Source organism: Streptomyces sp. 5-10 (assembly GCF_014712245.1).
Taxonomy (GTDB): domain Bacteria; phylum Actinomycetota; class Actinomycetes; order Streptomycetales; family Streptomycetaceae; genus Streptomyces; species Streptomyces violaceusniger.
Map to the genome: position 1 here is coordinate 341,893 of NZ_JACVYG010000003.1, position 54,807 is coordinate 396,699.

General features: G+C 71.7%; 53 protein-coding genes and 2 pseudogenes (1 of these 55 only partly in view). 31 read left to right on the forward strand and 24 right to left on the reverse strand.

Annotated features, from left to right (window positions below; all coding sequences use genetic code 11):
• Positions 1–651 carry the 5' portion of a cation diffusion facilitator family transporter gene (locus tag IEJ02_RS05900; protein WP_191063797.1) on the reverse strand. Its footprint begins 435 nt before the window's first position, so only the first 651 of its 1,086 coding nucleotides appear in the window; it begins with the start codon at positions 649–651; its stop codon lies beyond the left edge, outside the window.
• Positions 652–1,620: 969 nt separating this feature from the next.
• Between IEJ02_RS05900 and IEJ02_RS05905 the strand changes: the two genes are divergently transcribed.
• From IEJ02_RS05905 to IEJ02_RS05915, 3 genes are all read left to right on the forward strand, one after another.
• Complete coding sequence (locus tag IEJ02_RS05905) at positions 1,621–1,839, forward strand: hypothetical protein (RefSeq protein WP_137981665.1); 219 nt, start codon at positions 1,621–1,623, stop codon at positions 1,837–1,839.
• Positions 1,836–2,654 carry a DUF427 domain-containing protein gene (locus tag IEJ02_RS05910; protein ID WP_191063716.1) on the forward strand — a complete coding sequence of 273 codons (819 nt, stop codon included), beginning with the start codon at positions 1,836–1,838 and terminating at the stop codon, positions 2,652–2,654. The genes IEJ02_RS05905 and IEJ02_RS05910 overlap by 4 nt, the downstream gene beginning before the upstream one ends.
• A 138-nt stretch (positions 2,655–2,792) precedes the next feature.
• A complete protein-coding gene (locus IEJ02_RS05915) occupies positions 2,793–3,764 on the forward strand; it encodes an arabinan endo-1,5-alpha-L-arabinosidase (RefSeq protein WP_191063717.1) in 972 nt (323 codons plus the stop codon).
• Positions 3,765–3,832: 68 nt separating this feature from the next.
• Here IEJ02_RS05915 and IEJ02_RS05920 read toward each other — a convergent pair whose 3' ends face one another.
• Both IEJ02_RS05920 and IEJ02_RS05925 read right to left on the reverse strand, forming a co-directional pair.
• Complete coding sequence (locus IEJ02_RS05920) at positions 3,833–5,407, reverse strand: AbgT family transporter (RefSeq protein ID WP_191063718.1); 1,575 nt, start codon at positions 5,405–5,407, stop codon at positions 3,833–3,835.
• Positions 5,407–6,708 (reverse strand): metal-dependent hydrolase family protein, encoded by a 1,302-nt coding sequence (locus IEJ02_RS05925; protein WP_191063719.1) that lies wholly within the window; start codon positions 6,706–6,708, stop codon positions 5,407–5,409. The genes IEJ02_RS05920 and IEJ02_RS05925 overlap by 1 nt, the downstream gene beginning before the upstream one ends.
• 124 nt (positions 6,709–6,832) lie before the next feature.
• Between IEJ02_RS05925 and IEJ02_RS05930 the strand changes: the two genes are divergently transcribed.
• From IEJ02_RS05930 to IEJ02_RS05940, 3 genes are all read left to right on the forward strand, one after another.
• Complete coding sequence (locus tag IEJ02_RS05930) at positions 6,833–7,894, forward strand: Lrp/AsnC family transcriptional regulator (protein ID WP_191063720.1); 1,062 nt, start codon at positions 6,833–6,835, stop codon at positions 7,892–7,894.
• 140 nt (positions 7,895–8,034) lie between these two features.
• A complete protein-coding gene (locus IEJ02_RS05935) occupies positions 8,035–9,309 on the forward strand; it encodes an O-antigen ligase family protein (RefSeq protein WP_191063721.1) in 1,275 nt (424 codons plus the stop codon).
• 353 nt (positions 9,310–9,662) lie between these two features.
• A complete protein-coding gene (locus IEJ02_RS05940; RefSeq protein WP_191063722.1) occupies positions 9,663–10,487 on the forward strand; it encodes an alpha/beta fold hydrolase in 825 nt (274 codons plus the stop codon).
• Here the strand turns inward: IEJ02_RS05940 and IEJ02_RS05945 are convergent.
• From IEJ02_RS05945 to IEJ02_RS05955, 3 genes are read right to left on the reverse strand one after another with little or no spacing between them, the layout of a single operon-like run.
• Entirely contained in the window at positions 10,432–11,949 is a 1,518-nt protein-coding gene (locus IEJ02_RS05945; RefSeq protein WP_191063723.1) for an AMP-binding protein, read from the reverse strand. The two genes, IEJ02_RS05940 and IEJ02_RS05945, sit on opposite strands and share 56 nt — an antisense overlap.
• Positions 11,946–14,246 carry a CaiB/BaiF CoA-transferase family protein gene (locus IEJ02_RS50295; protein ID WP_191063724.1) on the reverse strand — a complete coding sequence of 767 codons (2,301 nt, stop codon included), beginning with the start codon at positions 14,244–14,246 and terminating at the stop codon, positions 11,946–11,948. The genes IEJ02_RS05945 and IEJ02_RS50295 overlap by 4 nt, the downstream gene beginning before the upstream one ends.
• An 18-nt stretch (positions 14,247–14,264) precedes the next feature.
• The gene (locus tag IEJ02_RS05955) at positions 14,265–15,134 is read right to left on the reverse strand and encodes an alpha/beta fold hydrolase (RefSeq protein WP_137981656.1); all 870 of its coding nucleotides are present in this window, start codon (positions 15,132–15,134) and stop codon (positions 14,265–14,267) included.
• A 176-nt stretch (positions 15,135–15,310) separates the two neighbouring features.
• Here IEJ02_RS05955 and IEJ02_RS05960 point away from each other — a divergent pair, with 176 nt between their 5' ends.
• A complete protein-coding gene (locus tag IEJ02_RS05960) occupies positions 15,311–15,787 on the forward strand; it encodes an FAS1-like dehydratase domain-containing protein (protein ID WP_191063725.1) in 477 nt (158 codons plus the stop codon).
• On the forward strand, positions 15,784–16,182 hold the full coding sequence (locus IEJ02_RS05965) for a hotdog family protein (protein ID WP_191063726.1): 399 nt from the start codon (positions 15,784–15,786) through the stop codon (positions 16,180–16,182). The genes IEJ02_RS05960 and IEJ02_RS05965 overlap by 4 nt, the downstream gene beginning before the upstream one ends.
• A 212-nt stretch (positions 16,183–16,394) precedes the next feature.
• Here the strand turns inward: IEJ02_RS05965 and IEJ02_RS05970 are convergent, their stop codons facing one another.
• Positions 16,395–17,348 (reverse strand): quinone oxidoreductase family protein, encoded by a 954-nt coding sequence (locus IEJ02_RS05970; protein WP_191063727.1) that lies wholly within the window; start codon positions 17,346–17,348, stop codon positions 16,395–16,397.
• 307 nt (positions 17,349–17,655) lie between these two features.
• Here IEJ02_RS05970 and IEJ02_RS05975 point away from each other — a divergent pair, with 307 nt between their 5' ends.
• The 10 genes from IEJ02_RS05975 (at position 17,656) to IEJ02_RS06020 (ending at position 26,602) form a co-directional block, all read left to right on the forward strand.
• A complete protein-coding gene (locus IEJ02_RS05975) occupies positions 17,656–18,873 on the forward strand; it encodes a Rieske 2Fe-2S domain-containing protein (RefSeq protein WP_191063728.1) in 1,218 nt (405 codons plus the stop codon).
• Positions 18,874–19,126: 253 nt separating this feature from the next.
• The gene (locus IEJ02_RS05980) at positions 19,127–20,506 is read left to right on the forward strand and encodes a M20 family metallopeptidase (protein WP_317985730.1); all 1,380 of its coding nucleotides are present in this window, start codon (positions 19,127–19,129) and stop codon (positions 20,504–20,506) included.
• Positions 20,503–21,465: a DODA-type extradiol aromatic ring-opening family dioxygenase gene (locus IEJ02_RS05985; protein ID WP_191063729.1), complete on the forward strand. Its 963-nt coding sequence runs from the start codon at positions 20,503–20,505 to the stop codon at positions 21,463–21,465. The genes IEJ02_RS05980 and IEJ02_RS05985 overlap by 4 nt, the downstream gene beginning before the upstream one ends.
• Positions 21,462–22,325: an alpha/beta fold hydrolase gene (locus IEJ02_RS05990; RefSeq protein ID WP_137981651.1), complete on the forward strand. Its 864-nt coding sequence runs from the start codon at positions 21,462–21,464 to the stop codon at positions 22,323–22,325. The genes IEJ02_RS05985 and IEJ02_RS05990 overlap by 4 nt, the downstream gene beginning before the upstream one ends.
• A 16-nt stretch (positions 22,326–22,341) precedes the next feature.
• Positions 22,342–23,124, forward strand: a complete 783-nt coding sequence (locus IEJ02_RS05995) for an IclR family transcriptional regulator (protein ID WP_191063730.1) — start codon at positions 22,342–22,344, stop codon at positions 23,122–23,124.
• Complete coding sequence (locus tag IEJ02_RS06000) at positions 23,121–23,657, forward strand: MaoC family dehydratase N-terminal domain-containing protein (RefSeq protein WP_191063731.1); 537 nt, start codon at positions 23,121–23,123, stop codon at positions 23,655–23,657. The genes IEJ02_RS05995 and IEJ02_RS06000 overlap by 4 nt, the downstream gene beginning before the upstream one ends.
• The gene (locus tag IEJ02_RS06005; RefSeq protein ID WP_137981649.1) at positions 23,654–24,049 is read left to right on the forward strand and encodes a hotdog family protein; all 396 of its coding nucleotides are present in this window, start codon (positions 23,654–23,656) and stop codon (positions 24,047–24,049) included. The genes IEJ02_RS06000 and IEJ02_RS06005 overlap by 4 nt, the downstream gene beginning before the upstream one ends.
• A gap of 251 nt (positions 24,050–24,300) precedes the next feature.
• Positions 24,301–25,323 carry an NAD(P)/FAD-dependent oxidoreductase gene (locus IEJ02_RS06010; protein WP_191063732.1) on the forward strand — a complete coding sequence of 341 codons (1,023 nt, stop codon included), beginning with the start codon at positions 24,301–24,303 and terminating at the stop codon, positions 25,321–25,323.
• Between the two features lies 1 nt (position 25,324).
• Positions 25,325–25,645 (forward strand): ferredoxin family protein, encoded by a 321-nt coding sequence (locus IEJ02_RS06015; protein ID WP_191063733.1) that lies wholly within the window; start codon positions 25,325–25,327, stop codon positions 25,643–25,645.
• A 150-nt stretch (positions 25,646–25,795) separates the two neighbouring features.
• Positions 25,796–26,602, forward strand: a complete 807-nt coding sequence (locus tag IEJ02_RS06020; RefSeq protein WP_191063734.1) for an IclR family transcriptional regulator — start codon at positions 25,796–25,798, stop codon at positions 26,600–26,602.
• 192 nt (positions 26,603–26,794) lie between these two features.
• On the opposite strand, the gene IEJ02_RS06025 is transcribed toward IEJ02_RS06020, so the two are convergent.
• The gene (locus tag IEJ02_RS06025; RefSeq protein ID WP_191063735.1) at positions 26,795–28,249 is read right to left on the reverse strand and encodes a glyceraldehyde-3-phosphate dehydrogenase; all 1,455 of its coding nucleotides are present in this window, start codon (positions 28,247–28,249) and stop codon (positions 26,795–26,797) included.
• A gap of 336 nt (positions 28,250–28,585) precedes the next feature.
• On the opposite strand from IEJ02_RS06025, the gene asnB reads away from it, so the two are divergent.
• Positions 28,586–30,418: an asparagine synthase (glutamine-hydrolyzing) gene (gene asnB / locus IEJ02_RS06030; RefSeq protein WP_191063799.1), complete on the forward strand. Its 1,833-nt coding sequence runs from the start codon at positions 28,586–28,588 to the stop codon at positions 30,416–30,418.
• A 46-nt stretch (positions 30,419–30,464) separates the two neighbouring features.
• Here asnB and IEJ02_RS06035 read toward each other — a convergent pair whose 3' ends face one another.
• A complete protein-coding gene (locus IEJ02_RS06035; protein ID WP_191063736.1) occupies positions 30,465–31,160 on the reverse strand; it encodes a TetR/AcrR family transcriptional regulator in 696 nt (231 codons plus the stop codon).
• 169 nt (positions 31,161–31,329) lie between these two features.
• Between IEJ02_RS06035 and IEJ02_RS06040 the strand changes: the two genes are divergently transcribed.
• From IEJ02_RS06040 to IEJ02_RS06050, 3 genes are all read left to right on the forward strand, one after another.
• Complete coding sequence (locus IEJ02_RS06040) at positions 31,330–31,959, forward strand: MSMEG_1061 family FMN-dependent PPOX-type flavoprotein (RefSeq protein WP_191063737.1); 630 nt, start codon at positions 31,330–31,332, stop codon at positions 31,957–31,959.
• 23 nt (positions 31,960–31,982) lie between these two features.
• A complete protein-coding gene (locus tag IEJ02_RS06045) occupies positions 31,983–32,891 on the forward strand; it encodes a PDR/VanB family oxidoreductase (protein WP_191063738.1) in 909 nt (302 codons plus the stop codon).
• Between the two features lie 76 nt (positions 32,892–32,967).
• Entirely contained in the window at positions 32,968–33,735 is a 768-nt protein-coding gene (locus tag IEJ02_RS06050) for a siderophore-interacting protein (RefSeq protein WP_223863414.1), read from the forward strand.
• A 6-nt stretch (positions 33,736–33,741) separates the two neighbouring features.
• On the opposite strand, the gene IEJ02_RS06055 is transcribed toward IEJ02_RS06050, so the two are convergent.
• From IEJ02_RS06055 to IEJ02_RS06065, 3 genes are all read right to left on the reverse strand, one after another.
• The gene (locus tag IEJ02_RS06055; RefSeq protein WP_191063740.1) at positions 33,742–34,344 is read right to left on the reverse strand and encodes a DJ-1/PfpI family protein; all 603 of its coding nucleotides are present in this window, start codon (positions 34,342–34,344) and stop codon (positions 33,742–33,744) included.
• A gap of 113 nt (positions 34,345–34,457) precedes the next feature.
• Positions 34,458–34,880, reverse strand: coding sequence for a tautomerase family protein (locus IEJ02_RS06060; protein ID WP_191063741.1), 423 nt, complete (start codon positions 34,878–34,880; stop codon positions 34,458–34,460).
• 64 nt (positions 34,881–34,944) lie between these two features.
• Positions 34,945–35,646, reverse strand: a complete 702-nt coding sequence (locus tag IEJ02_RS06065; RefSeq protein ID WP_191063742.1) for an SDR family oxidoreductase — start codon at positions 35,644–35,646, stop codon at positions 34,945–34,947.
• Between the two features lie 201 nt (positions 35,647–35,847).
• Here IEJ02_RS06065 and IEJ02_RS06070 point away from each other — a divergent pair, with 201 nt between their 5' ends.
• Positions 35,848–36,477 (forward strand): TetR/AcrR family transcriptional regulator, encoded by a 630-nt coding sequence (locus IEJ02_RS06070; RefSeq protein WP_191063743.1) that lies wholly within the window; start codon positions 35,848–35,850, stop codon positions 36,475–36,477.
• Between the two features lie 67 nt (positions 36,478–36,544).
• On the opposite strand, the gene IEJ02_RS06075 is transcribed toward IEJ02_RS06070, so the two are convergent.
• From IEJ02_RS06075 to IEJ02_RS06095, 5 genes are all read right to left on the reverse strand, one after another.
• Entirely contained in the window at positions 36,545–37,567 is a 1,023-nt protein-coding gene (locus IEJ02_RS06075; RefSeq protein WP_191063744.1) for a PfkB family carbohydrate kinase, read from the reverse strand.
• On the reverse strand, positions 37,564–39,057 hold the full coding sequence (locus IEJ02_RS06080; RefSeq protein ID WP_137981641.1) for a purine-cytosine permease family protein: 1,494 nt from the start codon (positions 39,055–39,057) through the stop codon (positions 37,564–37,566). The genes IEJ02_RS06075 and IEJ02_RS06080 overlap by 4 nt, the downstream gene beginning before the upstream one ends.
• Before the next feature lie 62 nt (positions 39,058–39,119).
• Positions 39,120–40,127, reverse strand: a complete 1,008-nt coding sequence (locus IEJ02_RS06085) for an ADP-ribosylglycohydrolase family protein (protein WP_191063745.1) — start codon at positions 40,125–40,127, stop codon at positions 39,120–39,122.
• 77 nt (positions 40,128–40,204) lie between these two features.
• On the reverse strand, positions 40,205–40,972 hold the full coding sequence (locus IEJ02_RS06090; protein WP_191063746.1) for a GntR family transcriptional regulator: 768 nt from the start codon (positions 40,970–40,972) through the stop codon (positions 40,205–40,207).
• A gap of 164 nt (positions 40,973–41,136) precedes the next feature.
• Positions 41,137–41,871, reverse strand: a complete 735-nt coding sequence (locus IEJ02_RS06095) for an alpha/beta fold hydrolase (RefSeq protein WP_191063747.1) — start codon at positions 41,869–41,871, stop codon at positions 41,137–41,139.
• A 63-nt stretch (positions 41,872–41,934) separates the two neighbouring features.
• Between IEJ02_RS06095 and IEJ02_RS06100 the strand changes: the two genes are divergently transcribed.
• Positions 41,935–42,975 carry a helix-turn-helix transcriptional regulator gene (locus tag IEJ02_RS06100; RefSeq protein WP_191063748.1) on the forward strand — a complete coding sequence of 347 codons (1,041 nt, stop codon included), beginning with the start codon at positions 41,935–41,937 and terminating at the stop codon, positions 42,973–42,975.
• Between the two features lie 43 nt (positions 42,976–43,018).
• Here IEJ02_RS06100 and IEJ02_RS06105 read toward each other — a convergent pair whose 3' ends face one another.
• Positions 43,019–44,038: a D-cysteine desulfhydrase family protein gene (locus tag IEJ02_RS06105; protein WP_317985731.1), complete on the reverse strand. Its 1,020-nt coding sequence runs from the start codon at positions 44,036–44,038 to the stop codon at positions 43,019–43,021.
• 92 nt (positions 44,039–44,130) lie between these two features.
• Positions 44,131–44,277 (reverse strand): annotated as a pseudogene (locus IEJ02_RS06110) (winged helix-turn-helix transcriptional regulator); the annotation flags it as partial.
• A gap of 39 nt (positions 44,278–44,316) precedes the next feature.
• Between IEJ02_RS06110 and IEJ02_RS06115 the strand changes: the two are divergent.
• A complete protein-coding gene (locus IEJ02_RS06115; protein ID WP_370466985.1) occupies positions 44,317–44,481 on the forward strand; it encodes an SDR family oxidoreductase in 165 nt (54 codons plus the stop codon).
• Between the two features lie 53 nt (positions 44,482–44,534).
• On the opposite strand, the gene IEJ02_RS06120 is transcribed toward IEJ02_RS06115, so the two are convergent.
• The gene (locus IEJ02_RS06120) at positions 44,535–45,584 is read right to left on the reverse strand and encodes a 2-hydroxyacid dehydrogenase (protein WP_223863415.1); all 1,050 of its coding nucleotides are present in this window, start codon (positions 45,582–45,584) and stop codon (positions 44,535–44,537) included.
• A gap of 245 nt (positions 45,585–45,829) precedes the next feature.
• Here IEJ02_RS06120 and IEJ02_RS06125 point away from each other — a divergent pair, with 245 nt between their 5' ends.
• Genes IEJ02_RS06125 through IEJ02_RS06150 form a run of 6 tightly spaced genes read left to right on the forward strand, consistent with a single transcriptional unit; the run spans position 45,830 to position 52,161 of the window.
• Positions 45,830–47,425 (forward strand): ABC transporter substrate-binding protein, encoded by a 1,596-nt coding sequence (locus IEJ02_RS06125; RefSeq protein WP_191063749.1) that lies wholly within the window; start codon positions 45,830–45,832, stop codon positions 47,423–47,425.
• A 1-nt stretch (position 47,426) separates the two neighbouring features.
• Positions 47,427–48,356 (forward strand): ABC transporter permease, encoded by a 930-nt coding sequence (locus tag IEJ02_RS06130; RefSeq protein ID WP_191063750.1) that lies wholly within the window; start codon positions 47,427–47,429, stop codon positions 48,354–48,356.
• Between the two features lie 14 nt (positions 48,357–48,370).
• Entirely contained in the window at positions 48,371–49,330 is a 960-nt protein-coding gene (locus IEJ02_RS06135; protein WP_191063751.1) for an ABC transporter permease, read from the forward strand.
• Positions 49,327–50,340, forward strand: coding sequence for an ABC transporter ATP-binding protein (locus IEJ02_RS06140; RefSeq protein WP_191063752.1), 1,014 nt, complete (start codon positions 49,327–49,329; stop codon positions 50,338–50,340). The genes IEJ02_RS06135 and IEJ02_RS06140 overlap by 4 nt, the downstream gene beginning before the upstream one ends.
• Positions 50,333–51,448 carry an ABC transporter ATP-binding protein gene (locus IEJ02_RS06145; RefSeq protein ID WP_191063753.1) on the forward strand — a complete coding sequence of 372 codons (1,116 nt, stop codon included), beginning with the start codon at positions 50,333–50,335 and terminating at the stop codon, positions 51,446–51,448. Before IEJ02_RS06140 ends, IEJ02_RS06145 begins: the two co-directional genes overlap by 8 nt.
• Positions 51,445–52,161: a sulfite exporter TauE/SafE family protein gene (locus tag IEJ02_RS06150; protein ID WP_191063754.1), complete on the forward strand. Its 717-nt coding sequence runs from the start codon at positions 51,445–51,447 to the stop codon at positions 52,159–52,161. The genes IEJ02_RS06145 and IEJ02_RS06150 overlap by 4 nt, the downstream gene beginning before the upstream one ends.
• Positions 52,162–52,179: 18 nt before the next feature.
• Here IEJ02_RS06150 and IEJ02_RS06155 read toward each other — a convergent pair whose 3' ends face one another.
• The 4 genes and pseudogenes from IEJ02_RS06155 to IEJ02_RS06165 all read right to left on the reverse strand — a co-directional run bounded on the left by IEJ02_RS06155 (position 52,180) and on the right by IEJ02_RS06165 (position 54,649).
• Positions 52,180–52,500 (reverse strand): hypothetical protein, encoded by a 321-nt coding sequence (locus tag IEJ02_RS06155; protein ID WP_191063755.1) that lies wholly within the window; start codon positions 52,498–52,500, stop codon positions 52,180–52,182.
• A gap of 67 nt (positions 52,501–52,567) precedes the next feature.
• The gene (locus IEJ02_RS06160; RefSeq protein ID WP_191063756.1) at positions 52,568–53,263 is read right to left on the reverse strand and encodes a DJ-1/PfpI family protein; all 696 of its coding nucleotides are present in this window, start codon (positions 53,261–53,263) and stop codon (positions 52,568–52,570) included.
• A 273-nt stretch (positions 53,264–53,536) separates the two neighbouring features.
• Positions 53,537–53,680: pseudogene (locus IEJ02_RS48260) on the reverse strand (LacI family transcriptional regulator); the annotation flags it as partial.
• 357 nt (positions 53,681–54,037) lie between these two features.
• Positions 54,038–54,649: a TetR/AcrR family transcriptional regulator gene (locus IEJ02_RS06165; RefSeq protein WP_191063757.1), complete on the reverse strand. Its 612-nt coding sequence runs from the start codon at positions 54,647–54,649 to the stop codon at positions 54,038–54,040.
• Positions 54,650–54,807 lie beyond the last annotated feature (158 nt).

Sequence of the window (54,807 nt, forward strand, 5' to 3'; positions counted from 1 at the left end):
TCCGGTCAGCATCACGACGGCGCCGGCCACCGCCGTGGCGATGAAGGCATAGAGGTCGGTGATGACATGCTGGAACGCGCCTTCGACGTTCAGCGAGGAGCGATTGGCCTTCGACATGCACCAGACTGCGGCGACGTTCACCACCACGCCCGACAGGGCCGTCACCAGCACCATGGCGCCGTCGACCTCGGGCGGATCCAGCAGCCGCTCCACGTTCTCATAGGTCAGCCAGGCGGAGAGCAGCAGCAGGGTGAGGCCGTTGGCCAGCGCGGAGAGGATTTCCGTGCGTTTCAGCCCGAAGGTGTACCCGCCGCGTGCAGGTCGGGCGGCCAGATTCATGGCCACCAGGGCCAGTGCGATGGAACCGGCATCGGAAAGCATATGGGCCGCGTCGGAGAGCAGCGCCATCGAATGTGCGGCGAAAGCGACAATGACTTCCGCAACCATGTAGGCGACGATCAACCCGAGCGCGATGGATAACCAACGCCGATCGGCGTCGGGGGCTATCTCATGATGATGCCCCGCGTGCCCATGATCGTGTCCGTGACCATGATGACGTCCGTGACCGTGCCCCGGGTCGGCCGTTTGACCACCGCCATTCCGCTTCGAGTCGCTTTCATCGGCGCCCCCGCTCTCCTGCAGCTGCGTCATCGAGAGTCCCATCACTCCTGGACCTGGTGGAGAAAGTGAAGCGCATCGGACGGGTAATTTCAAAGGCTGCAATGGAGACGGTTATCAAGACCGTGCCCTGGCGAAGCGAAAACATCCATTCGCTTTTCCGAACCGGGAAAAGGGTGGGCCCAGCGCGGGAACGCGGCTTCCTGGCCGCGCGGCGGCCGTCCGGCCGTCGGACGGCCGCGGGAACCCGATCGAGGCTCTGCCCGCGCTGCTACTCGGCCCCTTCGTCGCGTGCTGCTCGATCGTTGGAACCTCGCAAGGACACGTGCGCGCTCAACTCCCTGACGGGCAGCGCCCTGCGCCTGGGAGCTCCCCCGCTGGGAGCGCTGATCGCCATGTACCTCGCCGCCAACGCCGGCCTGACCGCGTCCCGCCTCCCCGCGCCAGGAGGCCCTGTACTACCTGAATCAGGCGGCTCCCGACCTGCCCACCTACAACGTGCCCGTGGCCTTGCGTTGACGGGCGGACTGGACGATGGGCCATCCGCGGTGATGCCGAGCGAGTCCGGGACTACCTGCACGGCGCCGCGTATCTGTTTCGGCTGCGCCAACTCCACGCCGGTGGCTCGGTGCTGCCGATCTCGCTGAACGACTACCGGCCGGCTCCGCTGCCGAACTGACCCGAAGTCCGTCGCCGCAGGTGACGGAGGCGGCGGGGCGTCTCGGCTGGGTGCGGCGTCCGCGGACGGGACAGCCCGCGCCGCGTCCCCGCCGGTTCGGGCCGCCTCGGGATCCCACGACGCGCATGAGCCCGGGAAGTGGGCTTACCGTGGAAGGGTCATCGTGCGGATGTCCGTCATGGGCCGATGAGCGGATTGAACGGATCGAAGCAATGGCCGAAGCGACCAAGACAGCCCCTCGTACCAGCGCACAGTCCCGGGCCCGGGCCTCGGCTCCGGCCGCGAGGAGACGATCCCGTGGTCCCCGCGCCGCGGCCGAGGACGTGTCCGCGCGCCATTCGGTGACCGTCCAGTTCGATGGACGGCGGGTGGAGCTGCCGTCGCAGGAGCAACTGTGCTTCCTCGCCGGGCTCGGCGTCATCGCCGCCGTCGGGATCATCGATTGGCCGGTGGCGGCGGCCATAGCGGTCGGGCACGGGCTGGCCCACAGCCAGCACGGCAAGGCACTGCGCGAGTTCGGAGAGGCCCTGGAAGAGGCATGACACAGCAGACACCGGACAGGCCACAGACACCGGACTACCCCGCGATGATCGTTCCGGTCGGGCATGTGGAGCCCGTGCCGCGCCGCATCCGTGGCTTCGTGGCCGGGCGTCCCGTCTTCGACACCGTGCGGGCGCGCTATGTGTGGCTCTGGCCGGGCTATCCCCAATACTGCGTGCCCCGCGACGACATCGTCGAGGGGGCGCTCGTCGACGAGGGCCGGAGCATGGCGCTGAAGGTCGGCGGAGCGCGCCGCCAGACCCTCCAGGTGGGCTCGCTCACCCGCCCGGGCGCGGCCTGGGAGTGGGGCGAGGACGCGCCCTCCGGCATCGTGGGCCATGTCAGCTTCCGGTGGGAGGCCATCGACGCCTGGTTCGAGGAGGACGAGCAGGTGTTCGTCCACCCCAGGAGCCCGTACACCCGCGTCGACGCGCTCCGGTCGGGCCGTGCCGTGCGCGTCGAGCTGGACGGCGCCGTGCTCGCCGACGCCCCGAGCTCGGTGATGGTGCTGGAGACGGGGCTCCCGACGCGCTACTACCTGGACCGGGTGTATCTGGACTGGACGCGCATGGAGCCCACCGAGACCGTCACCAGCTGTCCGTACAAGGGCATGACGAGCGGCTACTGGTCCGTGCGGACCGACACCGCCATCCACCCGGACCTCGCCTGGACCTATGACTTCCCGACCCGCCAGGTGTCCCCCATCGCGGGGCTGGTCGCCTTCTACAACGAGAAGGTCGACCTCTACCTGGACGGAAAGCCGCTTCCCCGGCCGGCCCCGGTCTCCAGGGCGAACTGGGAGAAGGAACACCGGTAGGCGTAAAACACCTCCTCGTCCGGAAGGGCCCTGGGCTTCCGCCCAGGGCCTACGCGCGTATTCCCCCGCTAGACTTGACGCTCCGTCAGTTTCGCTCACGGAACGCGCACACCCCAGGCCCACGAGAGGAGAACCGCCATGAAAGCGCACCGCGGCACCAGATGGCTCCCGCTGCCCACCGCACTCCTGCTCGCCCTGCTCCCCACCAGCGCCTCCGCGTACCCCAACCCCGGCCGGGTGACGGGCGACACCGTCGTCCACGACCCGTCGATGGTCCGCGCCGCCGACGGCACCTATCTGCTCTACTCCACCCACGGCGGTCTGGAGGCCCGCACCTCCACCGACCGGATCGCCTTCAGCCGCTCGGGCAGCGCCTTCACCACACCGCCCTCCTGGTGGCGGACGTACTCCGCCGGCAACGACCCCTGGGCGCCGGACATCTCGTACCAGGGCGGCGGCTATCTGATGTACTACGCCGTCTCGTCCTTCGGCTCCAGCAACTCCGCCATCGGCCTCGCCACCTCCCCCAGCGGCAGGGCCGGGACCTGGACCGACCGCGGCATCGTGCACGCCACCACCGGCTCCAGCGACTACAACGCCATCGACCCCAACCTCCTCGTCGACAGCGACGGAAAGTGGTGGCTGTCGTTCGGCTCGTGGTGGTCGGGGCTGAAGATGATCCGCCTGGACCCCGCCACCGGCAAGCAGTACGCGGGCGACCGGACCGTCTACGCCATCGCCTCCCGGCCCACCGGCACCAAGGCGATCGAGGGCCCGTCGGTCGTCAAGCGCAACGGCTACTACTACCTGTTCGCGTCGTACGACACCTGCTGCGCGGGCACCAGCTCCACGTACAAGATCAAGGTCGGCCGCGCCACCAGCCCCACCGGTCCGTACTACGACAAGAACGGGGTGAACATGATGAACAACGGCGGTACCCCGGTCCTCGAGTCCCACGGCCGCTACATCGGCCCCGGCGGGCAGTCGGTGATGAGCGACGTCGACGGCGATCTGCTCGTCTACCACTACTACGACGGCCAGGACAACGGCACCCCGAAGCTGGGCGTCAACCTGCTGAGCTGGTCCGGCGGCTGGCCGACCGCGTACTGACACCCCACATGGTGGCTGCCGTCCCCACGGGGCCGTGGGGACGGCAGCCACCATGTGATCGCCAAGCGTCATTTGACGCCGATGTGTGCTCCGGGGCCGAGCGGCAGGTCCAGGCCGTAGAAGATGCCGAGGATCGCCAGCCACACCACCAGGAACGGCACCACGAAGATGGCGAGCCGGGAGATGAGGGTCCCGAGGCGGGCCTCCGGTTCGTATTCGCGGACCATCGCCAGGACCAGGAGGAGATACGGGTTCATCGGGGTGATGGCGCCGGTCGCGGAGTCGCCGATGCGGAAGGCCGCCTGGCTGAGCGCCGGGCTCATGTCCATCAGCATGAAGGCCGGGATGAAGACGGGACCGACCAGGGACCACAGGGCGGATCCGGAGAGGATCACCAGATTGAGGCAGGAGGCCAGCAGGACGAACGCGATGATCGCCCAGAAGCCGGTCACGCCGATGGAGTTGAACAGCGCGGCCGCCTTCACCGCCAGCAGCACCCCGAGGTTGGACCAGGTGAAGACCGCGATGACCTGGGCGGCGAAGAACATCATCACGATGTAGCCGGACATGTTCTTCACCGAGTCGGTCATGGCGGTGACCACGTCCTCGGTGCCGGTGAGCTGCTTGACCGTGAAGCCGTAGGTGAGCCCGGCGAGCAGGAAGGCGCCGAAGAGCACCGGGACGACACCGGTCAGCACCGGCGAGGGCACGAAGGCCCCGCCCTCCCCGCGCAGCGGGGCGCCGGGCGGCAGCCACAGCGCGAGGACCGCCGCCAGATACACACCGACGACCGCGCAGGTGACCGCGAGCCCCTTGCGCTGCACCGGGGTGAGCGTCAGGTCCTCCCCCGTGGCCTCCTCGCCCTCGGCCGCGTGGTAGGTGCCCAGGCGCGGTTCGAGGACGCGGCTGATGAGGAATCCGCCGAGCAGCCCCAGGACGACGCTGCTGGCGGCGGTGAAGAAGTAGTTGATGAGCACATGGATGTGCAGGCCCTCGGCGGCCGGGAGCACCGAGGCCGCCTGCTGGGTGATGCCCACGTACAGGGCGTCCAGCGAGCCGATGGTGAACCCCGCCGCATAGCCCGCGGTGACGCACGCGAAGCCGCCGATGAGGCCCGCGACGGGATGGCGCCCGGCGCTTTTGAACACCAGGGCCGCCAGCGGTGGCAGCACGATGGCGCCGACGTCGCTCATCATGTGTGCCTGGCTGGCGATGATCGCCACCGCGTACGGCAGCGCGGCGCGCGGCACCCGGGCCAGCGTGGCCCGCATCGCGGTCTCCAGCAGACCGGTCTTCTCCGCGAGCCCGACCACCATCATCAGCACCAGTACGGCGCCGATCGGCGGGAACGTGGCGAAGTTGGGGATCAGGTTCTCCAGCAGCCAGCGCAGCCCCTCACCGGTGAGCAGCCCGCCGATGGACTTGGTGTCCTCGGTGCCGGGGACGGTGACGGAGACACCGGCGAGGGCGAGGACGGTGGAGACGACGGCCAGCAGCGCGAAGAGCCCGGCGAACAGGACGATGGGGTTGGGCAGGGCGTTGCCGGCGCGTTCGATGAAGGAGAGGACACGGTCGAGCCCGCCACGCCGCTCCTTGTCCGGCGAGGTGCCCCCCGGGGCCGGGAGCCCGGTCACGGCCGGCATCAGGGCCGCCCTCCGGCCGGCGTGGCCGACGGCAGGAGGCCCTTGGTGTCCTTGCGGACATGTCCGTCCTGCACCACGCACACCACGTTGGCGGGATCGCCGAGCACACCGATGTCCGCGAGCGGATCGCCCTCGCAGATGACGAGATCGGCGATGCGGCCGGGGGCCAGCGTGCCGAGCCGGTCGGCGACGCCGAGGAGTTCGGCGGCGGTCCGGGTGCCCGCCACGATGGCGTCCATGGGGGACATGCCCAGGTCCACGAGGTAGGAGAGCTCCATCAGGTTCTGTCCGTGCGGACAGACGGCGGCGTCGGTGCCGAGCGCGATCCTGGCCCCCTGCTCGATGGCGCGGGAGATGTTCTCCTTGGTGATGCCGGACCAGCGCACCTTCTTCTCGTAGTGATAGGGCTCCATCGTGGCCTTGTTGATGCCCGCGTAGACGGTGGACAGGGTCGGAACGACGAAGACGCCGCGCTCCCCCGCCATCTCCAGGGCCCGGTCGTCCAGGCCGTAGCCGTGCTCGATGCTGGTGACCCCGCCGCGGATGGCGTTGAGGATGCCCGCGTTGCCCTGGGCGTGGGCGGCCACCGGCTTCTCCCCGTGGCGCCGGCACTCGTCGACCACGGCGCGGATCTCCTCCTCCAGGAGCCCCTCGTCGTCCGGCTGGTCGTAGGGGCTGCCCATGCCACCGGTGGCGCAGATCTTGACCAGGTCGGCGCCCGCGCGCAGCACCTTGCGCACGGCCAGCCGCGCCTCGTCCTCGGTGTCGGCGAGTTCGGACATCTCCCCGCCGCTGAGGTCGGTGCCGTCGGGCAGCCGCACATCGGCGTGACCGCCGGTGTGGCTGATGATCCGTACGGCGGTGTGCAGCCGGGGGCCCTCGATCCGGCCGGTCTCGACGGCGGTGCGGTACCCGGTGGCCAGCCCGCCCAGGTCCCGGGCGGTGGTGATGCCCGCGTCGAGGGTCTGCCGCATGCGGGTGGCGGTGTCGAAGGTGACCAGGACCGGGTCGAGTTCACCGCGGCGGCCGGGCGGTGAGGCGTGGGCGTAGGCGAGGTGGGTGTGGCAGTCGAAGAAACCCGGCAGCACGGTGCGGCCGCCCGCGTCGATGACACGGCCGGTGAAGGCGTCGCCGGGGGCCGGGGGCGCGGTGGCCGCCGGGCCCGCGTAGGTGAGGGTTCCTTCGGCGTCGGCGATGACGACGGCGTCCGCGATCGGGGCCGCCCCGGTACCGTCGACCAACGTGGCGTTCTCCACGCGCAGAGCGGTCCTGGTGGTCTCGGACGTGGTGGGTTCCGTCATGAGCTCGATCTCACTCCTCGTTGAGAGAACTGGTGGGGAGGAGTGTCGATCCATCGCATGTTTCGGGTGTTATCATGCAGCATTCCATTGACATTCACATGCGATACGCAGAAAAGCGCCGCCCATGCACACGCAGGATTTCGCCGCGCATGACCTGGACGAGCTGGATCGCGGCCTCGTACACGCACTGCAGATCCACCCCAGGGCCCCATGGACTCTCGTCGGTGATGTTCTCGCGGTGAACCCGGTGACGGCCGCGCGGCGCTGGCACCGGCTCCAGGAGGCGGGGCTCGCCTGGGTGACCGCCTACCCCCAGCTGTCCGACTCCCGGATCGTGGTGACCGGCATCGTCGAGGTCGACGCCGAGCCCGGGGTCGGCGAGGACGTGGCCGAGGCCCTGGCGGCCGAGCCCTCGGTGGCGAACGTCAAGGTCACGGCCGGAAGCCGGGATCTGGTGATCGCGCTGCAGGCGTCCGACCTGGGTGAGCTCTCCCAGCTCACCACCATCCTCTTCCGCGGCGCGCCGGGGGTACGGGCGACACGTACGCATGTGGCCACGGCCCTGGCCTCCGAGGGCAGCCGGTGGCGGCTGCGCGCCCTGGACGCCGCCCAGTGCGCCCGTCTCCAGGCGGCGCTCCCGCCGACCGAACCGCTCCCCTCGGGGGCGACCGGCTGGGACCCCCTGGACATACGGCTCCTGGAGCTGCTGAGCGTCGACGGCCGGATGGCGGTCAGCGACCTGGCGGAGCACGCCGACACGCCGCTGACCACGGTCCGTCGAAGGCTGCGGTCGCTGCTCGGCGCGCGGGTGTGTCTGCGCTGCGACCTGGCCCGGCCGCTGTCCGGGTGGCCGCTGTCCGCGGTGTACTTCGCGTCCGTACCGGCCGAGCGCCTGGAGGAGACCAGCCGGGCGCTGGCCGGGGTGCGGGAGGTCAGGTCGTGTGCGATCACGGCGGGCCCGCACAACCTCGTCATCGACGTCTGGCTGCGCGCGTCCGGCGATGTGCACGCCTTCGAGGCGCATCTGTCGAGGCGGCTGCCGCGGCTGACCATCGAGGACCGCTCGGTGGTGCTGCGCACCGTCAAGCACATGGGCCGGTTGCTGGACCGCGACGGCCACAGCGTGGGCATCGTCCCGCTGCGCCCCTTCGCCGTTCCGGCTGCCGGGAGTGCCACCGCCACCTGAGGCGGGGGCACACGGTACGCGTCGATGTCGCGGCCATCTCGTCGGAAATGGCGGGCGGGGCACACCGGACGTGAAGGCGCTGTCCGGTGTTCGTATGGGTGCCATCTGCCGGTACCCGCCGCCGGACACGCTGGGGCGCCATGGCACCTGTGCGCGCGACAGTCCAAGCCGTTCCGCTGGTGGCTACGGCCATCGTCATGCTCGACGCGGCCACCGACTTCTTCCCGGACGCCCCGCTGATCGGCGTCATCACACCGGTGCGCCTCGCCGTACTGGCGGGGCTGGTCGCGACGGCGGTGACGGCCCCGCGACTGGCCACGTTCCGCACCCGGCTCGACCTCGCCATCGCGCTGCTCCTGCTCAGCGCCATCGCCACCACCTATGTCGGCGGGCACCCCGACGCGCCGCTGCGCGCCCTGATGACCGCTCTCGCCACCTTCTATCTACTGGTCGGGGTGCGGCGGTCGCAGCCCGAGTCCTGGCGGGCGGTGGCGCTGCTCGCGCTGGTCTGCGTGGCGGCCGCGGCCACTTCGGCGTTCGCGCAGGTGACCAACGAGGTGCCGACCGGCTTCTGCCGCACCGGTCTCTTCACCGACGTGGACTGCGACAGTGGCGGGGCCGGTGCGATGATCCGCGCCACGGGCACCTTCGCCAACCCCAACCTGCTCGCCGCGTTCCTGGTGCTGCTGACCCCGATCGCCCTGCTGACGGCGGTGACGGTCGCCGAGCGCACGGCCCGGGTCGCCGTCGTGGCCGTGGGTCTCCTCGCGTACGGCGCGGTGCTGACCACCTTCTCCCGGGCGGGCTGCGTCGCGGCCGCGGCGGGTCTGCTGGTGCTCGGTGGCGCGTACTGGCTCGCCCCGCGCCTCGGCCGGTGGGGCGTGCGGACGCTGACGACCGTGGGGCTGGCCGGGCTGGCGGCGGTGACGGTGGCGCTGTGGGTGGTGTCGCGGGCCGGTGACGCGCTCGGGGTCCGGGGCCAGGCGTGGAAGGCGGCCGTGGACCTGGCCGTGGACCATCCGCTCGGTGTCGGTCTCGGCCGGGCCGGCGACGCCGTCTCCGCGGCCGTACCCGGCGGCAGGACGTTCGTCCACGCGCACAACATGTGGCTGAACTGGCTGGCCGAAGCGGGCGTGGCCGGGTTGCTCGGCATCCTGCTGGTGACGGTGATCGCCGTCGCCTCGGCGGTCAGCGCCGCCCGGGAGAAGTCCGTGGCCGGTGTCGTCGGGCTGGCCGCCCTGACGGGGTTCTTCCTCGCGGCCACGGTGGACCACCCGGCCAACCTGGACCGTATCGCCATGCTCTTCTGGCTGGTCCTCGGCCTCGTCATGGCCGAGGTCCCGGGCGGGTGGCGGGAGTCCGGGAGGCCCGCGCAGGCCACCGGCCGGCCGGGCCGCCGCGCGCGGCGCCATTGAAGCGCTCCGCTGGGACTGCCACGATGCGTTGTGGATCGTCCGCGGCGCCGTCGTGGATGGTGGCCCACGCGGCGGAGCCGCATATCGACACAGCCGTGGCGGAGCCGGATATCGGCACAGCCCCGCGCCCCTTCGGGCGCCTCGCGAGCCCTCAGCCACCTGGGCGTCCCACTTCCCGAAAATCGCTCGCACCGGGCTGGCCGTACGGCTCGCCGCCACGGCGAAGCAGGCGGCTCTACGGACGCTGTGGCCGTCCGGGGTCCGGACAGCGGACCGTCCTCCTGGCCACGCCCGCTCGGTGGCGACGACAGTTGGGCAGGCGGTTCGCGTCAACCGGAAGGCGGGGCACAGCGATGGCGGACACGGTGCGGCGGGGCTACGCGCCCAGCGCCTTCGGGCAGTTGCACTATGCGGAGTGCGGATCCGGCGAGCCGGTGCTGCTGCTGCACCAGACGCCGCGTTCCTGGACCGAGTACGCCGATGTGCTGCCGCTGGTGGGCCGGGCGCACCGGGCGATCGCCATGGACACCGTGGGGTTCGGCGCCTCGGCCAAACCCGAGGGGCCGCACTCGATCGAGCGGTTCGCCGACGGGGTGGAGGCGCTGGCCGACGCCCTCGGGCTGGCCCCGTTCCACCTGGTGGGCCATCACACGGGCGGAGTGGTGGCCGTGGAGGTGGCCGCCCGGCTGGGCGACCGCGTCAGCAGTCTGCTGCTCTCGGCCACGGCCTTCGTGGACGAGGCCAAGCGCACGGCGGCTCCCGCGCGCCCGCCGGTCGACCACGTCGACCCCAAGCCGGACGGCTCGCATCTGGTGGAGGTGTGGAACCGGCGCCGCGGCTTCTACCGGGCGGGCGAGGAGGCCGCGCTGCACCGCTATGTGATCGACGCGCTGACCGTACTGGAGCGGGTGGAGGAAGGACACGAGGCCGTGTACCGGTACCGGATGGACGAGCGGCTGGCGCACATCACCGCCCCGGTGCTGGCCGTGTGCGCGCCGGAGGATCACTACTCGCTGCCCGCGCTGGAGAAGTTCGCGGCGGCGCTCGGCTGCGAGACCGCGGTCCTGTCCGGCGGCCACGTACCCGCGCCCGAGCAGCTGCCCGGGGAGTTCGCCGATGTCGTCACCGCGTGGGTGGACCGGCATCGGCGGTGGCCCGGTCCCACGTCGTCCCGGTGACACCCCTCCTCCGCAGCGCCGCCTTGCGCACCTTGCCGGTCTCGGTGAGCGGCAGTTCGCGCAGGACGTCCACATAGCGGGGGACGGCGAACGGGGGCAGCTCGCGCTCGCAGTGGCGGATCACGTCGGCCAGGTCGAGCGTGCCGCTCGCGCGGGGCACCACGGCGACCATCACCTCGTCCTCGGCCAGCTCGGACGGCACGGGGAAGACGGCCGCGTCGGCCACCTCGGGATGGCCGCGGACGACCGTCTCGACCTCGCACGAGGAGATGTTCTCGCCACGGCGGCGGATCACGTCCTTGATGCGGTCCACGAACCGGAACCAGCCGTCGGGTTCGCGGACCACCCGGTCCCCCGTGTGCCGCCACGCGTCCACCGGCTCCGCCGGCTCGCCCAGGTAGCCGGTGGCGAAGGCGTACGGCCGGTGGCTGCGCACGACCAGCTCACCCGGGGTGCCGTCGGGGACGGGCGTGAGCAGTTCGCCCACCACGCGGGCGTCGAAGCCCTCGCGCAGGGTGCCCATGTAGCCGGGCCGCTGCTCCTCGGGGGTCGTGCCGATGACGAGGTTGGTCTCGGTGGAGCCGAATCCGTCGACCAGGGTGACGCCGAACCGCTCGCGGAACGGCCCCCAGGCGTGGGCCGGTGTCGCCGGGGAGAGTCCGCGCACGGCCCGGTGCGCACGGTCGTGCGGGCCCGGGCGCTGGGCCAGCAGCATCGGCACCATGGCGCCCAGCAGATAGACCACGGTCGCCCCGGCTTCGGCCGCCTCGGTCCAGTACCGGGAGGCCGAGAAGCGCGGGGCGAGGGTGATCGACGCCCCCACGGTCATCGCCTGTGCCAGCGCGTTCAGCGCGTTGGTGTGGAACAGCGGGAGGCAGGTGTGGAGGACGTCGTCCGCGGTGAGGCGCAGCGCGTCGGAGACGTTGCGCCCCCACCAGACGAACTGGGCGTGGGGGCAGCGCACCCCGCGAGAGGTGCCGGTGGTCCCGGAGGTGAACAGGACACACGCGGTGTCCCGCGGGCGGACGGGGGCCGCCGGGAAGGCCGGGCCGCCGCCCGGCCGGGGCGTGCCGTCCGCACCCGCGCGCCACAGCGTCCCCCGGTATCCGGCCGCCCGCACGCGCTCGGCCGTCTCGTCCTCGGCGAGCAGATGGGCGGGGCGGGCCTGGTCCAGGGCGTGTCGCAGCCCGCCGCCGCGCAGCCCGGTGTTCAGGGGGACCAGCTCGGCGCCGAGCCAGGCGGCGCCGAGGAAGAGGTCCACGAGTTCGATCCGGTTGCCCGTCATCGCCGCGACGCGCTCGCCCGGGCGGCAGCCCTGGACCGCGAGGGCCCCCGCCATGGTGGCGGCGGCCTCCCGCATCTCGCGGTAGGTGCGGACCGTGGTCCCGATCCGCAGGAAGGGGCGGTCCCCGTGGTCCCGGGCCGCGGCCTGGAGCAGCCCGGGAATCGTCAGGGTGGTCACCGCAGCACCTCGCGCTCGCGCAGTGCGCGGATCCGCTCCGGTGACAGGCCCGCGACCTCGCGCAGCACATCGTCGGTGTCGGCGCCGAGCACGGGTGCCGCCTTGACGATGCCACCGGGTGTGCGGGTGAGCCGGATGGGCGGGCCCTCGTGCAGGAAGGCCCCCGCCACCGGGTGTTCCGCGCGGACGTAGAAGCCCCTGGCCCGCAGCTGCGGATCGTGCTCCACGAGGTCGCGGCCGTCCCGAACCGGGCCGGCGGGTATGCCGCGCTCCTGGAGGAGTTCGGCGGCGGCGTCGGCCGGCAGGGTCCTGGCCCAGGTGGCGAGGGCGTCGTCGACCAGCTCGGTGTGGTGTGCGCGCCTCTCCGCCGTGCGGGTGCGGTCGTCGGTGGCGAGGTCGGGGCGCCCGATCGCCGTGCACAGCCCGGCCCACTCGGTGTCGTCGCGGACGCTGACGGCCAGCCAGTTGTCGGCGCCCAGGCAGCGGTACACGCCCTGCGGGCTCCACCGCGGGTCGGTGTTCCCGGCGGGCTCGACGGGGTGGAGCAGGCTGGTGCCCATGTGGGAGGCGATCGCCTCGAGCTGGGACAGGTCGATGTGCTGTCCGCGCCCGGTCTCCTCCCGGTGCTCCAGGGCGGCGACGGTGGCGAGCGCGGCCTGGAGCCCCGCGACGATGTCGCCGTGGCCGTAGATCACCCCGACCACGTCGTCCGGGCCCCATCCGGTCAGGCCGGTGAGCCCCGAGCCGGCGGACACCGTGTCCGCGTACGACACCCAGCCGCTGCGCGGGCCGGTGTGCCCCATGCCGGACATGCTGATGTACACCAGGCGGGGGTTGATCTCGCGGAGGGTGTCGTAGCCCAGGCCGAGTTTGGTCATGACGGTGGCGCTGAAGTTCTCCACCAGGACGTCGCAGGAGGCGATGAGGTCGCGCAGCACGGCGACGCCGTCCTCGGTGCGGGTGTCGAGGGCCAGGCTGCGCTTGTTGCGGTTGACCTCGTTGAAGTAGCCGTTGGTGTTCGGATCGGTGTGCGGGCCGCGCGAGAGATGCATGAAGGGCGCGAACCGGGTGGGGTCGGGACGGCCCAGGGACTCCACCTTGATGACATCGGCGCCGTGGTCGGCGAGCACCTTGGTGCCGTACGGCCCGGCGAGCACCCAGGTCAGATCCAGGACGCGGACGCCGTGCAGGGCGGGCCGCGCGGGTTCCACGGAGGCCGCGGGCACCTTCGGGGCCGGGCGGTGCTCGTGCAGCAGCCGCTGGTCCGCGCCCAGGTCCGGGACGTCCAGCTCCTTGATCCGGTGGCCTTCGGGGAAGGCGAAGGGGAAGCCCAGGTCGGTACGGTCCCCGGCGCGGAGGAAGAAGTCACGGGCGGCGAGCTGCGGGTTGCCGGGCAGCTCGTGCGGCAGGTCGACCGCCGCCCAGGGCAGCTTCCTGGACTGGGCGAGCTCGGCGAACTCGGCCTTCGGCCACCGGCCCGCGAACTCCTGCACCACCGCGAAGACATGCTCCTGGTGCTTCTTGCGCTCCACCGGGTCCTGCCAGCGCGGCTCGGCGAGATCGGCCTCGGCGCCCTCCTCGCGCAGCCAGGCGAGCAGCGCGTCCCACATGCGGGGGCTGCCGCCGAGGCCACCGCCGAGGTGGCCGTCGGCGGCGCGGAACAGCCCGTGCGGCACCAGCGGATGCACCCGGCCGGGGCGCGCGGGCACCCGGTCCTCGTGCAGATAGGCGAGGGCGCCCGCCTCCAGGGCGGCGGCCACGCACTCCTGGGCGGACACGTCGGCGAGCTGACCCGGCCCCGTGCGCCTCGCCCGCAGCCCGAGCAGCGCGGCGATCGCGGCGTGCACCCCGGCGAGCTGCTCCGCCTGGTTCTCCGGAAGGCGCAGGGGCGGCCCGTCCGGGTCGCCGACCTGCGCGAGCATCCCGCCGAGCGCGGCGACCACCAGATCGGTCCCCTGCCAGTGGCAGCGGGGCCCCACGGCCCCGAAGGGGGTGACGCGGACGTGGACGAGGTGGCCGAGTCCCGCGACGGTCTCCGGCGCGCCGTCCGGCGTCCCGTCGAGGAGGACGTCGGCTCCCGCCACCAGGCGCCGCAGCTCCTGCGGCGACGCGGGGGTGACGGATCGCTTGCCGGCGTGCCAGTGGACGAAGGCGTCGCCGTCTCGTTCGCGCCGTGTCGGATCGCCCTCCTCGGGCTCGACCAGGACGACCTCGTGTCCGAGGCCGACCAGGAGCCGGCCCGCGAACCGGGTGAAGGGGCTGGACAGTTCGACGACGCGAACGGCCGGGTTGCTCACATCTCCTCCGCGGGATGCTCAGTCGTGCTGCTGGTTCAGGAAGCCGGTGACCGCGGTGTAGTAGGCGTGCGGCCGCTCCTCCTGGGGGTGGTGGGAGGCGTGGTGCATGATGTGCAGATTGCCCTTGGGGACCATGCGGGCGAGCATCAGCGGATAGTCCGGGGTGAGGAACGCGTCGTACATGCCCCAGAGGAAGAGGGTGGGTGCCTGGATGGCACCGAGCTCCGCGGTGAGGTCCTGCCAGTCGCCGCGCGGGTTGTCGGAGGCTCCGGCGAGGGCGGTCTCCTCCGGGTCCAGGCTCTGCTCGTGGCGCAGGGTGACGGTGGCGTCGGGAATGGCGTCCGGGTCGTACCACTCCAGGCGGGCGATCAGCTGCCGCATCTTCTCCCAGGACGGGCCGGTGCCGCCGTAGTACACGTCGCGGGCGTTGCGGCCGCGCCTGCCGCCCTCCGGCAGCGGGGCCAGCGGGCCGTGGAAGACGGGCATGCTGCCGGTGATGGTCAGCGACCGGACCCGCTCGGGGTACTTCGCGGCCAGGTTCAGCGCGATCGTTCCGCCCCATGAGTTGCACACGAAGTCGGCGCGCTCGATGCCCAGGGTGTCGAGCAGCGCGACCGTCTTGGCGGCGTGGTAGTCCCACATCGGGCCTTCGATGACGGGCTTGGCGGACTTGCCGTACTGCAGGATGTCCACGAGGTAGCAGTGGCGGTCCTCGGCGAACAGCGGTGCCACCTGCCCGAAGTCGGACCAGCCCGTGCACCCGGGGCCGCCGCCGTGCAGGAAGACCGTCGGCCTGCCCGTCGTGCCCAGTTCGATGTAGTGGTACGTGACGCCGTCCGCTTCCGCGTGGGCGCCCTCCGGCGGCTTCTGGATGGTCATGAGGTCCATGTCCCGATGGTGTGCGGCCGGTGATCTCCGCCCAAGCGGACCGGTCCGCTGAGCGGGCCGGTCCCGTGGTGAGGTCCTCCGGGCGGTGGCTAGCCTCCCGGCTCATCGTGTCCCCGACGACGCGTGTCCCCAATGGCGCGCGTCCCCGATGATTCGTGTCCGCAGAAAGGCAGCACATGTCCGCGTGGGAAGTGGCCGAGGAACGGGCCAGGGCCGTGCTCGGCCGGCCGGAACACCGGGACCTGGGGGTCGTACGGGCCCAGGACGCGGCGGAGTTCGCGCGCGCGGCCGGGGAGACCAGCCCGCGACTGATCGACCCCGGCGACCCCGGATTCACCGTCCATCCCCTGTACGTGGTGAGTCTGCTGCGGGGGGCGGGCGGCGCCGACCAGAGTGAGTTCCGGCCGGACGGGATGTACCGCGACGAGGTCCCGGGCACCGACGGCCTGGACGTACGGCTCATGGCGGGTGGCCAGGAGGTCAGTTTCACCGGCGAGGTGCGGGCGGGCGACCGGATCGCGGTCCGCCGTGTCCTCACGGACGTCGCGCGCAAGGGGAGCGGTGCCCCGTTCCTGCTGCTGACCGTCGAGAAGACGTACACGGCGGAGCGGTCCACGCTCGCCCGGGTGCGGGAGAGGTTCATCGTCCGATGAGTGCGCACACGGGACAGCCCGTACCGCCGGTGGAGTTCACCCCGGACGCCGTCACGCTGCTGCGGTTCGGGGCGGTCACCCGCAACGCCCACCGCATTCACTACGACACCGGGTTCGCGCGGTCCGAGGGGCTGGACGGCCCGGTCGTCATGGCGCAGTTGCACGGCTGTCTGATGCACCGCGCCGCCATGACGTTCGCGGGGCCGGGCGGACGGGTCCTGGAGGTCGCATGGCAGAACCGGGCACCGGCCCTGGCCGGGGAGCGGCTCGTGGTGAGCGGCACGGTCGGCGCCGTCGATCCGGCGACGGGACGGGTCACCCTGGATCTGGTCGAGCACGGTGGGCGGGGCGATGTGGTGTGCTGCCGGGGCCGGGCCGTGGTCCTGATGGGGTGAGAGCCTGTGTCATATCCCCGGCCGGATCAGCGTGCGGCGTCTGGTGCGTGCGATCGCAAGGCGCCGGAGCGCCCTCGTGGCGGAGCCACATGGGCGTTTCGGCAACGCCGCGAGCGTGCGTGCCAGGCGTCGCACGCCCGGCCGGGGATATGACACAGGCTCTCAACGGCCCCGCCCCACCGGTGAACGGCCCGGTCCAGCCGCCGGGCCGTTCAGCCGAGGTCGAGGACCACCTTGCCCACTGCCTCCCCGGACCGCAGGCGCGCCACGGCCTCCGCCAGGCCGTCGATGCGATGGCGCTCGACGGGCAGCGTCAGCTCGCCGGAGGTGAGGTCGCCGAGCAGCCGCTGGGTGTCGGCGGCCACCTCCTGCCCCCGGGTCATCAGGTTCACGGGCAGCAGCGACACATCGGCGAGGAGGAAGTCGGCCAGGTCCACGGTGAACTCACGGCCCGCGGTGTAGCCGACGAGGGCGACCCGGCCGCGGGGGCGCACCAGCGGCAGGGAGTCGCGCAGGACCGGCCCGCCCACGGTGTCGACGACCACGTCCACCGGGCCGCCGACCGCGTCGGCGGACAGGTCGGCGGCGAGGACCGCCTTGGCGGGGGCCGGGACGTGCGGCAGTTTGGCGGGGCGGCCCACCACGCCGATCACCTCGGCCCCGGCCCGGGCCGCGACCTGCACGGTGAGCGCCCCCACCGCACCGGCCGCCCCGGTCACCAGGACCCGCTCCCCGGGCCGGACGCCCGCCACGGTGTGCAGCGAGGCCCACGCCGTCCCCGCCGGGGAGAAGTAGCAGCAGGCCAGGGCGGGGTCCGTACCGTCGGGCACGGCCTCCACGGCGGCGTCCGGGACCAGCGCGTGGCCGCCCCAGGTGCCGTCGCGGCGCAGTCCGAGGGCCTTGCCACGGAGGCGGACGAGGCTCCCCTCGGGGTGGGTGCCGGAGGCGACGACGGTGCCGCTGCCCTCGGTTCCGGGCACCGACGGCAGGTCGGGGAGGATGCCGAACCTGCCGTCGACGACGTTCAGATCGAGGTGGCTGACGGCGGCCGCCTTCATCCGCACCAGGGTGTGGCCGGGGCGTGGCTCGGGCACCGGCCGCTCGACGAGCCGCGGCAGGGTGCCGAACTCCTCCAGCACCAGGGACTGTGACGTCGGATGGCTCACGTTTTCGCTCCGTATCCACGGGCTCACGGCCCTGTTCGGTGAGGGGGCGGACCCGGTGCACGCTAGACCGCGCCTCCCGGTCCGCGCACCGGGCGGGGTCCGCTCAGCGGGACGCGCCGCCGCGGCCACCGTCCGGTCGTCGTCGTGCGGTCGTCCGTCGTCCGGTCGCCCCGCCGTCCGGTCATCCGCCGTCCGGTCGTGCGCCGGGGAGGGCGCGGTCTGCTCAGCGGACCGGATCCCTTGGGCGGATCCGCGCCCGGTCGGATGCTCGGGTCCACCGAACACCGGCAGCAGGAGGACACGCACGATGACGGTCGAGGACTCTCCCGACACGGCCACCCCCGTCCGGAGCCGCCGCAGAAAGCCGGCCGAGCCCGGCCGCCAGGACTGGTCGTCCTGGCCCCACTACGACGGTGCGGCCGCGGGCTTCCGCGGCTACTGGTATCCGGTCACGTGGTCCAGCCAGATCACCGGCAAGCCGCTGCCGTTCACCATCTGCGGCGAGCGGATCGCGCTGATCCGCGACAACGGCACCGCGTACGCCCTGCACAACCGGTGCCCGCACCGCGGTGTGCCGCTGTCGGAGGGCAATCAGCAGTTTCCGGGCACGGTCAGCTGCCCGTACCACGGCTGGACCTTCGACCTGCCCACCGGGCGGCTGTCCGCGGTCATCACCGACGGCCCCGGGTGCCGGCTGACCGGGAAGCTGGGCGTGCGCACCTATCCGGTCGAAGAGCGCCTCGGGATGGTGTGGGTGTACATCCCGATCGCCGACGAGGAGCCGCATCCGATCGACTCCCAGCTTCCTGAGGAGCTGGTCGGCAACGCGTTCGTGATGGGCGGACGGATCGAGCCGCGCGGTGGCAACTGGCGGTTCGCCTGCGAGAACGGCTTCGACGAGGGCCATGCCAAGTATCTGCACCGCACGGCCCTGTGGCGGCTGTTCAAGCCCATGCCGACCTGGAACATCACCCGGATCGTGCCGCGTGGCCGCTGGATCTTCCGGGTCCAGGACGAGGTCCACTGGGACGCCGAGTTCCCCGGGGTGGGCCGCTGGACCAACAAGCGCTGGTGGAAGATGCAGCCGCCGAAGGAGACCTTCAACATCGGCAACACCGGCAAGGCCGACCGGGTCGACCCCACGATCGAGGCCCAGGAGTTCCCCGGCTTCGCCTCCCTGTCGATGCCGGGCGTGCTGCGCATCGCCTACCCCAAGTTCATCCACTACGAGTTCTACGTCCCGGTGGACGAGGGCAACCACCGCTATGTCGGGGTGATGGTCAACTTCACCGAGGGCTGGGACACCCTGCGCTTCTACGCCAAGTACCTGGGGGCGATCCGCTGGCTGTTCCACGGCCAGTTCTCCGGCCAGGACGCGTGGATGGTCGATGTCACCGACGCGCCGCCGGAGAAGCTGTACCGGCCCGATGTCTCGCTCACCGCCTGGCGGAACCTCAGCGAGGAGGAGTACGGCAAGAAGCTGGCCGCTGCGGGCGCCGACTCACCTGCACAGAAGGAGGTCTGAGCATGCGTCGTACGCTGCTCGCCATGCTGGCTGGAGCCGCGATCGCCGTAGTGCTCCCTGTCGCCAGGAAGCACTACGCACGCACCACAATGACCCAAGTCCACAGGATCAACCATTGAATCCTCCCCCTCCTGGTGGGAGGGGGATTCCTGGCTCACGCCGCCCACCCAGGCGGCACCTGGACGGGTCTTCCGCGATCAACACCAGCCGGGTTGAAACCAGCCCGGTTGACATGAAGTCAAGGAGGATGTGCGTGCTTGGTTCTCGCGACGCACAAAATACAGTATACCCGACCGGACTTGAGTCCCTGGACGTCCGGCGGCGCACCTGGATCGAGGATGCCTGGCGGCACGTCAGCGGGGAGCGCCTACGCGACCTGATCACCGGGCTCGTCGACATACCGAGTCCGACCGGCGACGAGGGTCCGCTCGCCACGCATATCGCGGACACCCTGCGCGCCACCGGCTGCCACGCGGCCGTCCAGCCCCTCGACGACCGGCAGGCCAACGCCTGGGGACGGCTGACCGGCGACGGCACCGGCCCCGACCTCATGCTCTACGCCCCCATCGACACCCTGACCGTGGGCGAGGCGAGCGAGGACGTGCCGTGGATCGGCCCGGAGCTGCGCGAGGACATGCGGCCCGCCGCCACCGTCCACGGCGATCTGGTGACCGGGCTCGGCGCCTCCAACCCCAAGGGGCACGCGGCGTGCGTGATGATGGCCGTCGAGGCGATCTCCCGGGCCGGTGTTCCGCTCACCGGTGACCTGGTGGCGGCCTTCGGCGCGGGTGGGATGCCCACCAACGCCCGGCCCGTGGGGACGCGCCACAACACCGGCCAGGGCGTGGGGTGTTCGTTCCTGCTGGAGCAGGGCGTGTGGACCGACTACGCGGTCATCGCCAAGCCCGGCTGGACCGTCTCGTGGGACGAGGTCGGACTGGTCTGGTTCGAGGTGACGGTCGGCGGCACCCACACCTACGCGGGCTCCCGCCACCGGCTCCCGTACGACAACGCCATCGCCCGTGCCGGGCAGGTGGCCGCGTATCTGGAGAAGTGGTTCGAGGAGTACGCCGAGCGGCACACCTCGGGCACGGTGGCGCCCCAGGGCATCGTCTCCTCGATCCGTGGCGGCTGGCCGCGGATGGCGGCGGTCACCCCCGCCGTGTGCACCTTGATGGTGGACCTGCGGATCAGCCCGGACATCACACCGATGCGGGCCAAGCGGGAGTTCATGGAGGCGCTGGCCGCCCTGCGGGCCGCCTCGCCCGGCCTCGACGTCCGGGCGGAGATGGTGCTGGCGATCCCCGGCACCCGCACCCCGCGCGGGTCGTGGATCCACCGCAGCGCCACGGCGGCCTGGGAGGCCCTGGAGGGGCGCGCGCACGAGGTGATCGCCGGGAACAGCGGTGCCACCGACGCCAACATCCTGCGCGGCCGCGGCATCCCCACGGTGCGGATCGGCATGCCCAAGGTGGCGGAGGCGCCCTTCGAGATCGACTTCGCCCGCGGCATGAACATGGTGTCGCTGCGGGCCATGGAGAGGCTTACGCGCCATCTGATCCGCACGGCCGTGGACACCGTCACCCGGTCCCGCGCCGAGGTGGCCGAGGCGGAGGAAGGAGCTGTGGCATGACGGAGATCGTGCTGGGGGTCGGGGCGTCGCACAGCACGCTGATGAACACCCACTGGGAGGAGACGTACCACAAGGACCGCGCCGAGCGGTTCCGGGACGCGCTCGGCGAGGCGCGCGACGCGCTGGCCGCGGCCCGCCCCGACACGGTGGTCCTCATCGGCTCCAACCACTTCCGGGGGTTCTGGCTCGACCTGATTCCCAGCTTCACCATCGGGGTCGACACGTGTCTCGCCAGCGGCGAGTCCGGCACCCCGAAGGGCCCGCAGCCGGTGGACCGGGAGCTGGCCCTGTACCTGGCAGGCGCGCTGGTGGAGCGGTCCGGTTTCGATGTGGCGTTCTCCGCCCGGCTGCAGATCGACCACGGCCAGTCGCACGCCGTCCAGTATCTGCTCGACGGCCTCGACGTCGACCTCGTACCGCTGGTGGTGAACGTCTTCGCGCCCCCGCTGCCCACGCTCGACCGCTGCGAGCGGCTGGGCCGGGCGATCCGGGAGGCGGTCCTGGCGTTCCCCGGCGACCGCCGGGTGGCGGTCATCGGCTCGGGCGGGCTGTCCCACCAGCTGCCGTGGCCGGACTGGCGCGACCCGCACGGCGAGGACGAGGAGTTCATGGTCGGCGCCTGGACAGACGGCAGGGAGAACTGGCAGGACTACGACGCGCGGCGGCGCGAGATCATCCGGGCCGCCGAGGCGGCGATCAACCCGGAGTTCGACGAGGAGTTCCTGTCCTGGCTGGAACGGGGACAGGCCCACCGCCTCACCGAGTACACCACCGCGGAGTTGGAGAAGGTGGCCGGCAACGGCGCACAGGAGCTGCGCACCTGGCTGCTGATGGCCGCGCTGCTCGACCACGCTCCGGGCCGGCGTCTGGCCTACGAGCCGATGCCCGAGTGGCTCACCGGCATGGGCGTCGCCGTGCTCGACCCCACGCAGACACAGAACAGCGAAAGGCAGTCATGAGCATCTGGACCGAGCTGTCGGGCATCGACTACCGGCACGCCTATGTGAAGACCGGCGACATCACGACCCGCGCCCTGCAAGCCGGCCCGGAGGACGGCGAGCATGTGGTGTTCCTGCACGGCACCACCGGCCACCTGGAGGCGTTCGTACGGAACATCCCGGCGCACGCCGAGCGCTACCGCTGCCACTCCATCGACATGCTGGGCCACGGCTACACGGGCAAGCCCGACCGCCCGGGCGAGATCCCGGCCTATGTCGAGCACCTGATGGCCTACCTGGACGCGGTCGGCGCCGAGCGCGCCCATCTGGTCGGCGAGTCGCTGGGCGGCTGGGTGGCGTCGTGGGCCGCGAGCGAGCACCCGGACCGGGTCGCCTCCCTCCAGCTGCTGTGCATGGGCGGCACGAAGGTCAATCCGGCGGTGATGGAGCGGCTGAAGAAGTCCACCCGCAGCGCCTCCCTGGAGGACGACATCTCCTTCACCCGGGACCGTCTGCGGCTGCTGTGGGCCGACTGGGACGAGGAGCTGGGCGAGGAGCTGACGCGGATCCGCTACGAGATCTACCACCACCCCGACTTCCAGCGGAACCTGCACAATCTGCTGGCGCTCCAGGAGACGGACACCCGCGAGCGCAATCTGCTGCGGCCCGACCGCATGGCCCGGATCAAGGCGCCGACGCTGGTGGTCTGGGGCAACAAGAACCCGTTCGGGGACGTCCCCGAGGCCGAGGCCATCGCCACCGCGATCCCCGGCGCCCGTCTGGAGATCTTCAACGAGTGCGGCCACTGGCCGCAGCACGAGAAGGCGGATCTGTACAACCCGCTCAGCCTGGAGTTCCTCGCCGCGTCCTCCACCACCTGATCGTGAGGTGTCTGCCATGACCGTCGTCCCCATCGACCACGCCACCAGAGCCTGTCCCGACTCGATGAACTCCGTCCTCGGCAAGGTCCGGTCCATCCTCGAGGCGTTCACGGCCGACGACGACTCGCTGTCGCTCGCCGATGTGGTGCGCCGTTCGGGCGTGGCGAAGGCGACCGTCCACCGGCTGTCCCAGGAGCTGGTCGCATGGGGGCTGCTGGAGCGGGCGGGCTGCAACTACCGGCTGGGGCTGCGGCTGTTCGAGATCGGGCAGCGGGTGCACCGGCAGCGGATCCTGCGGGAGGTGGCGCAGCCGTACATGGAGGATCTGCTGCTGGCCACGCGGGAGACCATCCACTTCGCCATCCACGACGGGCTGGACGTGGTGTACCTGGAGAAGATCCTGCCCCACCGGGGGCTGAGCGAGGAGTCGCGGGTGGCGGGGCGGCTTCCGCTGTACTGCACGGCCACCGGCAAGGCGATCCTCGCCCACTCCCCCGGCGCCCTGTTCGGCGAGGTGGTCAGGAGCGGCCTCAAGCCGTTCACCCGCCACACCATCACCTCGCCGGGGCGGCTGCGCGGCCAGCTGGACCGCGTGCGCGAGCAGGGCATCGCCACGGAGGCGGAGGAGGTGCGGCTCGGCTACATGAGCATGGCGGTACCGGTCTTCGGGCGGCAGAACACCCTCGCCGGGGCCCTGTCGATCACGGCGCCGACCTACCGTGTGGACGCGATCGCCCACGCCAGCGCGCTGCGTACGGCGGGTCTCGGCATCAGCCGCTCGCTGAGGTCGGCGCTGTGACGGCTCCCGTCGTGTCCTCCCCCGCCCTGGAAGAGGTGCTGGCACGGGCGCGGGAGCTGATCGGCCAGTGGCGGGACGAGGACTGCGGCACCCCGACGGTCAAGGACTTCTGCCGGTACGCGGCCGCCCTCAACGACGGCGGGTACATCCGCCGGGCCCGTGCCCTGGAGGCGGACGGCCGGCCCGTCGAGGCGCCCGCCCTGTTCCTCGCGGCCACCATGAGCTGGGAGGACGGCCCCCCGGAGGACGAACTGCGGCCGGACGGCCTGGCGCGGCGGGAGTCGCCGTGCACCGAGGGCCTTCCGGTGCGCCAGGTGCACGGCGGCCAGTCGGTGCGCCTGGTCCGGCCCCCGGTGGCCGGGACGCGGATCACGGCGGCCCGCGCGGTCGTCTCCGCACGGCACAAGCGCGGGCGGTCGGGTGAGTTCGTCCTGCTGGGTGTCCGCACCCGGTTCCTGTCCCCGGACGGGAGCGAGCTGGCGGCCGTGGACGAGACGATCGTGGTGCTCGACGCCACCGGAGGTGACCGATGACGGCGCCGGCTGTCGGGGCGGAGTGTCCACCGCGCCATTACGCGCACACCAGTGTGCAGTTGTTCCGCTTCAGCGCCGTGTCGTGGAACGCGCACCGGATCCATTACGACGCCGCGTACGCGGCCACGGAGGGGTTTCCGGACGCGGTCGTGCAGTCCACGCTGCACGGCGAGATGCTCAGCCGGCACGCCCTGGAGTGGGCCGGGCCGGGCGCCCGGCTGGAGTCGGTGGCGTGGCGCAACGTCGCCACGGCGGTGGCCGGTGAGCGGCTGACCTGGGCCGCGACGGTGTCGTCTGTCGAGGGTGCCCGGGTCCGGCTCGACGCGCGCATCCTCAAGGCCGACGGCTCGGAGTGTGTCACGGGGACGGTGGAGGTGACGCGCGCCGGATGACGGCCCGGCGCGTCCGGGCGCGGGAGCGGTGGCACTCAGGGCCGCGGGGGCCTTGGGTGCCGCTTCGGCGTGTCCGGGGGCCGCTTCCGCGTGCGCCCGGGGCCGCATCGGGGTGCCCGGGGCCGCATCGGCGTGTCCGGGGCCGCTTCCGTGTGTCCGGCGTGCGGCGCCCGAACGGTTCCGCGGCGCTGTCCCGGCAGGCGGACCGATTCCATTGGGCCGTGATCGCGGCCTGCCTACGCTCCTGGGCCATGAGCGTTCTCAACGATGAGCCGGTCGCCGCGGAGGACGCGGCGGTGGTCGAGACGGACATCCTGATCATCGGCGCCGGTCCGTCGGGCCTGTACGGCGCCTACTGCGCGGGCTTCCGGGGCCTGCGCGTGGCCGTGATGGATGTGCTGCCCCAGCGGGGCGGCCAGATCAGCGCGATGTATCCGGAGAAGCCCATCTTCGACATCGCCGGATTCGCCTCGGTGCGCGGCCGCGACCTGGTGGACAACCTGGTGGCGCAGGCCGAGGCACACGGCGCCCGCTACCTCCTCGGCCACCGCGCGGTGGCGCTGGACTACGACGGGGACGGCCTGCCCGTGGTCCGCAGCGACCGGGGGACGGCGGTACGGGCCGGGGCCGTCGTGATCACCGGAGGCGTGGGGACCTTCACCCCCCGCCCGCTCCCCGCCGGGGAGGACTTCCTCGGCCGCGGTCAGGTGTACTTCGTCCCCGATCCCGCCGTCCACGCCGGCCATGACGTGGTGGTCGTCGGCGGTGGCGACAGCGCCTTCGACTGGGCGGCCCTGCTGGCCCCCGTGGCGCGCTCGGTCCGCCTGGTGCACCGCACCGCCCGGTTCCGCGCCCACCGCGCGTCGGTGGAGAAGGTCCAGGCGCTCGGCATCGACATGCTCACCGACTCCGAGGTCAGCGGCCTGTACGGCGCCGCACACCTGGAGGAGGTCGAGATCCGCCACCGGACCACCAAGGACACCACGCGCCTCCCGGCACAGACCGTGGTGGCGGCCCTCGGCTTCATCGCGGACCTCGGCCCGCTGCGGGAGTGGGGCCTGACCCTTCAGGCGCGCCGGATCGCCGTGGACACCCGGATGGCCACCAACCTCCCCCGTGTCTTCGCCGCCGGCGACATCACCGACTACCCGGGCAAGGTGCGCCTGATCTCCGTCGGCTTCGGCGAGGCCGCCACGGCCGTCAACAACGCCGCCACGGTCATCGACCCGGAGGCGGCGCTGTTCCCCGGGCATTCCACCGAGAAGGAGAACTGACATGTCTTACGTCATCGGCGCGTCCTGCGTGGACATCATGGACCGGTCCTGCATGGAGGAGTGCCCGGTCGACTGTATCTACGAGGGCGAGCGCAAGCTGTACATCAACCCGGTGGAGTGCATCGACTGCGGCGCCTGCGAGATCGCCTGCCCGGAGCAGGCGATCACCGTGGACCGGAAGGCGGACCCCGAGCACCGCGCGGACAACCGGCGGTTCTTCGAGGAGGTCCTGCCCGGCCGGGACGCCCCGCTGGGCACCCCCGGTGGCGCCGGGGCGGTCGGCCCGCTGGGGGTGGACACGGCCCTGGTGGCGGGCCGGTGAGCGGATCGCCGGCCGCGGGGTCGGGCCGGCCTTCGCCGAATTCCGACCCCTCACACCATTCCTACCAGGCAAAAAGCTCTCTATATTGGCCATCCTCAGCACTCATGGCAGCCTCGGTCGAGGCACACCCGCAGGCGAGGAGGGCATCTCGTGACGACTGCTGCGGTGCCTCGTGGCAACGGTGAGGAAGCGGGGGCGGACGCCCCCAAGTCCGTCCTCGGCAAGGTCGGGCTGATCCTGTCGGCCTTCGGCGACGGGGACCTCTCCCTCAGTCTCACGGAGCTGACGACGCGCACCGGGGTGGCCAAGGCCACGGTGCACCGGCTGTGCCAGGACCTCGTCGCCTGCGAGCTGCTGGAGCGGGACGGCTCCCACTACCGGCTCGGCCTGCTGCTGTACGCGATCGGCCTGCGCGCGCCCCGGCAGCGCACCCTGCGCCACGCCGCGCGGCCGGTGATGGAGAACCTCGCGCAGTCCCTCGACAGCCCCGTGAGCCTGTCCGTGCCGAACGGCACCGACCTGCTGTGCATCGACAACGCCGGCCGCCACCGCAACCGGGCCGGTGCCTCGTTCGGCGGACGGCTGCTCCAACTGCACAGCACGGCCCCGGGGAAGCTCACCCTGGCCCTGCTGCCCGACCAGTACCCGCTGGCGCGGCTGGCCCCCCGTATGCGCCGGATGACCGCCCGTACCCTCACCGCCGACCGGCTCCCGGGCGAACTCGCCCGCATCCAGGAGCAGGGCTACGCCACCGACTCCGAGGAACACCGGCTCGGCTACTCCGCCGTGGCCGTGCCCATCCGCGGACCGCGGGACGGCGCCTACCTGGGCGCGCTGTCGGTCGTCGCCGCCACGGCGCGCCACAACGTCCCCCGTACGCTGGCGGCGCTGCGGAACGCTTCGGAGGCCGTCACCACCCGTCTCGCGGTGATCGAGGCCTACCGCACCGAACCGTAGCCCTCAGGGTTCCTCTGGCGGATCTCCGCGGCGTCGCGACGCCCGGCACGCCCTCTGGGATCGCCCTCGCCACCCAGGACGTCTTCGGGCCGGCGGGCATCGTACGGCTGCTGGCCGACATGTCCGGAACGGGCGAGTAGGCGGACCCGCTCCCGGACGGGGCCGGAAGCGGGTCCGTCGTCGTGGCACGTGTCAGACCACCGGGGCCGGGTAGGTCGGGTACTCCACCCCGGAGACGTGCTGGACGACGCGGATGACCTGGCAGGAGTAGCCGAACTCGTTGTCGTACCAGAGGTAGAGGATCGCGTTGTCGCCCTCGACCTTGGTGGCGCCAGCGTCGACGATCGAGGCGTGGCGGGAGCCGATGAAGTCGTTGGAGACCGCGTCGGGAGCGCTGATGAAGTCGATCTGACGCTTGAGCGGCGAGGTCAGGGACACATCGCGCAGGTAGTCCAGGACCTCCTCGCGGGTGGTCTCGCGCGCGAGTTGCAGGTTGAGGATCGCGATCGAGACGTCCGGCACCGGAACGCGGATCGAGCTGCCGGTGATCTTCGCCTTGAGGTCGGGCAGCGCCTTCGCCACGGCGGAGGCGGCACCGGTCTCGGTGATGACCATGTTGAGCGGCGCCGAGCGGCCACGGCGGTCGGACTTGTGGTAGTTGTCCAGCAGGTTCTGGTCGTTGGTGAACGAGTGGACGGTCTCCACATGGCCGCGCAGCACGCCGTACTCGTCCGCCATCGCCTTCAGCGGCGGGACGATCGCGTTGGTGGTGCACGAGGCGCAGGACAGGATCCGCTCGTCCGGCTTGATCGTGTCGTGGTTGACGCCGTGGACGACGTTGGGGACATCGCCCTTGCCCGGCGCGGTCAGCACCACCTTGTCGATACCGGGGCGCAGATGCTTGGACAGCCCTTCGCGGTCGCGCCACTTGCCGGTGTTGTCGATGAGGATGGCGTCCTTGATGCCGTACGCCGTGTAGTCCACCGACGTCGGGTCGTCGGCGTAGATCACCTTGATCTCGTTGCCATTGGCGATGATCTTGCTGTTCGCCTCGTCCACGGTGATCGTGCCCTGGAACTGGCCGTGAATGGAGTCGCGGCGCAGCAGCGAGGCCCGCTTGACGATGTCCTCACCGGCCCGCCCGCCGCCCCCGCGGACGACGATGGCACGCAGCCGCAGCCCGTTGCCGGACCCGGCCTTCTCGATGAGCAGACGGGCGACCAGCCGCCCGATCCGCCCGAACCCGTAGAGGACGACATCGCGTCCCTCACGGCACTCGATCTTGTTGGCCCCGGTGGCACCGGCGACGGCCTCGGCGGTGAACTCCTCCACCGAGAGACCGCGGTCATCGGCCCGGTGCTTCTCGGCGAGCATGCCGATGTCGATCTGGGAGGGGCCGAGATCCAGCGCGGTGAGCGCCTGAAGGAACGGCAGGGTGTCGGTGACCGAGAGCTCCGCACCGGCGATCTGGCGGGCGAATCGGTGGGTCTTGAGGATGCTGACGACCGACTTGTTCACCAAGGAGCGGCTGTGCAGCAGGACCGTGACGTCCCGCTCCCGATGCAGCTTCCCGATGAGGGGGATCATCGACTCCGCGATCTCCTCGCGGTGCTTCCAGTTGGTGAACGAGTCCTCGTTGAGAGTCACAAGTTTATCTTTCGAGCTAGGTGGCGCTCATATGCTAGCCCCCAGGTCATGGGGGGCGTCGGCACCCCCATCCATCCGCGCTACCCGGGCTCCCGGCACGGCTCCCACATGCGGGTCATTCCTCGATGAATGACGAAGCGGATATCAGCCGTAAAATGGCGACTTAGTGGGCGTCGTTTTTCGGACAGCACTCATGACGAAACTCACTATTAACATGAATTTACCAGTGAGAAATACCACTCCCTCAGAGATCAGCACCCGGTAGCGATCCCCCTCCGGAGAGGTAGATGGTTTTCACAGGCAACCATCTCCCGCTGAGTGAAAGGGATGATCACTGTGTGCGGCATCACCGGCTGGGTCTCCTACCGCCGCGATCTGACCTCCCACCGCCAGGTCCTCGACACCATGACGGAGACGATGGCCTGCCGTGGCCCGGACGCGGCCGGGGCGTGGGTGACCGGCAGGGCGGCGCTCGGGCACCGCAGGCTGGCCGTCATCGACCTGCCCGGCGGGGCGCAGCCCATGGCCGTCGACACGGCCGACGGCCCCGTGAGCATGGTCTACTCCGGTGAGGCGTACAACTTCACCGAGCTGCGCGACGAACTGCGCCGCAGGGGCCACGGCTTCACCACCGACTCCGACACCGAGGTCGTCCTGCGCGGCTATGTCGAGTGGGGCGAATCCCTCACCGAGAAACTGAACGGCATGTACGCCTTCGCCATCTGGGATTCCCGCACCGAGAAGCTGGTGATGATCCGGGACCGGATGGGCATCAAGCCGTTCTACTACTACGAGACCGACGACGGCGTCCTCTTCGGGTCCGAGCCCAAGGCCATCCTCGCCAATCCGCTCGCCGCCCCCGAGGTCGGCCTGGACGGGCTGCGGGAGATCTTCTCCTTCGCCAAGACCCCGGGCCATGCGATCTGGAAGGGCATGAAGGAGCTGCGCCCCGGCCACATCGCCGTCGTCGACCGCAACGGGCTTCGCGAGCAGGCGTACTGGCGTCTGGAGGTCTCCGAGCACACCGATGACCAGCAGGCGACCGTCGCCCATGTGCGGGAGCTGCTGGAGGACATCATCGCCCGTCAGCTCGTCGCCGACGTGCCCCGCTGCACCCTGCTCTCCGGGGGGCTCGACTCCTCGGCGATGACCTCGCTCGCCGCCCGCAAACTCGGCGAACACGGCGAGACCGTCCGCAGCTTCGCCGTGGACTTCCCCGGGCAGGCGGAGAACTTCCGCGCGATCGACGTGGCGCCCAGCGTCGACACGCCGTATGTGCACGCCGTGGCCGAGCATGTGAAATGCGACCACCGGGACATCGTGCTCGACGGCTCCGCCCTGTCCGACCCGGCCGTCAGGCAGGCGGCCATCGCGGCGAGGGACCTGCCGATCGGGCTCGGCGACCGGGACAACTCGCTCTATCTGCTGTTCAAGGCCGTTCGCGAACAGTCGACCGTGGCCCTGTCGGGCGAGTCGGCCGATGAGGTCTTCGGCGGCTACCCGTGGTTCCACGACGAGCGGCGCGAGGCCGACACCTTCCCCTGGCTCGCCGGAGGACTGACGCTCGGTGAGTCCAAGAGCCTGCTGTCCCAGGACCTCACCGAGAAGCTGGACCTGGACACCTACCTACGCGACCACTACCTCTCCGCCCTGGCCGAAGCCCCGCTCAAGGACGGTGAGACCGGCCTGGAGAAGCGCATGCGGCAGGTCTGCTATCTGCACCTCACCCGCATGGTCAACACCCTGCTGGACCGCAAGGACCGGATGAGCATGGCCGTCGGTCTGGAGGTCAGGGTGCCGTTCTGCGACCACCGCCTCGTCTCCTACGTCTTCAACACCCCCTGGTCGCTGAAGACCTTCGACGGGCGGGAGAAGAGCATCCTGCGCGAGGCCACCCGCGATGTGCTGCCCGAGTCCGTGGCCAACCGCAAGAAGAGCGGCTACCCCGGCAGCTTCGACCCCGCCTATCTCTCCGCCATCAGGCAGCAGGCGGGCGATCTCATCACCTCCGGACACCAGGCGCTCGAGCTGTGCCGCACCGAGACGCTGAAGGAGGCGATCGACGCGCCGGCGGAGGACATCACCACGCAGCAGCGCGCCACCATCGAACGCGCCCTCGACCTGGCGGCGTGGTTCGACCTGCGCAAGCCCATCATCACGATCGACTGACGCCCGCGGTCCGACCGCGCGCACATCACACACCACGCATCACACATCACGAGGGACGGGCACCTGGGCCGCCGGGTGCCCGTCCCTCGTTCCGCGGCCGCTCGACTCCGCCCGCCCCGCCCGGCGCGGCCGTGAGATAGCGGGTGATCATCGCGACGAGTTCGTTCTCCAGCCGCTCGGTGTCGATGGAGTCGGGTGCCGCGACGAGCTGGTGGACGACGAGTTCGACCGTGGACACCACGAGCCGGGCGGCGACGTAGGTGTCCTCGACCCGGACCTCGGGATGGCGCTCGAGCAAGTCCTGGGTGTAGGCGACCCGTTCCCGCTCATGCCGGGCGATCTTCTCGAGCAACTCGGGCGACCGTGGCCCGTGTTCCATCATGACGCGGAGCAGCTGCGGGTCGTCGAGATGGTTCGCGATCACCGGGCGCGCGAAACCGCGGATGATCTCTTCCAGGGAGTCCGGTTCGTCTTCGTCCTGGCGGCTCCTGATGGCATCACCCCCGGCATCGAGGTGACGGATCAGCAACTCGGCCAGGATCGCGTCCTTGTTCGGATAGTACTGGTACAGCGAGCCGATCGAGATCCGGGCGCGCTCGGCGATGCGGTTGGTGGTCCCGGCGGCATAGCCGTACTCGGCGAAAACGTGAGCAGCGGCGGTGAGGATGCGCTGCCGGGTGAGCTCGGCCCGGGCCTGGCGTGGCTGTTTACGTGGCTGAAGTCCGCGACGGCCGGTCGTCATGACACCTCCTGCTCGGCGCCTGGAAAGCGAGTGGCGCAAGACCTGAGTAATTGCTCACAATAGTGCCATGAACTGCGGCGGAGCGGTGAGCCACGGTCGTCGGCGGGGATGCGGGAGGCGACCGGCACGGGCCCCGCCCTCCGCTCCGCCCCTCCCGGAAGGAGTCCTCATGACGCAGACCAGCACACGCCCCCGGCGGTTGTCGCCGGCCGAGGTCCACGCCCGGCTCGGGGAGCCCGAAGCCATGGTCAAGGCCAAGATCCAGGACCATATCGACGAGTACTTCCGCCTCTTCATCGCGCACTCCCCCTTCCTGTCCATGGCCACGGCGGACGCGGAGGGGCGCGCCGACTGCTCCCCCCGTGGCGACTACCCGGGGTTCGTGAAGGTCCTCGACGCCCATACGCTCGCGATTCCCGACCGCCCCGGCAACAAGATCGCCGACTCCTTCCGCAACCTCGCCGAGAACGACGGGATCGGGCTGCTCTTCCTCATCCCCGGGCTGCGGGAGACCTTGCGGGTCAACGGCCGCGCCTACCCCACCGACGACCCCGATGTGCTCGCCCGGATGCGGACCGAGGCCAGGGATCCGGTGCTGGCGATCGTCGTCGAGGTGACGGAGGCGTACTTCCACTGCGGTCGCGCGCTCATCCGCTCCCGGCTGTGGGATCCCGCGAGTCAGGCCCTCGCCGACGAGATCCCGTCGGTCGGCGAGATCGCCACCGCCCAATTCGGGATGGACATCGACCCGATGGCACTCACCCACGCCCTCGAAGAGGGCTACCGGAAACTCTACTGACCACGGCACAAGGTGAATCAACGATGCAACAGACCGTCGTCGACCACATCGAGCAGGTCGCCGAGGACGTCGTGTCCCTCGTCCTGCGAGGCGCCACCGGACCGCTGGCGCCCTGGGAGCCGGGCGCCCATATCGACGTGGCGCTGCCGAACTGGCTGACCCGGCAGTACTCGCTGTGCGGAGACCCGGCGGACCGGGAGTCCTATCGGGTCGCGGTACGGCACGACCGCCTCAGCCGGGGCGGTTCGGAGTACATCCACCGGTTCCTGCGCCAGGGCCGCGCCCTCGATGTGTCGCTGCCGCGGAACCACTTCCCGCTGCTCCCCGCGCCGGAGTATCTCTTCCTCGCCGGCGGGATCGGCATCACCCCGATCCTGCCGATGCTGCGAGCGGCGGCCGCCTCGGACGTCCCCGCATCGCTCGTGTACCTGGGGCAGTCGGTGGCGTCCATGCCCTTCGTCGACGACCTGCGCGCCTCCTTCGGCGATCGGGTGCGGATCGTCGCCACGCGCCGGCAGGGCAGGCCGGACTTCGCGGCTCTGGCATCCGCGCTGAGCCCCGGTGCCGTGGTCTACGCCTGCGGCCCCGGGCCGATGCTCGCCGCGGCGGAGGCCGCGTTCCCCTCGGGGCGGCTGTACGCGGAGCGGTTCCGCCCGGCGCCCAGGTCGTTCGCGCCCAACGCGGCGTTCGAGGCGGTGTGTGCCCGGTCGGGGCGGACGGTTCCGGTGCCCGCCGACGAGTCGCTGCTGGACGCCTTGACCCACGCCGGATTCCCGGTGGCGGCCGGATGCCGCGAAGGCGTCTGCGGCAGCTGCGAAGTGGCCGTGCTCGACGGCGAACCCGAGCACCGGGACGACATCGGCGCCCCCGCGGGGCGGATGTACGCCTGTGTGTCCCGCGCCCTGTCCCCGCGGCTCGTCGTGGACCTGTGACCAGGCGGCGAGCGGCCCCCAACTCAACGCGAGGAATGACATGTTGCCCAAGGTGCGCACGCCCGATTCACGGCAAATGATCAGGCTGGAGGTGCGCCGGAACACTCGGCTGACACCCGCCTTCTCGGCCATCACACTCGGCGGACCCGAACTGGAGCACCTGAAGCCCATGGGCTTCGACCAGATGGTGCGGCTGTTCTTCCCCCGCGAAGGGCAGGACGGGCTGAGGATGCCCAAGCTCTCCAGCGAGGCGTGGATGGCGGAATTACTCCTCCTGCCGAAGTCACGCCGACCCTGGGTGCGCAACTTCACCATCCGGCGCACCCGGCCCGAACTCGGCGAGGTGGACATCGAGTTCGCCCTGCACGGCGACACCCCGGCCGCCACCTGGGCCCGGCGCGCCCGGCCCGGAGACCCGGCGGGCATCTTCGACATGGGCATGAGCTATCTGCCACCGGCCCATGCCGAATGGCAACTGCTCGCCGGGGACGAGAGCGCCGTGCCGGCGATCCTCGCCATCCTCGAGCACGCTCCGGCGTCGCTGGTGGCGGAGGTCTTCCTGGAGGTGCCCGGGACCGCCGATATCCGCACGGACATCACCGCTCCCGAGGGCGTACGGGTGCGGTGGCTGGCCCGGGACGGCGCGGACGTCCTGCCCGGCGGGCCGACCCTCGAAGCGATCCGTACGTCGTCGCTGCGACCGGGCCGGTTCTACACCTGGGTCGCCGGGGAAGCCGGACTGGCCACCGGACTGCGCCGCCACCTGGTGCGCGACCGCGGCGTGCCCAAGCCGGACATCGCGTTCTTCGGCTACTGGCGGCACGGCCGCTCCAGCCCCGGCTGAGTCTGATCACACCGGTGGCCGCGGGTCGTACTGGATGCCACGCCGCACCTGACGTGCGCGCTCCGGCGAGGCCAGCCTGGCGACCAGGTGAAGGGCCATGTCGATACCGGCCGAGACGCCCGCGGAGGTGATCAGGTCACCGTCGTCGACGAACCGCTCGCCGGGCCGTACGTCGATCGTCGGGTCGAGCTCGGCGAGCCGGTCCAGCGACGCCCAATGCGTGGTCGCGGGGCGCCCGGCCAGCAGCCCGGCCGCCGCGTAGACCAGCGAGCCCGTGCACACGCTCGTCATCAGGGGGACGGACCGCCGCTGGGCCCGGACCCACTCCAGGTGCTGGTCGTCCGCGAGCTGGGGCCGGGTCCCCTGGCCGCCGGGGTGCAGCAGCACATCCAGCGCGGGCAGATCGGCCATCGCGTGATGGGCCTCGACGGTGAGCCCCTTCGCGCAGGTCACGGGGTTTCCATCGGCGGAGAAGCAGAACACCTGCCACCCGTCCTCGGCGAAGTTGCGCGTCCAGTAGGCCAGCACCTCCCATGGACCGATGGCGTCGAGCTCCTCCACGTCCGGGAACAGCAGGATCCCGATCTTCCGCGTGTCTTCCTGGGCCATGCCGCGATCCAATCAGACCCACCCTCGCTCGGCCACGGATTTCCCGGGGCGAGGCCGCCGATCGATGCCGGCGGCCTCGCGGTGCCGCGATGCGGTCGCGGTCGGGCTCGCGGTCAGTACGCCACCGGACGGTTCTCCCGCGCCCAGAGCTGTTCGGCTTCGCTGCGCGCGGGAGGGGGCCACATCCCGTCGATCATCCAGAGGTCCCGGGGCGTCTCGTCGACGTGGAACTCGCAGTGCAGCCCGCGGTCCCGGGTATGGGGAGCCAGCAGGCGGTTGAGCCCCTCGGTGCTCCTCTTCCGCACCTCGGGGTCCGTCAGGTGGCGGGCGATGTGCTCGACCACGACCCGGACGGCGTTGTCCGACGGCTCCCCGCCGACCAGGAACGAGGACTCGGGGACCTCGTGGAAGAGGGTGACGACGTAGAACTTCGGCAGACCGGCCCGGGTGTAGTACTCCGTGACGTCCGCGGCGAATTGCCGCTTCTGCTCCGCGGAGTAGGCGCCGACCGGATGGTAGACGTGCCACAGGGGCATTGCTCTCTCCTTCGGGACGAGTGAAGTCGGTCAGTGGTGACGAGCGGCTGTCCGCGGCGAGCGGTCAATTTCCGAGGCGAACGGTGAGGCCCTCCACCGGCCCGGCGAGCGCCGCCTTCATCTGCCGGGTCACGTCGTCGACGAGCACCTCGTCGCCACCGCTCTCGACGCCGTCCAGAACCGCCTCCACGACCTCGGCCGGGGAGATCTTCTGACTCGGTATCCCGGCGACCATGTCGGTGTCGGCGAGCCCGAGGTGCACCCCGACCACCTGGGTGCCCTGGTCCGCCAGCTCGATGCGGAGAGAGTTCGTGATCGACCACAGCGCGGCCTTCGAGGCGCCGTAGGCGGCCGCGCCGGCGCCCCAGGACAGCACGGAGTGCATGTCGACCAGCGCACCGCCGCCCCGCGCGGCCAGGACCGGGGCGAACGCGCGGGCCACCCGGAGCGGCCCGAAGACGTTCGTTTCGAACGTGGCCACCACATCGGCCATGTCCGCCGTCAGCAGCGGCGAGGGCAGGAGCACTCCCGCGTTGTTGATGACGATGTCCACATCCGTGGCCCGGTCGGCGAGAGCGGCGACCGCGTCCGCGTCGTTGACATCGAGGGAGACGGCCTCCACCCGCGGGTCCTCGCTGGGGCTGGGCTTCCGCGCCGTCGCGTAGACCTTCGCCGCTCCGCGCGCGAGCAACGCCTCCACATACGCCTTGCCGATGCCGCGTTGGCCTCCGGTCACCAGCACCACGGAACCATCGATCGCAACCATGTCGGGCCCTCCTTGCCGAACGTGTCGAACGTGTCGAAGCGCGCGCTCGAACCGGCGGGGACGGCGGCCCATGAGGCCACGGCCCAACGGCGCGCTGGAATAGATTATTAGCATCATCTAAAATGGGGCGCAAATATCATCGACGCGGTACCGGCATCCGGTACCCCCGTCCGGCACCACACGCAGAAGGAAGTACCGACCATGCCCCGAGCATCCCGAGCCGAGGCCGAGCGCCACCGCGAGCAGGTGATCGCGGCCACCGCGAAGCTGGTGCGCACCCACGGCGCCGACAAGGTGAGCGTGCCGCAGGCGATGGCGGCGGCAGGTCTGACCCACGGCGGCTTCTACCGCCACTTCGCCTCGAAGGACGACCTGGTCGCCCAGGCGTGCTCGGCCGCGTTCGCCGAACGCCTCGCCGCCATGGAGGAACCACCCGAGGGCGAGGACACGAGCGGCGCCCGGGCCGCCTTCCTGGCCGCCTATCTGTCCGCCCGGCACCGCGACAACCCCGGCCTGGGGTGCGCCGCCGCGGCGCTGGCGGTGGACGCCGCACGGGCGGAGCCCGGTGACCCGCTCAAAGGGGCGTACACCGAGGGTGTGCGCAATCTGATCGGCGGGATGGAGCGCAACGCGAGGACGTCCGGCGCCACGGCCGCCGACGAGGAGTCCGTTCTCGTCGAACTGTCCACCATGGTCGGGGCGTTGGTGCTGTCACGGGCCTGCGCGGGCGACGATCTGTCGGACCGCATCCTGACCGCGGTGCGCGACCACGTCCTCGGCGCGTATGAGCACACCCCCGACGGGAAGGACGCGTCCGAAGCCGCCGAGTGAAGCGCGCTCGCGTCAGGGGTTCGGTCTCACCTGGTGCCCGCCCCCAGCGGCGGGCACCAGGCACGGGCTACCGTCCGAGCGCCGAGGACAGCCGCGCCGCGAGCGGCTCGCCGCCGAGGAAGTCCAGCAGCTCGCCGACGGTCGGCCCGGTGGCGGGGCCGTGGCGGGTGACCGCGAAGGCGGCCGCCGCGTTGGCACCCCGTACGGCGCTGCTCAGCTCCAGCCCGTGGCCGAGGAGGGCCAGGAACGCTCCCGTATGGGCGTCGCCCGCGCCGTTGCTGTCGACCGCGGTCACCCGGCGGCCGGGGATGTGCGCGGGCTCTCCGCCGGGCGGGACCAGCCAGCAGCCGTCCGCGTCGGCCCGCAGCAGCACCCCGGTGCGCGGGCCCAGCCGCGCGGCGAGCGCGACCGCGGCCTCCCGGGCGTCGTCCCGCCCGGTCAGCAGCCGCCCCTCGCGCTGGTTGCAGCTGACCCAGTCGCAGCGCGCCAGAACGGGCTCCAGCACCTGCTCGGGGATCTGGTCGGCCAGGGGGCCCGGGTCGAGGAAGACCCGGGTGTGTTCCGGCAGCCGTGCCACGAGCGAGGCCAGGACCGGGCCGTTCACCGGGTAGGCGAGCCCGTATCCGGAGATCTGCACCAGGTCGCCGGGGCGCAGCGCGGCGAGCACGGCCGTCGCGTGGGCCTCGGTCAGCCGGGCCTCCGCGCCGAGGCTGGTGGCGAAGGTGCGCTCGCCACCGCCGTCGACGAAGGCCACGCAGAATCCGGTGTCCTCCCCCGTGACCGGAGGCAGCGGCACCTCGATGCCCTCCCGGGCGAGGTCCGCCCGGACCCGGTCGCCGAACGGCCCGGTGCCGTGGGCACCCGCGTACACGGCCGGCAGCCCCAGGCGGCGGGCGGCGGTGAGGACGTTGAATCCGCCGCCCGTGGTGAGGGTGGTGTCCCGGGAGATGATGTCGCCACCGCGTTCGGGCAGTGCGGGCACCCGCATCACCAGGTCGACGATGGCGTTGCCGAGCAGGACCAGCCGACCGACCGTGGCCTCGCCGGAGGCGCCGGGGACGGCGTCGGGGACGGCGTCGTGGCCGCTCATGAGAGCTCCCGCGCGGCCGGGGCGGGCAGCACCTGCGCTTGCGGCGGTTGCGCGGACGCCTCCTCGCGGACGGTGCCGTCGAGCCGGCGCAGCAGGGCGTAGACGACGGCCGCGAGCACCAGGGTCACCACCCATCCCAGCCCGTTGGACCCGATCCAGCTGTGGGCGAGCGGCCCGGAGAACCACACGTCGGTGGCGCTGGTACTGGCCTCGGTGAACAGCAGGCCCACCACGATGGCCGCCGCCCAGGCGATCATCGCGGCCCAGGCGACCCCGCCCCGGAACCAGTAGCGGCTGGAGCGGCCGACGTCCATCAGGGCCGCGCCGTCGTAGGACCGGCGGAGTATCAGGTCGACCGCGAAGACGCCCACCCAGGCGTTGATGGGGACGGCGAGGAGGGTGAGGAAGGTGATGAACGGGCCGTAGAAGTCCTTGGCGATCAGGATGAAGTAGATCCCGCCCGCGAAGGTGACGACCACGTCCAAGCCGACGGCGAGGGTGCGCCGGACCCGTATCCCCAGGGTGATCATGGTGAGCCCGGCCGAGTAGACGGACAGGTGGTTGGAGAGCAGCAGTCCGCCGAACGCGGCGATCAGATACGGGATGGACATCCACGAGGGCAGCATCGTGTTGATCGCCGAGACGGGGTCGGAGGCGGAGGCCAGATCGGGTTCACCCGCCGCGAGGAGCGAGCCCAGCGAGATCAGCACCACCAGCGGGATACCGGCACCGAAGGCGGAGGCGGCCACCAGCCTGCCGCCGGGAATCCGGCGGGGCAGATAACGGGCGTAGTCGGCCCCGGTGTTGGCCCAGCCGATCCCGGTACCGGCGGCGATCATGCCGACCCCCACGACCATGGAACTCACCGGCCCGACCGGGGCGTGGAAGACCTTGCCCCAGTCGATGGTGGTGGCGAGAAAGCCGATCACGACGAGGTTGAGCAGACCGAAGACATAGCTGGCCCACCTGTTGATCCACATGATGGTGGCGTGGCCCAGGCCGCTGATCAGCAGGGTGCAGCCGATGAAGACCAGCAGGCACACCACGGTCAGGACGGTGTTCCGCCGGATGCCGAAGGCGGCGTCGAGCAGCGCCAGCAGGGCGAAGGCGGCCGTGGTGGTGTTGATGGTCTCCCAGCCGAGCCGGCTCATCCAGGTGACCAGCGTGGGTCCCGCGTTGCCACGGACCCCGAACACCGCGCGGGAGAGGGTGAGGGCGGGCGCTCCGCCCCGCTTCCCGGCGATGCTGAGGGCGCCCACCAGGGCGAAGGAGCCGAAGGAGCCGAGGATGGCCACGACGGCCGCCTGCCAGATGTTCAGGCCGCGGAAGCTGACCAGCGCCGCGCCGAGCGGCAGGCCGAGGATGCTGATGTTCGCGGCGAACCAGGTCCAGAACATCTGGCTCGCATGGCCGTGGCGCTCGGCGTCGGGAACCGGCTCGATGCCTCTGGTCTCCACGGAGCCGACGCGGTCGTTCTCTGAAGCCGCCATGGTGGTACCTGTCTTTCTGTCCGGGGGCGCTCCGGTGCGGATGTGGGGGGCGGGGGTGTGTGTCACGCGGCCGTGTCGGCGCGCAGCGCGAGCAGGGCCTTGGCCAGCGGTTCCAGGTCGAGGTCGTTGACCGAGCGCAGGGTGGCGAGGGCGTCGTCGGGCAGGGCGGACGCCCCGCTGACGGCACCGGCTATGGCGCCGGCGATGGCACCGATGGTGTCGCAGTCGCCGCCGAGGTTGGCCGCCAACAGACAGGCCCGCCATGGCTCGCCCTCGGCGAGGGCCAGCACGGCGAAGGCGGCGGGGACCGACTCCTGGCTGGCGACGCTGGTGCCGACCAGGTCACAGACGCGGTCCAGGGCCTGCCGCTCGGGCAGGCCCCGGACCAGGTCCACGGCCCAGCCGATGCGGGCGGCGATATCGGCCCCGGCGACCCAGTGGCCGCGCTCGGCGCCGGCCTCGGCCGCCGTGATCGCCGCGCCGACGGCGTCCTCCAGGCCGCCGCCGTCGATGCCACGGCTCACCGCGGCGGCCACGGCGGCGGCGGAGGCGATGCCGATGGAGGTGTCATGGGTGACCTGGCACGCCTCCGCGACCCGGTCGAGGAAGGGCTCCAGGGGCGTGTCGGGGAAGGCGACGCCGACGGGGGTGATCCGCATGGCCGCGCCGTTGGTGGCACCGGACTTGCCCGCCTCCTCCGGCGGTACGCCCGCCGACACGGCCTCCAGGGCGGCCTTGGTGGAGGGGCCGAGCAGGTCGAAGGAGCCCTTGGCCTTCATGGCGCGCTCCCACTCCAGGAGCTCGTGCGCGAGCCGCAGCGGGTCGATCCGGCCGCCGGACCCGGTCAGCAGCCGGCCGACGATGACGGCCTGATCGGTGTCGTCCGTGACCGAACCGGCGGGCATTCCGGCGCTCACCGGGTTGTCCTCCGGGCCGGGTTCGAAATCGGTGACGGTGCCGAACCGGGCGACGATGGACCGCCGGGACATGATCTGGGTGGGCATACCGAGGGCGTCACCCATCGCCAGGCCGTAGAGGGCGCCGAGCGCGCGGTCGTGCTGGTGGTTCATGCGGACTTCCTGTCAGTGCGCGGAGGCGGTACGTCGGGCGGGGGCGGGCCGCGCCTCGCGGGGGGTGGTGTGGGGTCTCATCGGGGCTGCTTCCTCGCGGATGTCTCATCGCCGCTGCCCAGGGCCGTCTCGTCGGGGCTCTCGCCGAAGCCGAGGTGCAGCTGGAAGCGGGCGGGGTCCAGGAGGCTGGTCACCTGCTCGACGATCCGGCCATCGGCCCCGCGGCTGACCCGGCGGGTGTTGAGCCAGACCTCTCCCACCTGGCGGCGGAGCAGGGTCGCCTCGTCGGCGGCCAGTTGGCGCACGGACGCCCACTCGTCCCCGTGCGTGGCCCGGATGCCGACCGCGGCGAGGGTCTTGGTCAGCGAGCCGTCGAGGAGCCCGCCGAGCGGGACCTCGGCCAGGGCCGGGACCATCGGAACCCGGCTGCGCTCCAGCGCGACCGGGGTGCCCTCCGGCAGCACCCGCAACCGGTCGAGCGCCATGAACTCGACGCCGTCGAGGCCGAGTTCACCGGCCAGCCGGGCATCGCGCACCGCTTCCAGACGGAGCACCTCGGTGGTGACCTGGGCGCCCTGGTCGGCCAGCGCCCTGGTCCACCCCAGCCGGTTGTCCAGCAGGCCGCCGTCGAAGGTGACGAACGAGCCGACGCCCGCGTGGGTGGAGATCAGCCCCTGCTTGCTGAGCTCGTCCAGCGCCTGGCGGACGGTGGCCCTGCTGACCGCGAAGCGCCGGGTGAGCGCGTGTTCGCCGGGCAGCCTGCTGCCCGGTTCCAGGGCGCCGCTGTGGATCTCACGGGCCAGGACGCGGGCGATGCGCTGATGCTTGAGGACCTGTTTAGGCATGTCCGGACGTTAGCCATACATGTTCAGTCCTGTCTAGAGTCGCAAGCACTCCCATCGGAAACCGATCACTCTCGGTCCGCCGGAACGCCCTGGCGGCGGGAAAGCCGATGGCGCGGCCCGCCGTGCGGCGGGCCGCGCCATGGGTGAGCGACAGCCGGGGTCCGTCAGGCCGCGTCGTGCAGGATCGCCGCCAGCTCGCCGGGCTGGTCGAACATCGGCCAGTGCCAGCCGGGCAGCTCCCGGTACGCCCACCCCTCGGTCGCCATATGACGGAACGCCGGAACGACGCCGATCCGCGCCCGGACCTCGGCCACCGGGAAGCTGCACAGCACATGCAGCCGCGGCAGCTTCTCCCACGCCTCGGTCAGCCGGACCGGGGTGGTGGCGGTGGCCCATGGCTGCGGCACCGACAGCCGCACCAGCCGTTCGAGCGTGTCGTGCGGCAGTCCGGGCACTTCGGAGGCCAGCTGCCGCCACGGCGGGGGCGGCAGCCGCCAGCCGTCCCCCTCCGCGCGGACCAGCTCGGCGTTGCGCGACTGCTCCTCGGGCGGGGTGAACTCCAGGTGGGACATCCCGTCCGGCAGCGGTCCGCTGTCGATGAACACCAGGCGGCTGATCCGGTCCGGCATCCGGTCCGCCACGCCCGGGACGACCACCGCACCGGCATAGCTGTGGCCGACCAGCACCACATCGTGCAGGTCCTCGTAACGGATCAGGTTGAGCACATCGGTGATGTGGGTCTCCAGGTCGGTGTCGGGCCGGGCCAGATGTGCCCGTTCGCCCATTCCGGTCAGGCTGAGGGAGTGGACGTCGTGCCCACGGCCGCGCAGGTCATCCGCCACCGGGCGCCAGGCCCAGGCCCCGAGCCAGAACCCGGGAAGAAGTACGTAGATCGCCATGGCTCAGACGCTAGGAGGGATACCGGACAGGATCCGCCCGGTATTGCGGAATACTTGAGCGGCATGAACCGACCGACCGCCCGGGTGCTCGCGCTGCTGGAGATCCTCCAGGCCGGTGGCACCCGTACCGTCGCCGATCTGGCCGCCCGGCTCGGCGTGGACGAGCGCACCGTCCGCCGCTATGTCGGCCACCTGATCGACCTGGACGTCCCGGTCCGGTCGGTGCGCGGCCGCTACGGCGGCTACCGGCTCGCGCCCGGCTACCGGATGCCGCCGCTGATGCTCACCGACGAGGAGGCGCTGGCCGTATTGCTCGGGCTGGTCGCCGGCCGCCGGGCCGGGCTGGTGACCACGTCCGTCGCGGCGGCGGAGAGCGCCGCCGCCAAGGTGCGCCGGGTGCTGCCCGAGGCGCTCGGCCGTCGGCTGGACGCGCTGCTGGCGACGGCCGACTTCACCGCCCCGGCCCGCCCCATGGCCATCCCGGAGACGAGCGTGCTGCTGGTGCTCGCGGAGGCCGCGCGGGACCGCCGGCCCGTCGCCATCGGCTACACCGCCTGGAAGGGGCGGCGCAGCGAACGCACCGTGCATCCGTACGGGGTCGTCGCGCACTCCGGGCGCTGGTACGTGACGGGGGCGGACTCGGCCAGTGGCGAGGTGCGCACGTTCCGGCTGGACCGGATCGAGACGGCCTCGGTGCTACCGGGGTCGTTCGATGTGCCCGAGGGGTTCGACCCGGCCGCGCGGGTACTGTCCGGGCTGGCCGGGGTGCCGTATCCGCACGAGGTGTCGCTCCGGGTCCGGGGCACCGTCGAGCAGGTCCGCCACCGGCTCCCGCCCGGACTCGCCACCGTGCGGGAACTCCCGGCCGACCCTGTGCGGGACACCGCCTCCGGGGAGGGAGAGGGCAGCGCGTGGGTGCGGGTCGAACTGCGGGCCGAGCGGCTGGAGTGGGTGCCCTCCGTACTCGCCTGGCTGGACCTCCCGTTCGTGATCGAGCGTCCGGAGGCCCTGCGCGACCATGTGCGCGCCCTGGCCGGCCGACTCGCCACGTGTGCCGAGGCGGTCGCCGATGCCACGGAGGGGGCGGAGCCCCGCGCGGAGTGACACCGGATCGTTCCAGCACTCCGGGATCGGGCCGGTGCGACGCTCAGCGGCGAGGCCACCGTACGGCGGTGTCGGCCACGGCGGAGCGCGCCCGCTCCAGTGTCTCGCCGTGCCCGAACAGGCCCGGCAGTCCGCCCGTGTGCACGAAGACCGTGCGCTGCCCGGGGCGCACCTGACCGTCGTGGACGGCGGCGATGAGACCGGCCAGGGCACGGCCGGTGTAGACGGGGTCGAGGACGATGCCTTCGGTGCGTGCCGCCGTGGTGATGGCGTCCATGGCCGGTTCGGTGAGCGCGGAGTAGCCGGGCCCGACCTGGTCCAGGCGCAGCCGCAGGGAGGTGGCCGCGGGCTGTCCGGCCAGCCCCTCGACCAGGTGGCGGACGGTGTGCTCGGGGTCGGCGACGGCTCCGCAGTGCACCCCGAGCACCCGCTCGGCCCCGAGGGCGTGGACGAGCCCGGCCATGGTGCCCCCCGATCCGACCGCCACCACCACCGTGGTCAGGTCCGGGTCCTGCACCAGGAGTTCGGCCCCCGCCGCGACATAGCCCAGGGCGCCCAGCGCGCTGGAGCCGCCGAAGGGGATCACCGCGGGCCGGGCGCCCCGCTCGCGCAGGTCCCGGGCCACGTCGTCGACGGCCGCCGCGAGTTCCGCCTCGCTCACCTCGCCCGCCCATACGACACGGGCGCCGAAGAGACCGTCGAGCGCGATGTTGCCGGTCATCCCCTCGCTCGGCGCACCGGCGAGGACGAGGACCACGTCCATGCCCAGCCGGGCCCCCGCCGCGGCCGTCAGTCGGGCGTGGTTGCTCTGCGCGGCCCCGCTGGTCACCAGCGTGGTGGCGCCCTCGGCGCGGGCGGCCCCGGCCGTCCACTCCAACTTGCGGACCTTGTTGCCCCCGCCGCCCAGGCCGATCAGATCGTCACGTTTGACCCACAGGTCATCGGGCTCCAGCCCGATGGCACGGGCCAGGCGTGGCGCGGGCTCCAGCGGTGTGGGCCGACTCATCAACTCGGCCCGGGTGATGTCCTGACTCCGCGTGGTGTCCTGAGGCTCTTCTGACACGATCGCCGCCTTCGCTGCGCTGAGGGATGTCCGGGTGGGAGAAACGGCCGTTGGCCCGACACGGACAACGTAAGCGCCGACGCGGCACATCACCCACCGGGGCCGTCGACCAGGATCATGGCGCGCTCCTCCGGGGCGAGGTGCCGATTGCCCCAGACGGCCAGCGCGACGACCACCGGCCGCAGCGAACGGCCGCGCTCGGTCAGCACGTACTCATGGCGCACCGGGTTGGTCTGGTGCTCGGCGGCTCGGCCGCGCCCGCCGGTGGCTTCGAGGCGATGTCCGAGGAGATCTGGCAGCAGGAGCTCAACCACCATCTGCTCGGCGCCGTCCGCCTGGACCGCGCCCTGATCCCGGGCATGATCGAACGGGGCGGGGGCGCGGTGGTCCGTGTCTCCTCGATCCAGCGGCGGATGCGGCTGTGGAACGGCACGCCGGCCTAAGCCGCCGCCAAGGCGGCGTACCGTACCCGCCCTCTGAGGAGCGTCGAGCCGCGTCAGGCGCTCTCCACCGCGGTGCCGCCGGGCACCGCGCTCACCCGACCGGCGCGCACCACATTGCTGAGCGGCCTCCCCGCCTCCAAGCGGTCGATATTCGCCGCGATATCCGTGGCCCGGGCGGCGAACGTCTCCTCCGTGTGTCCCGAGTTGTGCGGTGTCATCACCACATTGGGCAGCGTGTGGAACGGAAGACGGCTCGGCGCGTGGGGTGGCCCGGCCCACCACACATCGAGGGCGGCTCCGGCGATGGTGCCCGCCGACAGCGCCTCGTACAGCGCCTCCTCCCGCACGACCGGGCCACGGGCGACATTGACCAGGAGGGACCGCGGACCCATCGCGGCGAGTTCGGCGGGGCCGATCAGTCCGCGGGTCGCGGGGCTCAGCGGAACGGTCACCACGACGATGTCGGAGTCGGCCAGCAGTTCCGGGAGCCGGTCCGTGCCACCCACCCAGTCGGGGCGCAGACCGTCCGGCAGCGGGGCCGATGGATCGCGGCGCACGGCCCGTACCCCCAGGCCGACCGCCTGGCACAGCCGGCCGATCTCCCGCCCCGTCTCGCCAAAGCCGATGACGCCGACCCGGCGGCCCCGCAGGGTGTCCCCGAAGGGGAGCGTGGCATCGACGGCCACGTTCCGCCACCGCCCGGCCCGCAGCTCCCGGTCGGCGGCGAGCACCCGCCGGGACAGCATCAGCACGCACATCAGGACGTGTTCGGCGATCGACGCGCCGTGGTGAAAGGTGTTCGCCACGGTCACATCGGGCCCCAGCGCCTCCAGGGGGATGCCGTCGTAGCCCGCGCCGACGACATGGACGAGGCGGAGGCGCCGGGCCCGGCGCGCGTGGTCCTCACCGAGCTGTGAGCCCACGTACACATCGACGGAGGCGATGGCGTCGGCGATCCGTGCCGCGTCCCAGTCGCAGACGTCCAGCCACTCGTGCCGGTCCTCGGTCCGTGCCCTCAGCCGCTCGCCGAACCTGCTCAGGATCCGGTGGTTGAGCATGATGCGCATCCCCCGGTCACCACCGGGGACAGCCGTGCCGGCCATGACCACCGTCCTCATATATAGGCGCCGTCTTCATTTGTGCATGAGGTCTATGAGGCTGTCAATGATCGGGAGGCCTCGGCCAGGGACCGCCCCACCTGCGCCTGTTGTCAGATCCCTTGACGTCCAGGCACCTCCGGTTTAGCTTCGGCGTCCACAAATGCAGACCGGGTACGTAAGTGTAGACAGCCATGTCGACTGTCGTTCTCGGGCGGCAACCCGCCAGCACCCTCGGAGATACGCCGACGATGAAGTCCTCCGTACCCTCCGGCCCGCACCGGGAACGGGGCCGGGCCCATACAGTTCTCGCCCTTCTCACAACCGGCACGCTGCTGCTGACCAGCGCGTGCGCCGTGGCGAACAGTGACGCGGCGGGTGACGCCGGAAGCGCGGACGGCCGCACCCTGCGGGTGGTCCTCACCCAGGAGCCCCCGACACTGGAACCCTGCGAGTCATCGCTGACCGCGACCGGTGTCGTCGTCCGCTCCAACATCACCGAGCCGCTGGTGGAACGCGACCCCACCTCGGGGAAGCTGGATCCGCTGCTGGCGACCGGGTGGCGGCAGACGAAGCCCACGACATGGACCTTCGACATGCGCCCCGGTGTGACCTTCCAGAACGGGCAGCCGTTCACGGCGAAGGACGCCGCCTTCTCCATCGACCGCGCCGTCAACTCCGATCTCGCCTGCAACGTGGACGGCTACGTCTTCGGCGACGAGAAGCTCGACGTACGCGCCGTCAGCCCGACCCGGCTGACCGTCACCACCGAGAAGACCGACCCCATCCTCCCCCTGCGGCTCAGCTTCGTCGAGATCGTGCCGCGTACCACCAGCACCGAGGCCAAGGTGCGGATACCGATCGGGACCGGCCCCTACGCCGTCAAGTCCTGGCAGACCGGTGTCTCCATCTCGCTCGCCCGCAACGAGAACTACTGGGGGAAGGCGCCCGCCTACCCCCGGGCCCGGTATGTCTGGCGCAGTGACGCCAGCGTCCGCGCCGCGATGATCGACAAGGGTGAGGCCGATATCGCGACGGCGCTGGACCACACCAGCGCCGACAAGGGCAACACCGTGGCCTACCCCAACAACGAGACCACCGCCCTGCGCCTGGACGGCCGTGAGGCGCCGCTCGACGACATCCGGGTGCGCAAGGCGATCGGCATGGCCGTCGACCGCAAGGGCATCATCGACGCGCTCCTCGGCGGACTGGCCAAGCCCGCCGCCCAACTCGTCCCGCCCGGTGTGGTGGGCCACAACGACGAGCTCGCCCCCGTCCCGTACCGGGTGGCCGCCGCCCGCGCGCTGGTGAAACAGGCCGCCGCCGACGGCGTCCCGGTGCACCGGCAGATCACCCTCGTGGCGCGCAACGGCATGTTCGCCGGGATCTCGGAAGTGGCCGAGGCCCTCCAGTACGAGATGGCACGGGTGGGGCTGAACGTGAGGATTCGCATGGCGGACACCGCCACCCACCTCCAGTACCAGCTGCGTCCGCTGCCCCGTGACGTCGGGCCGGTGGCGCTGCTGATCATGCACGGCAACCAGGCCGGGGACGCGGCGTTCACCACCAGTCAGTACCTGGTGAGCGACGGCCCGCAGTCCACCTTCGGCACCAAGGAGCTCGACCGGCGCGTCGCCGCGGCGGACGCGCTGTCCGGCAAGGCCCGCGAGAAGGCGTTCGCCGAGGTGATCGAGTACCAGAACGACACGGTCGTGCAGTACGCCTATCTGGCCCATATGCGCGGGCTGCTGGGGCTGTCTCCGAAGGTGCGGTACCGGCCGGATTCCGCCACCGGGGACGAGATGCGGCTGGCCGAGGTCGGCCCCGCGAAGCCGGGGAGGCGCTGAGATGACGTCCTTCCTGCGCAAGCGCGTCATCTCCAGCGCGATCCCCCTGGTGTTCGTGGTGCTGGGCGTGTTCTGCCTGGCCCGGCTGACCGGGAATCCCGTCGATCTCTACCTCCCGCTGAGCGCCACGCCACAGCAACGCGCCGAGTTCTCCGCCGCCCACGGCTTCGACGACTCCATCCCGGCGCAGCTGTGGGACTACCTCACCCAGGCCGCCCGACTCGACTTCGGGACGTCGCTGCGCACCGGGGAGTCGGCCGGTTCGATGGTGCTCAAGGCGTTTCCCGTCACGCTCCAACTGGCCGGGATGACGATGCTCCTGGCGATCCTCGGGGCGCTGCTGGTCGGAAGCCTCGCCGCGTACCGGCCCAACTCGCTCATCGACCGGATCGCCGGTCTGCTGTCGATGACGGCGGCCAGCATCCCCGACTTCTGGTTCGCGATCGTGGGGGTGCTGGTCTTCGGCGTGGGTCTCGACTGGCTGCCGACCTCCGGCACCCTGGGCGGCCCGGAGATCTGGGTGCTGCCCATCGCCACCCTGCTGATCCGCCCGTTCGGGGTGCTGGTGCAGGTGGTCCGCGGCAGCATGGTCGGCGCGCTGTCGGCGCCGTATGTGAAGGTCGCGCGCAGCAAGGGAGCCGACCCCAAGCGCGTGGTGTTCGGGCACGCGCTGCGCAACTCCGTCACGCCCGTGCTGACCGTCGCCGGGGATCTCACCGTCGGTCTGGTCAACGGCGCGGTGGTGGTGGAGACGATCTTCGGCTGGCCCGGGATCGGCAAGCTCATGATCGACTCGATTCTCCAGCGCGACTTCGCGGTGTTGCAGGCCGCCGTCCTGCTCACGGCGGTGACAATCTTCGCGCTGAACATCCTCGTGGACGTCTGCCACGCCCTGATCGACCCCCGAGTGCGCCAGGCGGTGCCGGCGTGAGCGAAGGAGCCACCATGACCGACCCGGCCGACCGTCCCGCTGGGGAGACCGCCCCGTCGCGCGCCCGTCCGCCGCGCTGGTGGCTGCTGCTCGGCCGGGACCGGGCCGCGGCCGTCGCGGCCGTCATCCTCGCCGGGGTGTTCCTGGTCGCGCTGTTCGGCCGGCTGTTCATCGGGGACCGGGCCGTACGGCAGGATCTGCGCGCCTCGCTGCGCCCGCCCTCCCTCGACCACGGCTTCTACGGACTGCTCGGCACGGATGTGCTCGGCCGCAGCGTGCTGGCCCGGCTGGTGGACGCCGCCGGGACGACGCTGTCCGTGGCGGTGCCCGCGGTGCTGTGCTCGCTGCTGATCGGCTCGGCGCTGGGGCTGTGGGCCGGCTACCACGGGGGCATGCGCGAGAACGTCGCGATGCGGGTCGCCGATGTCATCCTCAGCTTCCCGTCCCTGCTGATCGCGGTGGTCGTGCTGTATGTCTTCGCGCCCAGCGCGATGAACATCGTGCTGATCCTCGCCATCGCGCGCGTCCCGGTCTATCTGCGCACCGCCCGCGCGGAGTCGGCCGAGCTGAGGAGCCGTCTGTTCGTGGACGCGGCCCGGACCTTCGGCACACCGAGCCGGAACATCATCTACCGGCACATTCTGCCGATCGCGCTGCCGACGCTGCTGACCGTGGCCACGCTCGACTTCTGTTTCGTCATGCTGACCGAGTCGTCCTTGAGCTTCCTCGGCATCGGCATCCAGCCCCCCGATGTGAGCTGGGGGCTGATGGTGGCGCAAGGGCGCCAGTACCTCCAGACGGCCTGGTGGATCGCCGTACTGCCGGGTGTGGCGATCGTGCTCACCACGGTGTCGGCCACGGTGCTCGCCGCCTGGGTCCGCCTGGCCACCGACCCGGCCCAGCGCTGGCGTCTGACGTTGCCCAGGAAGCGGCGCGGCAACCGGGCCGCTGTTCCCTCGGAGATGATCGCGTGACCCCCTCCACCCTGCCCGCGCCCGCCGGGAGCGGCCTCCCCGCGCTCGACGTCGAAGGGCTCTGTGTCGACTTGAGCACCCCCTCGGGCACCGTCCGGGCGGTGAACGGTGTCGGCTTCCAGGTGCGCAAGGGGCGCACGCTGGCGCTGCTGGGCGAGTCCGGCTGCGGGAAGTCGATGACCGCGCTGTCCATCGTCGGGCTACTCGACCCGACGGCCGAGGTGACGGGCGGATCCGTGAAGGTGTCCGGCACCGATGTGCTGCGGCTGGGCCGGGCGGGGCGCAGAAGGCTCGCCGGTCCCGTGCTGTCGATCGTCTTCCAGGACGCGCTGACCGCGCTCAATCCCGTACAGCCGGTCGGCAGGCAGCTCGCCGAGCCGTTCCGCATCCATCGCGGGATGTCGCGCCGCGACGCCCGGGAGAAGGCGGTCGAGCTGATGACCCGCGTCGGCATCCCCGAGCCCCGGCTGCGGGCCCGCGCGTATCCGCATCAGTTCTCCGGCGGTATGCGCCAGCGGCTGCTGATCGCGATGGCCGTCGCGCTGGACCCCGATGTGCTCATCGCCGACGAGCCCACGACCGCGCTGGATGTCACCGTGCAGGCGCAGATCATGCGGCTGCTGCGGGATCTGCAGACCGAGCGGGAGATGGCGCTGGTGCTGATCACCCACGATCTGGCGGTGGTGGCCCAGCGCGCGGACGATGTCGTGGTGATGTACGCGGGCAACGTGGTGGAGACCGGCCCGGTGGCGGAGGTGTTCTCCCGCCCCCGCCACCCCTACACCAAGGGGCTGCTCGACTCGGTCCCCGAACACGCCGTCAGGGGCCGCCCGTTGCCCGCCGTACCGGGGAGCCCGCCCGAGCTCAGTGCGGTCCCGTCCGGCTGTGTCTTCCAGGCCAGATGTCCGCTGGCCCAGGAGCGCTGCGCCCAGGAGCGGCCCCGTCCGATGTCCGTCGGGGCCTCGCGTTCGGCCGCCTGCCACTTCTCCGAGGAGCTCGACCGTGCCTGAGACGCCCCTCACCGACGCCACCGCCGCCGACCCGCGGGCCGATGGCGAGGCCACTTCCCCTCCCCTGCTCGAAGTCCGCGGCGTGACCAAGTCGTTCGGCCATGGCCGCCGGCGCCTGACCGCGCTCGACGGCGTCGATGTGCGGGTCGAGCGCGGGCGGACGCTCGGGCTGGTGGGCGAGTCCGGATGTGGCAAGTCGACCCTGGCCAGGGTGGTGCTCGGTCTTGAGCGGCCGGACTCGGGCACCGTGCGCTTCGACGGCACCGATCCGTTCACCCTCAAGGGCAAGGAACTGCTCGCCTGGCGGCGCCGGGTGCAGATGGTGTTCCAGGACCCCTTCGCCTCGCTCAACGCCCGGATGTCCGCGGCCGACCTCATCGGCGAGCCGTGGCGCACCCACCGCGACATCGTGCCCACGGCACAGGCGCGGGAGCGGCGGGTCCGTGAGCTGCTGTCGCTCGTCGGGCTGCGGGAGAGCGACGCCCACCGCTACCCGAACGAGTTCTCCGGCGGGCAGCGGCAGCGCATCGGCATCGCACGCGCGCTGGCGCTCGACCCCGACCTCATCGTGTGCGACGAGCCGGTGTCCGCGCTGGACCTGTCGGTGCAGGCCCAAGTGCTCAATGTGCTCTCCGAGTTGCGGGAACGGCTCGGTGTCTCCTACGTCTTCATCTCCCATGACCTCTCCGTGGTCAGGCATGTCTCCGACCGGGTGACGGTGATGTACCTGGGCAAGGTCATCGAACACGGTCCCACCGAGGACGTCTTCGACCGGCCCGTCCATCCCTATACGGCCGCCCTGATGTCCGCCGCGCCCACCCTCGATGTCTCCGGTGCGGCCCAGGACGACGAGATCCCGTTGCGCGGGGAGATCCCCTCCCCGTACGACATCCCGTCGGGATGCCGGTTCCGCACCCGCTGCTGGAAGAGCGAGGCCCGGTGCGCCGAGCTCGCGCCTCCTGTCGTGATCCGCGACGGCACGGCGGACACCGGGCGGGAGCCGCACGAGGGCCTGTGCCACTTCCCGCTGGACGCCGGACCGACGGAATTCCCGCTGGACGCCGGGCCGACGGAATTCCCGCTGGATGCCGGACCGACGGAAGCATGAGCCCGCCGGAGTTCACCCTGCTCTTCGTCACGGTGGCGGTCGGGGCGCTGCTCCAGGTCGCCATCGGCTTCGGGCTCGGCCTGCTGGCCGCCCCGGTGATCGCGATATTCGACCCGTCGCTCACCCCGGTGGTGGTCCTGCTGCTCGCCACCGGGGTCACGGCCGCGGTGCTGGTGCTGGAGGGCGGCCACCTGGACCTGCGGGGCGCGGGGTGGGCGCTGGTCGGCCGGGTGCCGGGGGTGCTGGGCGGCGCGGCGCTGGTGGCCCTGCTGCCCGCCCGGTACCTCGCTCTCCTCGTGGCCGCCGTCGTCCTCACGGGCGTGGCGGTGAGCCTGCGCGGCTTCGTGCCCACACCGCGGCGGCGGTCGGTGCTGCTGGCCGGTCTGATGTCGGGGCTGATGGGCACGGCGACCGCCATCGGAGGGCCGCCGATGGCCATGGTCTGGCAGCGGCTGAGCGGACCGCGGCTGCGCGCCACGATGAGCGGGTTCTTCCTGGCGGGTTCGGTGATGAGCCTGGCCACCCTGGCGGCGACGGGGGCGGTGCACACGTACAGCCTGTGGCACACCGCCCTGCTGGCCCCGGCCGCGGCGATCGGGGTGCTGCTGGCCCGCCCGCTGTCGAGCCGGCTGGACCTGCGGCGCACCAGGGCCGTCGCCATGGTGCTCGCGGTGGCGAGCGCGACCGTGCTGGTGGTCCAGCAGTTCGTCTGAGCCCACCAGGGAACCGGGTCAGCCCTCCGCCGCCACGGGGACGGCGCGGCGCTGTCCGGTGACCTTGGAGGCGGGCAGCCGCCCGGCCTTGGAGGTGCCGGTCATCGTCTCGCCGTCGACGGTCATCGTGAACGCGAGGTTCAGTCGCATCGGCTTGGTGATGGCCTGACGCCAGATGAGCTGGTCACCGTCGAGCGCTACATCGGCCAGCGGGACCTCCTCTCCCGCACCGTGGGCCGTACCGGTCAGGGTGCCGTCCTCGTCGCGGAGTTCGATCACGGCCTTGATCCGGCCGATGGGGGTGGAGATGGACAGATCCCAGGTGCCTTCAACGGACATGGTGGTGTGCTTCCTTACGGTGGGACGGAGCCTGCGGTGAGGGGCGGATCGGGCTGGGGCGGTGTGGTCACGGGGCGACGGGCGACGGCCCGTGGTGGCGCCAGGGGGTGCCACGGCGCTCGTAGGCGAACAGTTCCTCGACGGCGTGCGCGATCCGCGGCCCCACCTCGCGCTCCAGCAGGTACAGGCCCAGATCGAGCCCGGAGGTGACGCCGGCGCCGGTGACGAGGTCGCCGTCGTCGACGACCCGGGCCCTGACGGCGTTGACGCCGGTGGCATCCAGCATGTCCAGGCCCATGTGGTGGGTGGTGGCGTAGCGGCCCTCCAGCAGACCGGCCATGGCCAGCACGAGCGAGCCGCCGCACACCGTGGCGACGGTCACCTCCGGGCGGTCCATGGCGGCCTTCAGCAGCCCCGGCAGCCCGGTGTTCAGGGTGCGGCCCAGCAGGACGGGGATGAGCCCGTCCTCCCGCCACTCGCCCGCGTCCGCGTCCGCGTCGTGGTCGGGGACCTCGCCCGGCTCCCCGACACGGCCGGCCGCACCGGGAACCACCACCAGGTCCGCCCTCGCGGGATCCAGCGCGGCCGTGGCGCGCAGCGGTACGCCGCCGACCCCGCTCACCACCTCGCGCGGCCCCTCGGCGGACACCAGCTCCGCGCGCAGCGCTCCTCCGGCGGCCATGCCACCGGCGTGCAGCACCTCGTAGGGGGCGAGCACATCGAGGAGGTCGAAGCCGTCGAACAGGACGATCTGGGCGAGCATGAAAACGTTCCCTCACATGCGGCGATGGCCAGTCCGTCTGGCCCTGTTCCGACGCTAGGCGAGGGCGGAAACGGCTCCCAGTGGCAGGAGTGACATGGTTCAACGGGTTCTCGCCAAGCGGGCCGACGGGTGCCCGGAGGGTGTCGGCGGGTGCCCGGGGGTGCCGCGATCAGGCGTCTCAGGCCGCGTCGGGCGGCATGTTGTACGGCGTGACGACCTGGATGGGCGAGGGCAGGGAGGGGCCTTCGTCGGGCAGGGCTCCGTGGGCCCGCATACCGCCGAGGAGAAGCGCTCCGGCGCCCGTATCACGATGTCGATCATGAAGGTGCGGCCGCCGATGCGGACCTGGGTGCGCTGCCGGTCCAGGTCCTTGATCGCCTGATGGACCTCCCGGCTGGTACTCTCGCGCACCCTCCGCACCCTGCTCGAGCGGACCACCGAGCCCGGCGACCACCCCGGTGCCGACGCCGTGGAGCGGCCCCGGTGGTCCCCCGCGCCTGGTCACCGCCCGGGGCGGCGCATGGCACGGCGCGCCGGAGGTGGACGAGTGGCTGGACGCGGACCTGGCCTTCCCCGGCGGCGCCACCGGATCCGCCCGCTGCCACATGGCACACGAGGAGTGGCGGATGAGCTTCAGGGTCATCGGCTCGCGGACGCCCCGGCCGCGCACCGCGCTTCCGGTCCCGGGCTGGTCCGCGAGACAGCCCGCGCTCCCGGGACGACCCGCGCCACGGAGTGCCACCGCCCGTCGGCGGGCGGTGGCCTCCGGCCGGCTCAGCCCGCCGGGCCGGCCGCCGTCCCCGGCCCGGCCGTTCCGGGCGCGCCCGCGCGCAGCCCGTCCATGACCAGGTCCAGAAGCCGTCGGGCGCGCGCCTGCCCGTTCTCGTCGAGGCCGATCTGCCACAGGCCGGCGATGGCAAGCAGGAAGTCGTCGGTGGTGACGCCCGGGCGGATGGTGCCGACCTCCTCGTTGGCCCGCAGCAGGAGCGCCACGGCCTCGGTCATCTGGCCGTGGCCCGGTTTCTCCTGGCCGCAGGATGCGCTGGTGGCCTTGTGCAGCGCGTCGCCGAGCCCGGCCTTGGCCATGGCGAACCGGGCGAGGTGCCCCATCCACTCCCGCAGCGCCTGATCCGGCGCGCGGGTACGCAACAGCTCGGCCGCGGTGTCGGCCACCTGCCGCAGCTCGTGGCGGTAGATCTCCAGAACGAGGGCCTCGCGGCTGGGGAAGTTACGGTACAGCGTGCCCTGCCCGACGCCCGCCTTCTTCGCGATGGTGCTCAGCGGGACGTCCGCCGAGCGCGTCAGCTCCGCCAGCGCCACTTCCAGGATGCGCTCGCGGTTCGCAGCCGCGTCCGAGCGCAGACGCGCGTCCTTCTCTGCCCGCACTCGTCCTCCTTCCGGACCTCGCCGTAGCGCCGACCTTGCTCACCGGACAGCTGTCCGCTAAGTTTCATGCACAGCGGACAGCTGTCCGCTTAGGTCCACCTTACCGGCTGAAACGGCCAGTGTGGATGGCCGAAACCGAGCGCCGACCGGCATTGTCT

Bases quoted from the DNA above. Each gene is read 5' to 3' on its own strand.
- IEJ02_RS05910 (WP_191063716.1), top strand. From the start codon at position 1,836: ATGACACAGCAGACACCGGACAGGCCACAGACACCGGACTACCCCGCG.
- IEJ02_RS05915 (WP_191063717.1), top strand. From the start codon at position 2,793: ATGAAAGCGCACCGCGGCACCAGATGGCTCCCGCTGCCCACCGCACTC.
- IEJ02_RS05920 (WP_191063718.1), bottom strand. From the start codon at position 5,407: ATGCCGGCCGTGACCGGGCTCCCGGCCCCGGGGGGCACCTCGCCGGAC.
- IEJ02_RS05925 (WP_191063719.1), bottom strand. From the start codon at position 6,708: ATGACGGAACCCACCACGTCCGAGACCACCAGGACCGCTCTGCGCGTG.
- IEJ02_RS05930 (WP_191063720.1), top strand. From the start codon at position 6,833: ATGCACACGCAGGATTTCGCCGCGCATGACCTGGACGAGCTGGATCGC.
- IEJ02_RS05935 (WP_191063721.1), top strand. From the start codon at position 8,035: ATGGCACCTGTGCGCGCGACAGTCCAAGCCGTTCCGCTGGTGGCTACG.
- IEJ02_RS05940 (WP_191063722.1), top strand. From the start codon at position 9,663: ATGGCGGACACGGTGCGGCGGGGCTACGCGCCCAGCGCCTTCGGGCAG.
- IEJ02_RS05955 (WP_137981656.1), bottom strand. From the start codon at position 15,134: ATGGACCTCATGACCATCCAGAAGCCGCCGGAGGGCGCCCACGCGGAA.
- IEJ02_RS05960 (WP_191063725.1), top strand. From the start codon at position 15,311: ATGTCCGCGTGGGAAGTGGCCGAGGAACGGGCCAGGGCCGTGCTCGGC.
- IEJ02_RS05965 (WP_191063726.1), top strand. From the start codon at position 15,784: ATGAGTGCGCACACGGGACAGCCCGTACCGCCGGTGGAGTTCACCCCG.
- IEJ02_RS05975 (WP_191063728.1), top strand. From the start codon at position 17,656: ATGACGGTCGAGGACTCTCCCGACACGGCCACCCCCGTCCGGAGCCGC.
- IEJ02_RS05985 (WP_191063729.1), top strand. From the start codon at position 20,503: ATGACGGAGATCGTGCTGGGGGTCGGGGCGTCGCACAGCACGCTGATG.
- IEJ02_RS05990 (WP_137981651.1), top strand. From the start codon at position 21,462: ATGAGCATCTGGACCGAGCTGTCGGGCATCGACTACCGGCACGCCTAT.
- IEJ02_RS05995 (WP_191063730.1), top strand. From the start codon at position 22,342: ATGACCGTCGTCCCCATCGACCACGCCACCAGAGCCTGTCCCGACTCG.
- IEJ02_RS06005 (WP_137981649.1), top strand. From the start codon at position 23,654: ATGACGGCGCCGGCTGTCGGGGCGGAGTGTCCACCGCGCCATTACGCG.
- IEJ02_RS06010 (WP_191063732.1), top strand. From the start codon at position 24,301: ATGAGCGTTCTCAACGATGAGCCGGTCGCCGCGGAGGACGCGGCGGTG.
- IEJ02_RS06015 (WP_191063733.1), top strand. From the start codon at position 25,325: ATGTCTTACGTCATCGGCGCGTCCTGCGTGGACATCATGGACCGGTCC.
- IEJ02_RS06035 (WP_191063736.1), bottom strand. From the start codon at position 31,160: ATGACGACCGGCCGTCGCGGACTTCAGCCACGTAAACAGCCACGCCAG.
- IEJ02_RS06040 (WP_191063737.1), top strand. From the start codon at position 31,330: ATGACGCAGACCAGCACACGCCCCCGGCGGTTGTCGCCGGCCGAGGTC.
- IEJ02_RS06045 (WP_191063738.1), top strand. From the start codon at position 31,983: ATGCAACAGACCGTCGTCGACCACATCGAGCAGGTCGCCGAGGACGTC.
- IEJ02_RS06050 (WP_223863414.1), top strand. From the start codon at position 32,968: ATGATCAGGCTGGAGGTGCGCCGGAACACTCGGCTGACACCCGCCTTC.
- IEJ02_RS06055 (WP_191063740.1), bottom strand. From the start codon at position 34,344: ATGGCCCAGGAAGACACGCGGAAGATCGGGATCCTGCTGTTCCCGGAC.
- IEJ02_RS06060 (WP_191063741.1), bottom strand. From the start codon at position 34,880: ATGCCCCTGTGGCACGTCTACCATCCGGTCGGCGCCTACTCCGCGGAG.
- IEJ02_RS06065 (WP_191063742.1), bottom strand. From the start codon at position 35,646: ATGGTTGCGATCGATGGTTCCGTGGTGCTGGTGACCGGAGGCCAACGC.
- IEJ02_RS06070 (WP_191063743.1), top strand. From the start codon at position 35,848: ATGCCCCGAGCATCCCGAGCCGAGGCCGAGCGCCACCGCGAGCAGGTG.
- IEJ02_RS06075 (WP_191063744.1), bottom strand. From the start codon at position 37,567: ATGAGCGGCCACGACGCCGTCCCCGACGCCGTCCCCGGCGCCTCCGGC.
- IEJ02_RS06080 (WP_137981641.1), bottom strand. From the start codon at position 39,057: ATGGCGGCTTCAGAGAACGACCGCGTCGGCTCCGTGGAGACCAGAGGC.
- IEJ02_RS06085 (WP_191063745.1), bottom strand. From the start codon at position 40,127: ATGAACCACCAGCACGACCGCGCGCTCGGCGCCCTCTACGGCCTGGCG.
- IEJ02_RS06090 (WP_191063746.1), bottom strand. From the start codon at position 40,972: ATGCCTAAACAGGTCCTCAAGCATCAGCGCATCGCCCGCGTCCTGGCC.
- IEJ02_RS06095 (WP_191063747.1), bottom strand. From the start codon at position 41,871: ATGGCGATCTACGTACTTCTTCCCGGGTTCTGGCTCGGGGCCTGGGCC.
- IEJ02_RS06100 (WP_191063748.1), top strand. From the start codon at position 41,935: ATGAACCGACCGACCGCCCGGGTGCTCGCGCTGCTGGAGATCCTCCAG.
- IEJ02_RS06115 (WP_370466985.1), top strand. From the start codon at position 44,317: ATGTCCGAGGAGATCTGGCAGCAGGAGCTCAACCACCATCTGCTCGGC.
- IEJ02_RS06120 (WP_223863415.1), bottom strand. From the start codon at position 45,584: ATGGCCGGCACGGCTGTCCCCGGTGGTGACCGGGGGATGCGCATCATG.
- IEJ02_RS06125 (WP_191063749.1), top strand. From the start codon at position 45,830: ATGAAGTCCTCCGTACCCTCCGGCCCGCACCGGGAACGGGGCCGGGCC.
- IEJ02_RS06130 (WP_191063750.1), top strand. From the start codon at position 47,427: ATGACGTCCTTCCTGCGCAAGCGCGTCATCTCCAGCGCGATCCCCCTG.
- IEJ02_RS06135 (WP_191063751.1), top strand. From the start codon at position 48,371: ATGACCGACCCGGCCGACCGTCCCGCTGGGGAGACCGCCCCGTCGCGC.
- IEJ02_RS06150 (WP_191063754.1), top strand. From the start codon at position 51,445: ATGAGCCCGCCGGAGTTCACCCTGCTCTTCGTCACGGTGGCGGTCGGG.
- IEJ02_RS06155 (WP_191063755.1), bottom strand. From the start codon at position 52,500: ATGTCCGTTGAAGGCACCTGGGATCTGTCCATCTCCACCCCCATCGGC.
- IEJ02_RS06160 (WP_191063756.1), bottom strand. From the start codon at position 53,263: ATGCTCGCCCAGATCGTCCTGTTCGACGGCTTCGACCTCCTCGATGTG.